The sequence below is a fragment of the Streptomyces sp. NBC_01635 genome (assembly GCF_045209715.1).
GTDB classification, from domain to species: Bacteria; Actinomycetota; Actinomycetes; order Streptomycetales; family Streptomycetaceae; genus Streptomyces; species Streptomyces hirsutus.
On the sequence record NZ_CP109277.1, the window covers coordinates 7819491 to 7877161 of the forward strand.

Genomic DNA, 57671 nt, shown 5'->3' on the forward strand with positions numbered 1-57671 from the left:
ATCACATCAAGCTCATTGGGGCGGTGGTGGACGAAATCGCGCTGAAGGAGGCATGGCAGGCCACCGAGAGGGCTCTGCGTTTCGCCATCGACTTCCTCAAGGGCGAGTGCTCCATCCCCCGGTCCGAGATCCTCTCGTCGCCGAACGTCACGGTCGTGCCCGCCCTGCTGTTGCACCACAGGGACGGCAAGCTGCGGCCGGGGGAGGCCCAGCTGCTGCGTCGCTGGGTGTACACAGCGATGGCGTTCAGCCACTACTCCCTGCAGGTGGAGGGCAAACTCGACGCGGAGGCCAGGCTCATCAAGTCCCGCGAAGGAGAGGTCCTGTTTGCCGAACTGCTTCGTCGAGCCTCCGGCCCCCGGTCTCTGGACAGCGCTCTGCACCCGAGGGACCTGGAGCAGAAGTACTCCACGCATCCGTTCTTCAAGCTGCTCTACATCGCTGCGCTGCGGAGCAGGGCGCGGGACTGGGCGACCAACATCGCCATCAGCGACCAGCCGATGAACAGTGGCGCCAAGATCGAGTTTCACCATGTGTTCCCGCGCGCCCGCGTGCAGGGGACGTATGCGAAGGAAGAGTGGAACAGCCTCGCCAACCTGGCATTCGTCACGGGGCAGACGAACAAAATGATCTCATCCAGGCTACCTGCCGAGTACATGACAGGGGTCGCGGCAGAGCGTCTGGGTGAGCAATGGATCCCGGACGACGTCGAGCTGCGATCCCTCGACCGCTTCCCCGACTTCCTAGCCGCTCGCAGAAGGTTGGTGGCCAACGTTCTCAACGACTTGTTGGGCCTTCCCGCCTATAACGGGCAGTCGCCTCTCCGGGAAATGGATGAGCTACCGGCCGACGAGGAGGTGATCGCAGAGGAACCGGCCGCACCCACACTGGTCGGGGCGGCAATCCAGGAGCTCCGCACCGAGCGGGGCGTCGAAATCCACGCGGTCTACGAGAGCCGGCGGACCACCGCCTTCTATGACCCGTCGTCCCGTACTGTGACAATTCCCTCCGGCCCCGGTCGCGGCGAGTACGAGACCCCCAGCGGGGCGGCTGTGGCGGTGGTCCACGCCCTCAACCCGCACGTCAATCCGAATCGCAACGGCTGGTCGTTCTGGACCGTCACCGCCACGGGGCAGCTCTTGCAGAGCATTCGGTAGGCGGCACGATCGGCAGGCTCGGTTATGTGCCTCCACGCTTGTGGGGCCTCACGTAGGTGTGGCCCTTCGGCAGCTTGTGGCTGCCGGTGAGGCCTGCCTTCCGGTGAGCCTCTGAGTACGCAGCACGAGCTTCGTCGCTGGCCTGCTTGCCCAGGTGCTCGATTCTCATCAGATGTCCGGCCACTCCATGCTGGGAAGAGGCGCCCGGCAGATGTACGACCCGCAGCTGCTCCTTCTTACGCACAGGAAGCACGAAGGGCGTGTAACAGACGAGGCGAATTGTTCTCTCACCTGGACGCGCCGGGTAGTTGAGGATGCCGTCGGCAGCACAGCTCCCTGTGGCCCACCTGAGACGCTGACGACTGATGAGTCCGTTCACCGCGGCACGAACGGCTTCGCCTGGCCAGTCCTGCGGGCCGCGGTGGCTGCGAACGTTGGTGATCAGGTTCCGCATCGGCAGTAGCGCGCGGCCCTCCTCGTCGAGATAGCCGAGCTTGCGGATGGTCTCCTGGACCAGAAGGTCGAGCGAGGAAGTGACGCCCTTCCCGTCCGGCTGTGTGATCGCTGGCAGCTCCCTGGCGATGACCCGCGGGTCGTAATCGTGAAGAAACTGCCTTCTCGCGACGTGGACAGGACGTTCCAGAGGGGTGAGTGACAGACGCAGCCGACTCCGGTCGAGCTCGGCCGTGATGCGTAGACCCGGCATGACTTGGGACCGCGGCCATCGCATGCCCCGGAGACGTTCCCCTGTGATCTTCTTCCCGAGAGTGGCTGGCAGAACGGTGGGAAAGGCGCGGCCGTAGTCGAGGTGCACCACTTTCACCGTCCGCATGCGGCGCACCGTCTGTGCGGGCAGTGGGCAGTACCCGTGGTCCAGGTGATGTTGGCGCAGCACGAATGTCCACTGGAGACCAGATTCCGTTTCGACCACATCGTGCGGTCGGCCGGGGTCGGCCTGCTGGATCACAACCTCTTGTTCGGGATCCTCGGCTGCTTCGCTTCCAGCGCTGCCGAGTTCTGGAGCAGCGGCTTCGGAGGCGGTGTGATGATCATGGGCGTCGAGAGTGGTGACGACTTTCCGCCGATGACAGTCCGTGCAGTGTGGGAGTTTTCTGCCCGAGCTCGTGGTTTTGATGGCGACAACATTGTCCGTGACCGTTCGTTGGCACTGATTGCAGGGGAACGAAACGGGCGCGGAGTACTGCTGCAACGTCCAGCGAACGTGGGTCCTCGTGCTTTCGATGAGCTCCACATCTGGGAACTGCGGGTCCCGAGCGCCCATGGTCGGCCCTCCTGCCACACGGTGTGCGCCCAACCTCAATCTGACGGCGCGGTGGAAAGTCTGCCCGACGCATCATGGCGGAAACAGCTCAGACAGCTCGTTGCTTCGATACACCTGCATCCGCCAAGAAGGAACTCGGGTCGCCCGACCAGGACACGTACAGGCTGTCGCGGGCCCGCGTGCAGGCGACGAAGAGCAGGCAGCGTTCGGACATCATGTCCGTCTCGTGCTGCTTGGGATCCACCTCGGGCGGGGTGACCGCCTTCGGGAACGGCAGCGCCTCGTCGTTGACGCCGATGACCGCGACGCAGCGGAACTCCAGCCCCTTGAATGAGTGCATCGTCCCGACCCGCACGGCCGTCGCCTCGGCCGTCGCGGACTCGCCGGTGGCGGTGCGCAGCGTCACCGCGGGGATGCCGGCGTCCTTCAGATGCGCCACCGCCTTCCCGCACGTCTTGTTGAACCGTGCACTCACCCCGATCTCCCCGGCGCCGACACCCGCGTCCATCCACGCCCGCACCTGGTCGACGAGCGCGTCCAGTTCGGCTTCCTCGGTCGTCGCGCCCCGCACGGCGGGCCCGTCGCCGTGCAGGGCGGAGCGGTACCCGAGCAGGGTCTCGTTGCGGCCGTCGTCCTCCAGTTGCGTGATCGGACGGCCGACGAGCAGCGCGGTGGACCAGCGCAGGATCTCCTGTGTACTGCGGTAGTTCTTGCGCAGCTTCACCGACCGCCCGGTCACCTTGATGCCGAGCGACTTCAACGACACCTTCGAGTCGTAGATGCGCTGATGCGGGTCCCCGGCGACGAACAGGTCGTCCGGGCCGGGACGGCCGCGCGCAGCAGACGCCACTGCGCCGGATGCAGGTCCTGTGCCTCGTCCACTACGACATGCCGGTACCGCGGCTCCTTCGCCTCCAGCAGCCGCGCCGCCTCCGCGCACGTCTGCAGCCAGGTGCGGGCCCCGTCCTCGGCCAGACCGGCCGTGAACCGTTCCACCGTCTCCCACACCAGTGGCCGTTCGGCCGCCGTCAGCCGGCTGCCGCGGCCCCGCCGGTCCGCCGCCTCGTACTCGGCCAGGGTGCCGACGCCCTGGGCCAGGACGACGTGCCGGTACTCCTGCGCGAGGAACTGCGCGCTGCCGGTGAAGCCCGTCGCCTTGGCGGCCTTGCCCCAGCGACTCACCTCCTCGTTGCTCATCAGCGGCCGCAGTGCCACCGCGTCCGGCACCTCGGCGACGACCCGGCTCGCGAACCCGTCCACCGTCGAGATGTCGACCCGTGCCCGCAGTTCCGGGTCCTCCACCAGGGACTCCAGGCCCGCGCGGAGGGCGTTGACGAGCGCGTTGGTGTACGTCGTCAGCAGGATGCGGTCCCCGTTGCGCAGGTGCCCGAGCAGGTGCTTGACCCGGTGCAGCGCCACGACCGTCTTGCCGGTCCCAGGTCCGCCCGTCACCTGGGCGGGCCCCGAGTAGGACGCGCGGTAGGCCACCTTGCGCTGGGAGGGGTGCAGGAAGACCCGCCAGGCCGCGAAGGGCTTCTCGAAGATGTCCCGCAGCTCCTCCGACGCCGTGACCAGAGCGATCCGCGCCCGGCTGTGCCGGATGGCCGTCTCGAAGTCCTGCGTGTCGACCGGCTGTGTCGCCGACTGGAGGGCGGGCGCGACGATGTCCTGCCACACCTCCTCGACCGTGCAGCCCTCCGCGAGGTACTGGAGCACCTCGCGCTGGTCCTGCGGCAGCAGCGGCGCGAAGACCTCCAGCTGCTCCTTGTCGACGAGCGACCGGGCCTGCCGCAGCGTCTCGGCGTCGATGCCGAGCGCGCTCAGGTCCCCGTCGGAGAACTTCTCGAACAGCCGCGCCTTCGGCGAGGCCTGCGCGACCCGCTCGTACGCCGGCGTGATCTCGTCCAGGGTGGCCGCGTCCCGGATCTCCACGGCCCGGGTCACCGTGTTGATCGTGGACTTCTGCTTCCTGGCCCAGGCGATTGCCTTGTCGTGCTGCATGACCCGCAGCAGGACGAAGGTGTCCCCGCTCGTCGGGGCGAGGACGACACCGCGCCAGAACAGGTCGATGCGGATCGTCCGGATCTGCTTGTCCCGCGGCTTCTGCAGACTCTCCAGCTTCAGCCCCGGATCCTTGAAGAGCTGGTCGAGGCTGAGCCGGTCGAACTTCTCCCAGGCGTCGAGCACGCCCTTCCTGACCGGCGGCTGGAGCTTGGGGAGTTCGGCGAAGAAGCCGACATCGAAGGCGAGCTGCGGCATGGAGCGATCCTAGGGGCCGGGGGAGTCGTCGTGCTGTGGGCGGAGGAGGGCCGGGAAAGGGGACTCACGTGGGTGAGCCGGAGGCGTCGCCGTCGAGGTCCAGGCGGATCACCGCCAGTGTCTCGGCGACCTCGGCCGTGAGGTCGTGGTCCGGGCCGAACACCAGGCACAGGTCCTCGTGCAGCGGGTCCAGGACGTCGAACGCCTCCGCCGCCCGCCCCTGCGCGAGCAGCAGCATGCCGATGTCGCGGCGCAGCTCCACGGCGTTCTCGCTCACGTCGCCGTCGATCGACCGTACGGAGTCCAGTACGCCCCGCAGCCCGGCCAGTGCCTCGGTCGCCCGGCCCAGTTCGCCGTTGCAGCGGGCCGCCTGCGCCCGGCAGTCCAGTGTCGCCTCGTGGTGCGGGCCGGCGATCCGGGCGTACGCGTCGGCCAGCGCCTCGAACTCCGGCAGCGCGGCCCGGTGATCACCCGCCAGCTGACGGCTGAAGGCCCGGCGCCTGCGCAACGCGAGGACCGCCTTGCTCTCCGAGCCCAGCACCAGGGCCGCCGTCTCGATCATCTCGCCGACCACCTCGGCGGCCTGCGAGAAGCGGTCCTCGTCCCACAGCGCGGCGCAGTGTTCGTACACCTCGCGGATCTGCTCCCGCAGCTCCTCGCGCTGTGCGGGCGGCAGCACCGGCGCCGGAACCGCGTCAGGCCCGCCGTCGGCCGCGGTGGCCCGCGTGCCTACGGATCCGGCACGCGAGCGGGGCGCGTACGGGCGGCGGAACACCCCGGTCGGGTCGGGTGCCCCGGCCGGACCCGCCTCACCAGGAAGCCGCGCGTCCTCCGCACCGTCCGCGGGTGACGGCAGGAACGGACGCAGCCGCTCGTACACGGCCTGCACGTCCACCGGCCGCGCCTCGGGCGCCTTGCGGAGCAGGTCCAGGACGAGTTCCCCCAGCTCCGCGGGCACCTCCGCGCGCAGCTGCCGCAGCGGTGTCGGCGCGGCCGAGATGTGCTGGGTCATCAGCTGGAACTCGCTGTCCCCGGCGAACACCGGCCGCCCGCACAGCAGCTCGTGCAGCACGCATCCGAGCGCGTACAGGTCGGTGCTCGGGGTGACCCGCGCGCCCCGCACCTGCTCCGGCGCCATGTACTGGTACGTGCCGATGGGGCTGCCCGTCGCCGTCAGCTTGGTGACGTCGGTGCGCAGGATGGCCGCGATGCCGAAGTCCAGCACCTTCACCGTGCCGTCCCGGGCCACCAGGATGTTGCTCGGCTTGAGGTCCCGGTGCACCACGGGCACCTCGTGCGCGTGCGACAGCACCGTGGCGACCTGCGCGGCCACGGCCACCGCCCAGCTGACCGGCAGGAGTTCGCCCGGGTGCACGTACGCGGTCAGCGGGACGCCGTCGACCAGCTCCATCACCAGGAACAGCTGGTCGTACGACTCGTCCAGCACCGCGTCGTACACCTGCGGCACGCCCGGGTGCTGGATCCGCGCGGTGACCCGCGCCTCCCGCCGGAACCGCTTCTCGAACTCCTCGGCCAACTGCGGCGACGTCACCGCCTGCGGCCGTACCAGCTTCACGGCGACGGGCCGGTCCAGCACGGCGTCGAAACCGCGCCACACGTCGCCCATGCCGCCGTGACTGAGGGGTTCGAGCAGGTCGTACCGATCCGCGATCCGTCGTGTGTCGTCCGGCACGTGGTCCCGCCCCGCCCCTCGTCCTCGCCCGTCGAGCGCCCGATGTGATCCAGGGGCATCTTGGCCGGTAAGCGACGGAAGAGTCCAGTGGGAGCAGGCGAGGCAGCGGCCTACGGGAGCGGGGGCGGTGAGATCAGGCCAGGCGCCATGCACTGCGCCCAGACCGTCTTGCCGGGACCGCCCGAACGGCGCGGGCAGCACCCCCACCGGTCGGCCAACGCCGCGACGAGCAGCAGCCCGCGCCCGTCCTCGCCGTCGGCCGGAGGCGAGGACAGAGACGAGGACGGAGGCGCTGGCAGACGTTCCCCACGGGTGTCGCTCACCTCGATGCGGACGGTTCCGGTCGCGGCGTCGGCCGTCAGCAGCAGGTGGAAGTCACGGCCGGCCACGTGCCCGTGCCGTACGGCGTTGGCGCACAGCTCGGCCGCGACGAGCGTGACGACGTCGTGCGCGTCGCTGCCGTACGGGATGCCCCAGGCGTCGAGGCGGTGCCCGCACAGCCGTCTGGCGAGACGGGCGCCACGCGGGGTGGAGCTGAAGCGCATCGTGAACTGATGTGCCGTGAGGGGTGATTGTGTTGCGGTCATGCACGTACGGTGGCGCTTCGTGGCACAACGTGACCAGCGGTGACGCGCTGCTTCCGGTGATTGGTACGGGGCGGGCGCGGACGTTGTACGGGGCGGTACCCGATGGCAGCTTTGCTGCGGTGGCTGTTCCGCATTCCACTGCGGGGCAGGGGACAGGGCACAGGGTGCCGGTCGACGCGTAGGCGCTCCAGGGGCGCCGCCCGCCCGCCCGCCGGCCGGTCAGGCCTGAGATGCGGCGCGCAGGGCCCGGGCCAGCCACTCCAGCTCCTCGGTCGCGTCGGGCGCCGAGTCCTGCCCGCGCACGCGGGCGACAAGCCTGTGGTAGCGCTCCGCCTCTGCCTCGATCCCGGCCTCCAGGCTGCGCAGCACGGCGGTCCGATCGGCGTCGCCGAACAGCGGGGACAGCACTTCGGCCGCCTCCGGTGCCTCGGGGGCGACCCCGCGTTTTCTGACCTCCGCGACGATCTCCACGATCTGCCTGGCCCACCAGATGGACGCCCCGGGGGGACGGCCCTGCCCCGGTACGGGCGTGTTGAGCTCCAGCCATGTGCGCAGCCGGGCGCGAAAGCCGGGGTCCCGCACCAGTTCGGCCAGTTCGATCCAGGCGTCGACCTGCTCAGGTGCGGGATCGTCGGGCAGTTCGATGCGGTAGGTGAGTATGCGGTCGCGCAGGCGCGGCTCGACGTCGAGACCGCCGAACACCTCCTCCTTGAACTCGTCGATGATCTGCTTGCGTTCGGCGGCGGAAAGCCGCGCCAACCTGTTCATCAGTGCTGTCTCCTCAGCGGTGGAACCACGTGTCGCCACGGTGGACAGGACGGCCCGGCTCACCTTGAGCGAGCGGATCTGCGCGTCGAGCGCGGCCACGTGTGCGTGGGCGACCTCGGCGACCGTGGTCCGACCGCTCAGCACCCGGCACACGTCGTCGAGCCCGAGGCCCAGCTCCCGCAGGGTGCGGACCAGTTCGACGCGGGCCACGGACCCGGCGTCGTACAGCCGGTAACCGCTCGCGGAGCGGGCCACGGGCGGCACCGCTCCCTCGTCCGACCAGAAGCGCAGGGTACGCACCGGAAGTCCGGTGCGGTGCGCGAGCCGGCCGATGGTGAGCAGGGCGGGGTGTTCGTCGTCCATGGGCGAGATCCTGGACCCTCCAGCCGCTGGAGACTCAAGCGCCTCAGTGCGGCATTCCGTAAGTTCTCCAGAGTTCTGCCGAGTCCCCTCATCACTGCCGGCGCCGACAGCATGCGCTTCCTCGCCTTCGATCAGGCCGCAGATTGATCAGATCGGATGAGGAAACTTCAGGAATTCCGGAGTCACGTCACCAGCCGGCCGAGCAGCGAACGGGAGAAGCCCCGAGCCAGGGGCTCGGGAACTCAGCAGGGGCCACGGGAACTCACGGGATGTCGCACATCAAGAGGCCTCTGCCCGATGTGACATGACTGTGACAGGTGGAGTGGCTTTCGCCACAGACGGTTCGGTGCGGTGCTGATGAGGTGGCCGCATGCGTGCCGCCCCCCTCATCTCTCAAGCCCTGCCCCCGCTCGGACGGGGGTGGCGGGCGTGCTGCTGGTGGGTTTAGGTCTCTCCGCGGTCTGTGCCCTCGGCGCGCTCATCGCCGCGGTGGGGGTCGTCGCGATGGCGTTCCCCGGTCGGCCCGAACCCTGGGCGGTGCATCTGCTGCGCCGCGCGACGGGAGCGGCCGGGTAGGCGGCCGTGGCCGTCTACTCTCTGGGGCTCTCCGGCGTCCTGCTGTCGGAGCACGCGTTCGGCAACGGCGCGGACTCGATTCCGGCTCCGGCCTGCCGCGACGGCTTCGACGCGGAGACGAGACAGGGCCTCTCCCACCACCGGTCCTCGTACCTGCCGCTCCGTTTCGACTGCGTCCGCGACGACGGCACCGTCTACTCCAGTGATCCCAGCTACCTGTGGATGAACTGGGCGACCGCGTCCCTCACCCTGGTCGCCGCCCTGCTCGTCATCGGCGCGGGCTACGCCACCGAGCTCCGCGCCCGGAGGATCGCAAGGATGTCATGACGCTGCTCCCGGTCTTCGTCGGGCTCGTGGTCGGCTGGGTCGTGCTGCGCGGGCTGCCGGCGCATCCGCTGCTGCCGCTGTGGGTGCGGACCTCGGTGTTCTGGACGGTGCCGCTCGGTGCCCTCACCTGGGCCGTGATCATGGTGGCGGACGACCCCTTCCTGTTCCCGGAGACCGATCCCTGCCCCGGGGAGCCGCTGCGGGAGGGCGTCCTCGGGAGCGGGGAGGTCCCGGTCTCCTTGGCGAGGACCCGGATCAGGCGTTTGACCTGCGGCATCGCGGCCCGTAGGTGCTTGTTGCAGCCGGCTTCCTGCGGGACGTACGGGAACCTGCCGCAGTAGTGGGCGCGTGCGTGCCGCAGCCGGCGGGCCTCGCTGTGAAAGCCGGGCAGGGCCTGCATGACGGCCAGGCACAGCAACTCGGAGTGACTCGGTCTCGGTGGCCTGCCCGGCAGCCGGGCGATCCCGGCCCGGTCATCGTCGATCTTCACGTACAGCCCGGTCACGAGAGTGGTCGAGTTCGTCGTCACAAGCGGATCTTGAGCGCCCTCGCTGCATGCCCGCAGGCATCCGGAAAGACTCGTCCAGCCGAAGCACGGGCCCGGGCCGAGGCCCCACTGCCTGGGAACTCCTGTGCCACGAACCCCGTGTGCCTCCGCGACTTCGGGGTAGTCGGATCGTGTCCGATACTTGACCACAGTATTTGAACTCAAGCCCGCTTGGCGGGCGGTGAAATCTCGCAGCAGTGAGGGTGTTGACTTCGATATTTGAAGCCATGCCCTCTGCGGCGTTGCTTTTGCCTTCAGGTTTCACCTGGAAGGGCTGACCCCACCCCGGCAGCGTCGCCGGGGCGCCCGAGGAGCACACGTGACCAGCACAGAGCAGGCCCCCGGGCCAGGAGCCGGTACGGCTCGTCCCGAACATCTCGGGCACGTCATCTTCATCGCGGCGTCGGCCGCCATGGGCGGTTTCCTCTTCGGTTACGACAGCTCCGTGATCAACGGCGTCGTCCAGGCCATCCGGAGCCGCTATGGCATCGGATCCGCGGAGCTGGCCCAGGTCATCGCCATCGCCCTGATCGGCTGCGCCATCGGTGCCGCGACCGCGGGCCGCATAGCCGACCGCATCGGCCGCATCCGGTGCATGCAGATCGCCGCGACCCTGTTCGCCGTCAGCGCCATCGGCTCGGCCCTGCCCTTCGCCCTGTGGGACCTCGCCTTCTGGCGCTTCGTCGGCGGCTTCGCCATCGGCATGGCTTCGGTCATCGGCCCGGCCTACATCGCCGAGGTCTCCCCGCCCGCCTACCGCGGCCGCCTCGGCTCCTTCCAGCAGGCCGCGATCGTCGTCGGTATCGCCACCTCCCAGCTGGTCAACTGGGGTCTGCTCCACGCCGCCGACGGCGACCAGCGCGGCGAACTCCTGGGCCTGGAGGCCTGGCAGGTCATGCTGGGCGTGATGGTCGTCCCGGCCATGCTGTACGGGATGCTCTCCTTCGTCATTCCCGAGTCCCCGCGCTACCTGCTCTCTGTCGGCAAGCGCGAGCGCGCCCGCGGGATTCTCGCCGAGGTCGAGGGCAAGGGCGTCGACCTCGACGCCCGCGTGGCCGAGATCGAGCACGCCATGAAGCGCGAGCACAAGTCCACCTTCAAGGACCTGCTCGGCAGCAGCTTCCTCTTCAAGCGGATCGTCTGGATCGGCATCGGCCTGTCCGCATTCCAGCAGTTCGTCGGCATCAACGTCGCGTTCTACTACTCCGCGACGCTGTGGCAGTCGGTCGGCATCAACCCGACGGCCTCGTTCCTCTACTCGTTCACGACATCGATCATCAACATCATCGGCACCGTGATCGCGATGATCTTCGTGGACCGCATCGGCCGCAGGCCGCTCGCGCTCATCGGCTCCTCCGGCATGGTGATCGGCCTGGCCCTGGAGGCCTGGGCGTTCTCACACCCGCTGGTCGACGGCAAGCTGCCGGCCACCCAGGGCCTGGTCGCCCTGGTCGCCGCCCACCTCTTCGTCCTCTTCTTCGCCCTGTCGTGGGGTGTGGTCGTCTGGGTGCTGCTCGGCGAGATGTTCCCGAACAAGATCCGCGCCGCCGCCCTGGGCGTGGCCGCCTCCGCCCAGTGGATCGCCAACTGGATGATCACCGTGAGCTTCCCGTCGCTGGCCGACTGGAACCTCTCCGGCACCTACCTGATCTACACGTTCTTCGCGGCGCTCTCCATCCCGTTCGTCCTGAAGTTCGTCAAGGAGACGAAGGGCAAGGCGCTGGAGGAGATGGGGTAACTCCTGGCACAGTCCCGCGGAGAGGGGCCCAGGTCCCCGCCGCCCCTCCCCTCGTCCCGTCCGCCGCCCCGCTCGGTCGCCGCCCGAGCAGGGCGGCGGTTTCCGTACGCCACCGCATCCCGTACGTCACCGGATGAGAACACCGCCGCCGATCCCCAGGGCTCGCAGAGCGGCTTCCTCGATGACCCGCGCCGGAGCTGGATCTGCTCCCCGTGCTCCTCGGCCGTCCGCGGGTGCCTGGTGCCGAGGGCGATCGGATCGAGAGGGGCGCGCAGGGCGATCTCGCGCAGGAAGCCCGGCACCTGGTCCGCCTCGACCTCCAGATTTCTGTCGGCCGGCACGGGGGAGGAAGCGGGCACCCGGCGAGCGCACCAACATCGATCCCCACACTGTCGTACGCCAGGACTCGAACCCGGCGGACTGATGGAGGTCCTCCGGCACGTCGAGTCTCCGCACGTCGCCGTCCGGTTCCCGAACGAACACTTCCGCCGGCAGACTCATGGGAACAGGGGATCAGGGCCGGGGCCGGGCGGGCCAGACGTTTTCGCTGACGGAGTTCCACCCGCGGTGGAGGGGGAGCGGTCGAGATGCGTCAGACGCCCAGGGGCTCGGGCTGCTCGACTGGCTCCGCGGCGGCCGCCGATCGAGGCGGCACCGGCGGCTTGGGCAGCGCCAGGTACAGCAGGCCGGAGATCAGGATCGTCGCGATCCAGCCGAGGCCGTACTCGCCGATGACGTTGTTCCTGGCCAGCGGGCCGGTGAACCAGGCGGACGTGGTGAACATCAGTCCCGCGGCGAGGCCGGTCGCCCAAGCGGTGACCGCGGCGGGGGAGAAGCCGCCCCGGTACCAGTAGGCGCTGGCGCGGGTGGTGTCGGCCATGGCCCGACCGTCGTACTCCGTACGCCGCAGCATGTCCGCGCCGAAGACGCCGACCCAGGCGGAGAAGGCGACCGCGAGCAGCGACAGGAAAGCGATGAACGAACCCATGAAGCCGGTCGCCACCAGCATCAGCACACTGCCGAAGACCAGCGAGATCACGGCGTTGACCGACACCGCCCAGTGGCGCGGCACCCGGAAGCCGAGCGTCTGCGCGGTGAAGCCGGCCGAGTACATCGACATCGCGTTGATCAGCAGCATGCCGATCAGCGCGATCAGCAGATACGGCACCGCGATCCAGGTCGGCAGGATCTTCCCGAGGAAGGAGACCGGGTCGGCGGCCGAGGCGAGGTCCGGCACGGAGACCGCCATCACCGCGCCCATGAGCACCATCGGCAGGACGACGATGCCGGCGCCGCCGATCGAGGTGCCCACGATCGCCCTGGCGGAGGCCGTACGCGGCAGGTAGCGCGTGAAGTCCGGCGCCGACGGGATCCAGCTGACACCGCCCGCCGCGATCATGCCGATACCGGTGATCACCGCGGCCGTCGATCCGGCGGGGTGGGCGAACACCCTCGGCCAGTCGGTGTCCACGATCAGGTGGGCGAGGACCAGGACCGAGAACAGACCGAAGAGGTAGGTCGCGTACTTGTTGCACCGTTGCACGGCGTTGATGCCGAGCCCGGAGATCACGAAGGTCGCGACGACGAACGCCAGGAGCATCACCATGCCCAGCGCGCTGTTCGCCTTCAGGCCGAACAGGATGTGCAGGAGGGTGAGCATCGCGTAGGCGCCGACCACCGCGTTGATCGTCTCCCAGCCCCAGCGGGCCACCCAGATCAGCGAGCCGGGCAGCAGGTTGCCGCGCTGCCCGAAGACCGCCCGGGACAGCGCCATCCCGGGTGCCCCGCCGCGCTTGCCCGCGATGCCGATGAGCCCGACCAGGCCGTACGACACGACAGGGGCGACGACGGCGACGACGAGCGCCTGCCAGAGATTGAGGTGATACGCCACGACGAGGCTCGCGCCCATGGTGAGCAGCAGCACGCTGATGTTGGCGCCGACCCAGGTGGGGAACAGCTCGCGGGTTCTGGCGGTGCGCTCACGATCGGGCACCTGTTCGATGCCGCGGGTTTCCAGGGCGCCTTTTGTCTCGGTGGTCCTGCTCATGAAGAAGGGTTCCGTGCTTCGGTCGGGGAAAGCGACTCCGCGCGTACGGACGCGACCCGCCCCATCCTACTTTGGTCTGACTTATGTCATTCAGTGGTGTTTGTCTCCTGGCTGAAGGAACAAGCCTCCTCGGGCCGGGAACCACGGCTGATACCGGCAGGGTTGTGGAAACCGTCATCCAGGGGCTGCGTGATGGGGTGATCGGTCTTCGGGTTCTCGTCGGAGCGAAGCGCTCCGCCCCGTGGTGCCGGTGAGGCGGAGCGCATGCCTGAGACGCGGGTCAGCGGCCCGGCCAGGTGATCGTCGGCTGTTCGGAAGTGAGGGTGATCTCGAACTCCTCCAACGGCGGAGCCCCGGCGCCGCGCCACCGGGTGAGGTGCGCCTCGACGGCGTCCCAGATGCGGGACGGCCCGTTCTGCCGGACCGCCCACCGGCCGTCGTGCTCCCGGAGCACCGCCCAGGCGCCGGTGTTGACGTCGAGGAACAGGTGCTCCGCGCGGCCTTCGCGGGTGAGGGTGACGTACTGAGCGCGCGGCGCGGCGAGTTGGGCGACGAACCGGGTGGTCCAGTCGTCGAGCACGTCGGCGCCGAAGGCCGCCGGCCGCTCGTCGCCCGCGTCGAGGTCGGGGAGCAGCCCCAGCGGCGGCGGCAGGTGCGGCCTGGCGAGCATGAAGGAGATCTGTCCACCGAGGAAGCGGCCGGACGCCGTGCCGTCCTCGTGGACCGTGAGCCGGGCCAGTTCGGAGGAGTACAGCCAGCCGCAGAGGGTGACGAGCATCGTCCCGCCGGGGCGGGTCTGCTCGATCAGCTCGCGGGGGACGGTGAGGAGCCCGCAGGTGGCGATCACCCGGTCGTAGGGAGCCCCGTCCTTGTACCCGGCGAGGCCGTCGCCGACGACCAGGTCCGGGGCGAACCCGCAGTGCCCCAGCGCGGCGCGGGCGCGGAGGGACACGTCCTCGTCGACCTCGACGGAGGTCACCGCGTCGTCGCCGAGCCGATGACACATCAGGGCTGTCGAGTAACCGGTGCCCGTGCCGATCTCCAGGACGCGGTGGCCGGCGTCGACCCGGAGGTCCTCGAGCATGCGCACGACCAGGCCGGGCAGGGTGCTGGACGAGGTGGGGGCGCGCAGGATCTCCCCGCGGACGTCCCCGGGCACGACGGTTCCGGCGACCTGCGTCACCAGGGAGACGTCGTCGTAGCAGGCCGCCGGCCACCGCGGATCGTCCGGCATGACCGGGGTCCAGGCGGTGGGCGTCGAGCCGTCGACCTCCCGGAAGAAGCCGCCGCGCAGGAACTCGTGGCGCGGGACCGCGGACACGGCCTCCCGCCAGGGCCCGGTCCGCAGATGGCCGCTGCCGGTCAGTCGCTCGACGAGCCGGGTCCTCAACTCCTTGTCGTTCATGCCGTCTTCCTCTCCAGGAGATCCGCCATCGCCGCCACCATCGGCAGCCCGGTCTCAGGTTCCATCCACGCCCATTGCCCAGAGGGATTGCACTCCAGGAACCACCATCGCCCCTGGCGGTCGATGGCGAAGTCGAAAGCGCCGAAGACGAGCCGGAAGTGGTCGAGGTAGGCGCGTAGGGACTCGGAGACGCCGGGCGGTGGCTGGACCACGCTGTACCGGAGTCGTGCGTAGTCGGTGCGCCAGTCCAGCAGGTCCGAGTCGATGCGGACGCAGAACACCTGCTCGCCGATGACGGTCACGCGCACGTCACCGGTCTTGTCGATCCGCCGCTGGAAGAGGTGGGCGGTGGCGGTTACCGCGTCGTCGATCTCGTCGGCGGTGACCTCGCGTACCTCGACCGTGCAGGAGACGCCGTCGACGCGGTACAGCGGTGTGGACAGCGGCTTGTAGATCGCCGGACCGTGGGTCTTGACGAAGGCGCGCGCGGCGACCGGGCAAGAGGTGATCGCCGTGGGAGGCAGACGGAATCCGCACGCGGCCGCGGCGGCGAGCCCGGACGGCTTGAACTCGGCGTCGCCGATGCGGTGCGGGTGGTTGACGTACCGGCAGCCGGGCAGCGAGGCCATGACTCCGCCGAGGCCGTAACGGGCCTGCGTGAGGGCGAAGCGCGCGGTCTGGCCGTCGAGGTGAGGGAAGGCGAACCCGGAGGGCCTGCGGTAGTACAGGGAACGGACACGGGACAGGTCCGCCGTACGCGTGGGCGTGGTCAGCGTGCCCTCGATCCCGTGCGACGTGAGGGTGGCCGCGATCGACAGGGTGGCGGGGAAGTCCCCGGAGTCGAACCGCACGACCGGGACGCCCCGGCCGTGCAGTTCGTCGATCACCAGGTCGGTCGTGGGGTCGTCCAGGTTGGTGACGACCAGAACCGGACTCGTGTCGGTCACTGGTCGGTGTCGTTCCCGGAGTCCTGGTCGCCACCACCGCTACCGCCGGGACCCGAACCGTCGGAGGGATTGCCGGTGTTGGTCGCGGGTTTGGTGCCCGTGCTGGTCCCGTGGCCGGGCATCTCCATGACCTGCCCGGCGGCGTCGAAGTAGCGGCCGGTCTGGGTGGCCGGGTCCAGCTCGACGCGGGCGTACGAGGGAGCGAGAGCGGGGTACGGCGCCATGCGGCGCAGCCCCCACGGCGCGGGCGTGCTGATGCCGTCGGGCAGCGGCGTTCCGGTGGGGAGCCGGTCGGAGTGGGCGAACATCGGTGCCTCCTGGTGGGCGGGAAGGTCGTGGTGGCGTGGGTTCTTCCGGGTGCCGGCTGCCGGCCCGTGGCGCGGCTCCGGTTCAGCCGCAGCGTGAACCGTTCACCGGCAGGGGTGGTCGTGCTGCGGTCATGTACTCACAGTGGCGTGCCGTGGCCTAGCGTGACCAGTGGTGACGCGCCGACGCGAACCCTTCGTACGCGGCGGCACACGACGGTGTACGAAGCGGTACGGAACGGCCGGAAACGGCACGGGGAGAGGCGCGGGACATGACGAGCGTGCGGGACGAAGAGACGGGCCAGGGACAGGCGGCAGTGCCGGTGCCGGTACCGGTGCAGGGCGGCCAGGGGCAGGGGAGCGGGAACCGGAGGCCCGGGGACGAGCCGGGGGCGGGGGTCGTCACCGCGTTCGGACGGCAGTTGAAGCTGCTGCGGATTCGGGCGGGCCTGGAGCGGCCGGAGTTCGGCAAGCGGATGGGCTACTCGCCGGAGACGGTGGCCTCGATCGAGCAGGGGCGGCGGATTCCGCAGGCGGGGTTCATCGAGAAGGCGGATGAGGTGTTGGGGGCTGGGGGGTTGCTCACGGCGCTGAAGGAGGAGGTGGGGCGCGCTCAGTACCCATCGTTCTTCCGGGACATGGCGCGGCTTGAGGCAGATGCGGTCACCCTCCATGTGTACGGCGCTCTTGCCATTCCAGGTCTGTTGCAGACCGAGGACTACGCGAAAGCCGTCTTCACTATGCGCCGCCCGCTTCTCGACGACGCGACCGTGGAACAACGCGTCGGAGCGAGGTTGGCAAGGCAGGAGATCTTCTCGCGGAGACCACTTCCCACGCTGAGCTTTGTCATCGAGGAAGCGGTGTTGCGGCGTCCAGTCGGGGGGTGGCCCGTTCTGCAGGGCCAGTTGGAACAGATCCTCCTGCATGGGCACCGGAGGAATGTCGAGATCCAAGTTATGCCCATTGAAGCGGCGGAACACTGCGGACTGGCCGGGCCGTTCACCTTGATCGAGACTCGGGACGGGCGCAGGATGGCGTACGTGGAGGTGCAGCGAACGAGTCGTCTCCACACCGAGCGCGCAGAGGTGCGGGACACCGAGGAGCAGTACGGCATTCTGCGGGCTCAGGCCCTGACTCCGCGTGAGTCGATGGCCTTCGTCGAGAGACTCTTGGGAGAGAAATGACCCACCGTGTGAGCGAGTTGCCGGTTCCTGAGTCAGCGTGGTTCAAGAGCAGCTACAGCAGTGGTGAGGGCGGGGAATGCGTCGAAGTCGCCTGGTCCAGGAGCAGCTACAGCGGTGCTGAAGGCGGCCAGTGCGTTGAGGTCGCCACGACTACTGAAGCCGTCCTCATCCGGGACTCGAAGCAGCCTGCGGGGGCCCGTCTTGTGGTCGGTGTCAACGCCTGGGACGGCTTCGTACGGATGGCTGCCGGGCGCTGACCCGCTGAGGATGAACGAAGGAAGGGGTCCAGCGTGCACGCCGGACCCCTTCCTTCACCTCACGTCTCAGAAGTCGTCCAGACCTTCCTCGCTGCGGATCATCCGCCAGGCCGCGCGGCGAGCGCTGCGGTCGAGGTTGGACTTGAACTCGCGGTCGGCGCCGAAGTAGCGCTTGCCGAGGGTGTCGATGGTGGACACGTGGTCCATCATGTTCTCCTCGAACTTCTTGTCGTAGACGAGGCCGAAGTTCTCCTCGTCGTTGACGACGGCGGCGGCGCGGACCTTCGGGTCCTCGTTGGTGAGGTTGAAGACGGGCAGAAGGTCCGTCTCGGTGAAGTCCGTGCCGAACTTGGCGTTGAACTTGTCGATCAGTTCGGACAGCAGGGACTTATCGTCGTCCTTGGCCCCGCCCACGCCGTCGCCGAAGCCCTTGAGTTCGGCGGCACCCTCGGGGGTGAGGGCCACGTCGTGCTCGCCGGTCTTCTCGACGCGCAGGTGACTCAGGTCGACCTCGCCTATGTCCACGCCACCGTTGGCCCGGTGGGGGAGGCGGTTGAGGAGGTAGCGGCCGTAGAGGTGCAGTCGCTCCAACTCGGGGTCGTGGTACGGCACGATCTGCGCGAGGAAGCCGTACTTGCGGACGTAGTCGTTGAGGTGGGCGCGGAACTCCTCCGCCGTCTCGACGTCGTCCTCCTCCTCGCTGTCCATCAGCACGGTGAAGCGGGTGACGGCGGGGGCGAGGAGCCGGTACAACTCGGCGTGCAGCTTCTCCCACTTGGCCTGGGAGCCGCCCGCCTTCTCCTTCGCCTCGAAGTACGCCGTGGCGAACTCGTCCATGTCCTGCTCCGAGATGATCGGCGCGGACATGACCCGGCTCTGGGCCGTGTAGAGGAGGTTGGGGTCGGAGGGGAGGGTGTGGGCCTCCTCGAAGTACGGGCGGAACGCTTCCTGGATGTCCTCGGCCTCGTTGACGAAGTCCAGGACGGCGAGGTCGGCCTGCGCCTTGCGTTCGGCGGTCCGGTTGAGGCGGGAGAGGGTCTGGACGGCCGCGATGCCGGTCAGCGACTTGTTGACGTACATGGTGGTGAGGAGCGGCTGGTCGAAGCCGGTCTGGTACTTCTCGGCGACGACCAGAATCCGGTACTCCTGCTGCCCCTTGCCGCCGGCCTTCGCGGCCTTGTCGTCGGCGCGGGTGTATGCGAACGCCTTCGGCAGCCCGCTCTCGGACAGCCCGCCGCCGTTCTCCTTGCTCTCGGTCGTCTCCTCACCGTCGATGGTGAGGGAGCCGGAGAAGGCGACGAGGACACCGAGGTCCGGGTACTTGGTGTCGTACTCACGGTCCGCGATGTAACTCCGGATGGCACGGGCCATCTGCACGGCGGAATGACGGGAGGCAGTGACCACCATGGACTTGGCCCGCCCACCGAGCCGACCACGAGTGTGGGCGACGAAGTGCTCGACGATCACCTGCGCGTGCTGTGTCACAGTGTGCTCGTGCATGAGCGCGAACCGGGCGAGCAGGCTGTTCGCCTTGGAGGGGTCGACCTCCTTCTCGTCGCGGTTCAGGTTCGCGAGCTTCCAGTAGGTGTTGTACGTGATGTAGTTGCGCAGCGGGTCGAGGATGAAGCCTTCCTCGATGGCCTGACGCATGGAGTACGTGTGGAAGGGGCGGTAGACGGACTCGCCGTTCTCCGTGCCCTCCGTGCCGAAGAGTTCGAGGGTCTTCGCCTTCGGGGTGGCGGTGAACGCGAAGTAGGAGAGGTTCGCGGCCTGCGAGCGCTCCACCGCCTTCGCCTTCAGCCTGTCGTCCACGGTGAGCGTGGTCGCGCCCTTGTCCTCGGTGTCGGCGTCCAGGCCGAGGTCCCGCAGCGCGGACTTCACGGCGGTGGCGGCGTCGCCGGACTGCGAGGAGTGCGCCTCGTCGACGACGATCGCGAAGCGGCTGCCCTTGATCTCGGTCGGGTTGCGCTTGACGTAGTCGAGCAGGGCGGGGAACGAGTGCAGGGTGACGGTGACGATCTTGCCGGTGTCCCGGGAAAGGGCGCGGGCGAGCTGTTCGCTCTTTGCGCCGTGCTTCTCGTCGACCTTCACGACCAGGCCTTCGGTCTGCGAGAAGTTGCCGACTGTCTCACGGAGCTGGGCGTCCAGATTGCGGCGGTCGGTGATGACGATGACCTTGTCGAAGACCGGTTCCCCGGGCTTGATGCGGCCGTCCGCGAGTGCCTCGGTGTCCAGGACGCGCGGGTCCGTGTCGGCGTGCAGGTCGCTCAGGCGGTGGGTCAGCCAGCCGATGGTGTTCGACTTGCCGGAGCCGGCGGAAGCCATGATGAGGTAGTTCTGACCGGCGCCGTGCGTGGCCGCGTGTGCGGTCAGCTTCTTGACCACGTCCCACTGGTGGAAACGCGGGAAGATCGTCGACTTGGTGGTGCCGCCGCCGGGCGTCTTGTGCTTCTGCTGATGCACGAAACGCTGGAGGAGGTCGAGCCAGTTGTCCCGCTGCCAGACGTGTTCCCAGAGGTACGACGTGGCGTACGTGCCGTGGACCGTGGGTGCGGGGTTGCCGGCGCCGCCTGGCTGGCCGGGTCCGTTGGAGCCTGTGTTGAAGGGCAGGAACTGGGTGCTCTTGCCGCGCAGTTGCGTCGTGACGAACACCAGGTCCGGGTCGACGGCGAAGTTCGCGATGACCCGGCGGGTGAAGATCAGCTCGGTCGGGTCGCGATCGGTCCGATACTGCTCCTTGGCCTGATCGACGCCCTGCCCGGTGAGCGGGTTTTTCAACTCGGCCGTGGCGATTGGGATGCCGTTGAGGAACAGGGTCAGGTCGAGGCGGTGACCCCAGTCGGCCTGCTTGGTGGCGTAGGGGAGTTCCCGGACGACGGTGAGGCGGTTGGCCCGGTAGCCGTCGAGGACCGAGTCCGCGGAGATCAGGTTCGGCTTGAAGTAGGCGACATGGAGCCGGACTCCGCGATCCTTGACGCCGTTCCGGAGGACGTGAAGAAGTCCGTCGTCGGCAATAGCTCGGTCGAGCCGCTGAGCGAAACCGCGCTGGGCCTCGTTGGGGTTGCCGCCGTAGACGGTGAGGAGTTCGTTCCACTCTTCGGGCTGGGTCGCCCCGATGAAGGTGAACAGCTCGTTGGTGTCGAGGCCGAGATCGGCCCGGTAGTCGCTCGGGCTCGCCTCCCGCCACCCGCGCTCGCAGAGCGCCGCAACGATGGCAGACCCGAAGGACGATTCGTCGTATACAGGGCTCATACGGCGACTCCTTCGGTCACGTTGCGCCCGCTGGCGGTGGATACGTCGAACTGGCCGGTTACGGCAGCGGTGATGAGGGCTTGACGGCGTTCACTGAGTACTACGGTTTGCTGTGCAACTTTGGTGCGTAGTGCGTCAAGGATGGTGCGCTGCTGTTGGACTCGCTCCACCATTTCACGCTGTTCTTCAAGTGGGGCAGCCGGAAGCGGCCACGCTTTTACTTCCTCGAAACGGATGTTAGCCATTGATTGAGAGGCGCCATTTGAGGAAGCGGCGCAGAGGTCCCGAACGCGGCTTCCGCGTGCCACTGTTGCAACGAATTCTGCGGTGACTCGATCGTCCAGGCGCACGCGGAAGATTTTGTCAGAGAGGAGTAGTTTCCCCCGCGTGGACGGTACAGTCGCCGTGGAGCCGACTAGCAGTGGAGTATTTGCCCGGGTGATGAGCAGGTCACCGCTTCGCACCTCGTGTCTTGGATCTGGAGCCACGTCCGAGGGGAGGCGCTTGTTTTCCTCCGGGATGAAACGACCCGGTCGGAGACAACTAACTTTGAGTACACCCCACTCGTCAGGGCCAGCGGGGAATGCGTAGGCTTGTGGGCTCGAGCCTTGGTCAACCCCAAGAAGATACCGCCGGAGCGGTACTGCTCCCCACCGATCGAGAAGATCATCGATTGATGAGTCAAGCTGGGTCCTTTCTCGTTCGTCAAGCTTAGCCACTACTTGCCCTTGAAGGTGAGCGAGTTGATTGATGCGGGTAGTCTCGGTGTCGAGGAAGTTGGCGATGCGGCGCTGCTCCTCGAGGCGCGGAAGGGTCACGCGGATGTCGCCGAGATCCTCTGAGTTAATCCGAGGCGTGCGAACCGAGCCGCTCTCGGTGCCTCCAATTCCGCGTAGTCTTGCAATCATCTCTCCGACGAACCAATGAGATCGGAAAAGGTGATGGAGATAGCGAGCCTCCACTGAATTGTGAGGGCGTAGTACAAGGTAGTCCGGACTCACGATTCCGCGCATGGGGCTAATTCCGATTGCCCCCTGAAAGGCTCGCATGCGATTGAGGACGATGTCACCCGTTTCGCAGACCTTGTAGTTGCTTAGGTCCTCCGCGCGAGGTAGATCATCGGTAAGAGTGTGGCGGGGAACGACTCCGTGATGAATCGACACAGCGAGCAATGGTGGCTGGATTGCTCCGGCGCGTTGATCAATTACTTGATAGAGGTTTTTGAGGCGCAGGTCTGATGCTGTCATTCGGTAACTTCCCCCAAAAGTCCCTGAATCTCCATCTCCAGCGCCTTCAGCTCCGCGTCGATCTCTGCCAACGGCCTAGGCGGCTCGTATACATAGAAGTGTCGCGTGAACGGAATCTCGTACCCGATTTTCGTCTTGCTGCCGTCGATCCACGCATCCGGCACATGCGGGTGAACCTCTCGCTTCAGGTACTCCTCGACGTCCTCACCCAACGGCACATTCTCGTAGTCCCGCAACTCCGAGTCCGGCTCCGGCTTGCCCTTGACGAGCTGGACCTCGCCCTCCGGGTCCCGCACCCCCACCGCGTCCCGCAGCGCCTTCAAGAACGGCGCCCCTGACGGCCAGGTGGAGCCGGCCTGGATCACCGCGTCCTTCAACGCCAGCCACGCGTCCGCCTTCTTGGCCCAACTGCTGCCCTTCAGCTCCCGGAACGCCTCCAGCATCAGTGAGGCCTGCGGAAGCTTCTGGATGACCTTCGACGCCTCCAGTGCCGCCAGAGTCTCCTCTGTCAGCTCGAAGCGCAGCTTCAGCGGGCGCTCGACGGTGATCCGCTGGTACCCGAACGCTGTGTTGTCGAAGACCTTCACCTTGCCGTGCAGTGGGTGTTCCGCGTCCGCAGCCGCGTGCAGGGCCTCGCCGTAAAGCTTGACCACCGTGGCGATGTGGTCGTCGCTCAGCTGCTTGCGCTTGTCGCCGAGCGACTTGCGCATTTTCTGCCACTGGTCGCGCGCGTCCAGCAGCACGACCTTGCCCTTGTGGTCGGGGCTCTTGCGGTTGGTCAGGATCCAGAAGTACGTGGAGATGCCGGTGTTGTAGAAGAGCTGGTCCGGCAGGGCGACGATGCCCTCGAGCCAGTCGTTCTCCAGGATCCAGCGGCGGATCTCCGACTCGCCCGAGCCCGCAGCGCCCGTGAAGAGCGGGGAGCCGTTGAAGACGATCGCGATGCGCGAGCCGCCCCCGCCGTTGACGTCCACCGGCTTCATCTTCGAGATCATGTGCTGGAGGAACAGCAGCGAGCCGTCGTTGATGCGCGGCAGCCCCGCACCGAAGCGGCCGGCGTCGCCGAGCGTGGCGTGCTCCCGCTCGACCTCCTCCTTGACCTTCTTCCACTCCACGCCGAACGGAGGGTTGGCGAGCATGTAGTCGAAGGTCGAGCGGGCGTGGCCGTCGTCGGAGAAGGAGTTGCCGAAGGCGATGTTCTCCGGGTCCTGGCCCTTGATCATGAGGTCGGACCGGCAGATCGCCCACGACTCGGGGTTGAGCTCCTGCCCGTACACCTCCACCGTGGCGTCGGGGTTCAGGTCCTTGATCAGGTCTTCCGTCGCCGAGAGCATGCCGCCCGTGCCGCAGGCCGGGTCCATGACCGTACGGACGACACCGGGGAGCTGGAGGGCGTCGCCGTCGGGGGCGACCAGGAGTCGCACCATGAGCTGGATGACCTCACGGGGGGTGAAGTGCTCACCGGCGGTCTCGTTGGACTGCTCCGCGAAGCGACGGATCAGTTCCTCGAAGATGTAGCCCATGTTGTGGTTGGGCACGGTCTCGGGGCGCAGGTCCAGGTCCGTGAACTTGCCGATGACCTGGTAGAGCAGGCCCGAGCTGTCCAGGCGCTTAATCTGCTGGGCGAACTCGAAGCGGTCGAGCACGCCGCGGGCGTTGTCGGAGAACGACCCCACGTACACCGTGAGGTTCTTCGCCGCGTTCTGCGGGTCCGCCGCGATCTTCTTCAGGGTCAGGCCGGACTTGTTGTAGAAGGAGTGGCCCGCGGCCCGGCGCAGGAAGCGGTCCGGGTCGATGTCGCCGTCCTTGTACTGCTCCGCCAGCGCCGTGACCTTCTCGCGCGTCGGCTCCAGGACGCACTCAAGCCGTCGCAGCACCGTGAACGGCAGGATGACCTTGCCGTAGTCGGACTGCTTGTAGTCCCCCCGCAGGAGGTCGGCGACGGACCACGCGTGGTTCGCCAACTCCGTGTGCTTACTGCTGTTCAAGTGGATCCCCGGATTCCTTCCGAAATGTCCCAACCCCACCACCTCGGCCGAGCCTGGTCGACTGGCAGGCCGGGGCGGTCCGACAAGTGTGGTCTATGCGTGAAGCCCTGTGTGCCTAATGGGGCGAATCGCTACCCGGGCCCCGGCCCCGTACCGCAGCCGTGTCCGCCGCCGTCTCCTGGGACGACGGAAGCAACTGGCCGCCGGTCAGCCCGCCCGACAGCAGCCGTGCCGTCTCCTCCGCCAACCGCGTCGCCCGCCCCGCCTCCGCCCGCAGTTCGTGGACGCGGCGGAACGCCTCCCCGTACCGGCGCTGCTCCTCCAGTGGCAGCAGCGGGACGCGCAGCCGGCCGGGGCTGACGTTCAGCACCGTGCTGCCGGTCGACGCGCCCGCGATGTTGTCCTCGGCGCCCAGGAACCCGGCCAGGAACCAGGCGTCCAGGCGGGCCGGGTCGGGCCGGAACAGGTGGACGTGCGGGCCGAGCAGCGCACCGGCCTCCGCCTCCCCGACGACCAGGGCCATCGCACCGCCGCCACCGCTCGCGACCGCGCGGACCAGTACGTCCCCGGCGGCGATCACCGGCGCCGTGTCCGTACGGACGGTCGCCGGGTCACCCGTCGGGCCCGAACCCCGGGAGATGTCCGAGCCGGTGAAGACCGGGCGGCCCGCGCCCGCTCCCCGCCCGCCCTTGCCGGCGCCGTCGTCGTCCCCGCGCCCGCGTGATCCCTCCGGCGTCGTCCGCAGCAGTGTCAGTGCGCCGCCCCGCGCGAGGTCGGCCGCGGTCGCCGTACGCCACTCCCGGGCCGAACCTCCCGCCGCGTCCCAGTCGTCGTAACCGGCCGCGCGGCCGAGGGACTTGGCGGCCTTGACCAGGTTCCGGCGCGTCGCGTCGGCCTCCGCCGCCAGCTTCGCCGGGTCCACGTCGGCGCGTGAGGCGCGTACGAGGCGGGTCGGTGTCAGGTCGACGGTCTCGTCCAGCAGGTCGACCACGTCGACCGCGCGCGCGACGCCGGGCTCGTCCTCGAAGGCGTCGGGGTCCGCCGCGAAGGCGTGCCACGCGCCCAGGGCCTGGCCGGTGATCCGCGCCCAGTCCAGCGAGGCGGACCGGCTGCCGCCCCGGGTGCGTGGGCCCGTCCGCGCGTCCGTCCTCGCGTCCGCCGCCGACGACTCCGCGGTGTCGACGAACAGCACCGACTTGTGCTCGGGGCCGCCCGGTTCGGGCCGTTGCAGGATCCAGATCTGCAGGCCGATGTGGAACGGCACCGACGCGCCGACCGGCAGCGCCACCACCGCGCGCAGGGCGCCGCTGCGGACCAGTTCCGCGCGTACCCGGCGGCCCGAGGCGCGGCCGGCCGTCGCGGGCGGCAGGAGCAGGGCCGCGTGGCCGCCGGGTGTCAGGTGGGCGAGGGAGTGCTGCACCCAGGCCAGCTCCGACTCGGCGCGGGCCGGTACGCCGTACGCCCAGCGCGGGTCGTACGCCAGCTCGTCGTACCCCCAGTCCCGGTCGCCGAACGGCGGGTTGCACAGCACCGCGTCGGCGGTCAGGTCGGGGAAGGCGTCCGCGCGCAGGCTGTCGGCGGCGCGGACGGAGACGGTGGTCCCGGGCGGCGCCGTCAGCAGCAGGCCCACCGCGCTGCGCCGCGCCTGCACGGGGAGGACGTCCTGGCCGTACAGCTCGGCAGCACCCCGGCGGGCGGCGGCCTCCAGCAGGGCGCCGCTGCCGCAGGCCGGGTCCAGGACGCGGGCCGGGGCGCCGGGAAGGAGGCGTGCGAGGAGGTCGGCGAGCGGGGCCGGCGTGCGGTACGCGCCGCTCGCCGCGCTGTCCTCCAGCTCCCGCTCCGCGAGCACGCCCAGCGTCGCCTGGCCGCCCTCGTCCCGTACGCACACGTACAGCGCGCGGAGCACGGCGGCGTCGGTGTCCGCGAAACGCACGCCGCCCCCGCCGGGTACGGCGTCGGCGACGCCCGCCGCGTCGCGCTCCGCGCGGACGGCGAGATCCGTGTCCGGGAGCCGCGCCGCGGCCGTGAGCTGGTCCGGGGTGCGGCGGGCCGCGGCCAGGACGAGGAGCAGCAGGTCCGCCGTGCCGCCGTCATCGCCGTCGCCGGTGCCGTGGGCACTGAGGCGAAGGGTCGTGCGCAGTTCCTCGGCCGGACTGGCCGCCGAGGCGTAGCCGCGCGAGGCGAGCCATGTCCGGACCGCCTCCAGGTCGTACAGGGGGCTGCTCTCCGCGCCGCCGGACGGTTCGGGGAAGTCGTCGTACCGGCGGCGCCAGTTGCTGACGGTGGCACGCGTGACCCCGGCGATGCGGGAGATCTCGGCGGCGGTCACCTGTGCGGACGACTGCTGGGGCATGACGGAAGACCTGAGCCTCTCAATAGCGGACGTCAACAACCTACAGCACCCGTCAAACCCGTCAAGGTGTTTGACAGCGTTTTCAATGACGTGCTTATCTGGTGACGCTTCCGCAGGGAGTCGCAGCCGCTCGGCTCGGCGGCCCCGTTCGGTCGTGCCGTTCCGCCGTGCGGTCCAGCGGCGCCGCCCCACATCCGATGCCCGCTCTCTCACGCCTGTCCGAACTCCGGGGGGAGTCACCATGCGCCTGACCATGCCGACCGGTGCCGTCGAGGGAACCCAGCTCACCGTCATGCCGTTCCGCGACGACGCCGTCGTCGGAACGATGGCGGTGCCCACACTCGTCCAGCTCGTCCCGTCACCCCGGGCCGAGGAGGACCCGAGGAGGCTGAAGGCCGCCTCCGGCCTGGTGCGCCGCCACGCCGAACTGCGGGCCACCGTCCAGCGCACGCTGAAGTCCTCGCAGAAGGGCAAGAACGTCGGGCCGTACGCCGAGTACATCGCCGCCGGCCTCAAGGGTGAACTCGGCGCCGCCTGGTCCACCCCGCCGATCACGCTCTGGCACGCCGGACCGCTCGCCGCGCTCAGCGACGAACTCGTCCCCGGCAGCGGCCTGCGTACCCTCACCGTCGCGCCCGGCACCATGGTCGTCGCCATCGACGGCGAGACCCAGACCGCCGCCTGGCACGACCTCTACGAAGACCCCGAGGCGTACGGCCTGACGTACCCCGAACTCGCCCGGGTGCGCCTCCCGTTCGAGCTGTACGTCGACCTCGCCCCGGCCGACGCGCGCCAGATCTTCTACGACCGCAACGTGCAGGGCGTCGACGTCGCCAAGAACCTCGCGATGTCCATGGACCAGCGCGACGCCGGCACCCGGCTCGCCCACCTGGTCGCCGACTCCGTGCGCGTCGACGTGGACGGACAGCGGGTGCCGTTCGCACGGCTCGTCAACATCAGCAAGCGGCAGGTGTCGGCCGGTGACCGCGAGGTCGTCACCCTCTCCGCGCTGCGCGCCCTGGTCGTCACCACCCTCTACGGGCGCGGCGGACTCCAGCGGTCCGCCGAACCCGTGCACGAAGCCGACCTGCCGGGCAGGAACCGGCCCGAGCGGGTGAAGGAGGCCGTCGTCCCGGTGCTCGGCCAACTGATCGCCCGCTACGCCCGTCACCTGACGGACCGCAGCGCCCTCACCGCTCCCGCCGTCCTCGCCGGACTGGGGATCGCCGTCCACCACACGATGCCGTGGAGCGAATCGGCGTCCGCGTTCCGCCTGGAGGACCTGATCCGCCTCCTCGACGACATCCACTGGGAGCGCGAGGCGAAGTACTGGGACGGCGTCGCCGCCAAAACCGGCACCTCGGGGCGCCTCAACTTCAGCGGCGGAGTGAAGGACTCCGGCGGCCGGGTCGCCGACGCGATCCTCTACCCGGCGACCGAGGCGGGCCGCAGGATCCGGGGCTTCTGAACCCGGGCGCCGCGCCCACGCGCCTCTCGACTCCACCTCATCCCGCATCGCGATCCCACGCACGCATCGCGATCCCACGCACGCAACACACCCACGAGCGCATCACACGGAAACGGAGCACGACCATGTCCTTCCAGCAGCCCTTCCACTCCCCCTCTCCGCAGCCCGGCCCCGGCACCCAGGGCCCCTTCGGCCTCGGCACCCCCACCGGCCCGGCGCGGCCCCCGAAGCAGCGCGGCCGGTGGCTGAAGTACGGGGCGGTCGCCTTCGTCTCCCTGTTCATCGGGGTCGGCATCGGAAGCAGCGGCGACGGCACGGCGGCGGCGGACACGGCAGCCGCCGACACCAAGTCGGAGCCGAGGCCGACGGTCACCGTCACCGAAACCGCCAAGGCCGACGGCGGCGGTGACGCCAAGCCCGCCCCCGCCCCCACCGTCACCGAGACCAAGACGGTCACCGCCAAGCCGAAGAAGACCAAGGCGCCGGGCCCGGCGACCAGCTTCTCGGGAGAGGGCGAGTACGTCGTCGGCGAGGACATCAAGGCCGGCACGTACAAGACGGCCGGGGCCGACGGCGACTTCGGCTGCTACTGGGAACGGGCCAAGGACGCCAGCGGCGAGTTCGGCTCCATCATCGCCAACAACAACCTGAACGGCCCGGGACGGGTGACCCTCAACACCGGCGAGTACTTCAAGACCAACCGGTGCCAGGAGTGGAAGAGGGTGGGCTGAGCCGGTGGAGGGTCCACCCCTTCAGGCCGTCGAAGTCCTTCTCGGCGGCCAGGGGTTGGCCGACATAAGGGTGTTCTCCGACAGGGTCGGAAACCGGGGCGCGGCGGACTGCCCTGCCGTGTGATGATCTTGCCGGTGCGCCGGGGCTGCCGGCGCGTCAGTCGCGTTACCACACCCTTAGGGGGTAGCAATGAGACTGTTGTTCTCTGCTGGACGCCCGGTACGGCTCAGATCCGGCGCCGCCGTGGTGGCGGCGGCCGGCCTGCTGACCGCCGGCCTCGCCGCGCCCGCGTTCGCCGACGACGACCCGCCGCAGACCGACCAGTTGTGGATCAACAAGCCGTACGAGCAGACGCTGCCGCTCGGCACCGACGGCGGTCAGCCGCAGTCCCGCATTCTCCGCGTCGGCCTCTCCCACGACAACGAGAACTTCACGGTGACCGACGGCAGGCTCACCGTCGACATCTCCGACCTCACCGGGGTCGCCGAGGTGACCTGGCCCGACAACTGCACGCCGAGCGGCACGAGTGCGGTGTGCGACGTTCCCGTGGTGCCCACGATCGGGAGCGACTACAAGCACCAGGTGTTGCTGACGGTGCGCGCGGCCGACGGCGCCGAAGTCGGCGCACAGGGCAGGATCACCTACGAGGCGACGGCCACCGGCGGCCCCGACGGCACGCTCACCGCGCCGCACGAGAGCTTCGATACCACGCTCACCGTCGGCGCCGGGCCCGACCTCGCCATCGACCCCGTCGCCGACATCGAGGCCGGCCGGCCCGGCGACGAGCGGACGATCCCGTTCAGGATCACCAACAACGGCAACGAGAGCGCGAACGGGTTCACCGTCAAGCTGCACGCCTCGTACGGCCTGACGGATCTGACCCGGTACGACGCCTGCACCTACACCACGACGGACGGCAACGACTACGCACCGTCGAACAGGGCAATCTGCACGTTCGACCAGGTGCTGGCGCCGGGCGACTCCTTCGAACTGCCCGAACCGCTGACGGTGCGACTCGCCCCGCACGCGCTGAACGAGCGGCTCGACATCGGCGTCGAGCCGGGCGACGACGCCCAGGACATCGACTACCAGAACGACTACGCGGCCCTCCAGATCGGCGCGGAAAACACCGCGGACTTCTCCGTGACCGGAGACGCCGTCTCCGGCGCGGCGGGCGAGACGGTCACGGCCGAGCTCACATTCAAGAACAACGGCCCGGCCTGGCTCGGCAACCTCGGCTCCGGCGACCCGGTCGCCGAGGTCCGGCTGATCGTGCCCGAGGGCACCAAGGTCACCGGCGTGCCGTCCGGCTGCTCCCCGCGCACCCTCGACGGCGGCTACTACCCGAAGCGGACGGGCGCCCCGCGCTACGACTGCGACCTGCGGTACTGGGTGCTGGAGGACACCCAGCACACGTTCGCGTTCTCCGTGCACATCGACACCGTGGTGCCCGGCGCGACCGGTGCCGTGAGCATCCACCCTCCGTACGGCGAGTTCGGCGAGTACCCCTTCGCCTTCGACCCGGACCTCACGAACAACACGGCGGTCCTGGCCGTCAACTGACCGGCCCGGAGGTTCGGGGCAGCCGCTCGAGCGGCTGCCCCGAACCCGCGCCCTGTGGGGCGTCGACCGCCGCCGCAAGGCGCCGCCGACACCCTGGCCGCACCGAAGTCGATCCGCGCCGCCCGGCCCCCGACGGTGCCCCGATCTGCGTGATCCTGGGCAACCTCTCCGCCCACAAGAGCGCCGACATCCGGCGCTGGGTGAAGAAGAACAAGGTCGACTTGTGCTTCACCCCGACCTACGCCTCCTGGACCAACCCGATCGAGGCGCGCTTCGGACCGCTGAGCCAGTTCACCATCGCCAATTCTCACCGTCCCGACCACACCGTGCGGACCCGGGCCCCGCACGCCTGCCTGCGCCGACGCAACGTCAACGCCCGCCACCCCGAGGTCCTGACCGCCCGACGCAAGGAGCGGGCCCGTATCCGCAGCGAGAAAGGCATCCGCTGGGGCGGACGCCACCTCTCAGCCGCGGCATGACCGGGCCCGATGAGCTGTCCCCGTCATCTCTCAGCGACTACCGACCCCACCTGGTGCCAACTCGGCGATGATCTCATCACCGTCAACTGCTCCCGTCGGCACGAAACCCAGCGATGTGTACAGCCGTCCGGCAACGACGTTGTCCGGCTGATATGCCAGCCGGATCGTCCAGCAGCGTTCCTGTTCTGCCAGCCAGCCCGTCATGGTCCGCAGAAGGGCGCGGCCGAGGCCCTTGCCCTGCTCGGCGCCATCGATCAGCATGCCTCCGATCCAGTGCGAGCCGTCCTCGTCCAGCCCCCACATGACGTGTCCGACGACCGTGTCGTCTGCGTAGACCGCCAGCGAGTTCCAGATGTCTTCGCGCATCGACAGCAAGAGATAGCGGGCTGCCATGGCGGGGACATGACTCCGCTGGTCGTCGAGAGGCACGATGTCAGCGACTGCGCGCCAGTTCTCGTCGCCCACCTCCCGCAAAGTGACGTGCCGTCCGGTTCCGTCGGAAAATCCGTGGTCGATCACAGGAGGAGACTACTGCTCGCAAGTTCGGCGACCCGGTGAACGAGCCCGGTCACAGCACCAGTGAGGTGTAGGGGCGGCGCCCGACGATGCGGCGACGCGGCCGGCATCGAGCAGGGGAGATCCGTCCAAGTCGTTTGTCCGGGTGGTTGCCGGCGTGTGGAGTACGCTCGCCGGCCGATTCCCGGACACGGCGGCGGACTTCGAGCACCGGAAGCCGGTCCGCCGTCTGCACCGGTACGACGCCGCCGGCGGGAGCAGGGCCCTGGCCACGGCCCTGACGGACAGGGCCGCCTTCCATGCCGCTGCCAAGGAGTTCGCGGTCGCCCGTGACGACTTCCGTCAGGTCCCGGAACTCCTTGGCCCGGTTCCGCGCCGAAGGCCACGAGATCCGTGACGAGGACATCGCCCGGCTGTCCCCGCTCAAGCTCCGGAATCTCAACGTCCTGGGACGTTACAGCTTCACCGTGTCCGTCCCGCGCGAGGAACTGCGGCCGCTGCGCGACCCGGATGCGGTCGAACTGGATGACGATGACGATGGCGGGGACAGACCGGGGCCGTCCGGGCCGCTCGGCCCGTGAGGAAGACCGAAACGGGTGAGTGCGACGGCCCTGCCCGTCGTGGGGCTACCCGGTCGGCCCGCACGACGGGCGCCGACGCGGCCCGCACGACTCCGCCGCCGTCACCGACCGGAGCTCGAAACCTCCCGCAGAGCCGTGCCCGTCAGGGGATCAGCAGCGTCTTGCCCGGCGCCTCCCGGGCCTCGATGGCCGTATGCGCAGTCCCCGCCTCCTCCAACGCGAACGTCTGCCCGATCACCGGCTGGAACTCCGCGGACCGTGTCCGCAGGGCCTCCGCCCAGCGGCGCCGCACCGCCGCGGCCCGGTCCGGTCCGATCTGCACCGCGGCGATCCCGCTCACCCGCTGCCCCCGCCGAACGGCGACCTCCGTGTCGACTCGGGCGAATCCGCCCGCTGCCGCCCCGTGCGTCGAGATCCGTGCACCGTCCCCCGCCGCTGACAGCGCGGCGGTCCCCAGCTCCCCGCCGACGCCATCCAGCACCACGGCGAACTCTCCGCCGGCTGCCGTCTTCGCCGCCTCCACCCAGCCGTCGGCCGAGTAGTCCACCACCGCGTCCGCGCCCTGCTCGCGGACGAGTTCGAGCTTCCGTCCACCCCGCGCCGCGCCCACCACCACCGCACCGGCCGCATGCGCCGCCCGCACCAGCAGCAGGCCCATCGCCCCGGCGGCACCGGTGATCAGCACACGGTCCTGCGGCTTGATCTCCGCCAGGTCGAGCAGCAGTAGTGCGGTCGGCAGATCGTGCATCAGTGCCGCGGCGGACCGCAGACCGACGCCGTCCGGGACCGGCACCGCGGACGCCGCGTCGGCCACCGCGCGCTCCGCGTACCCGCCGCTGACCCCGTCCAGCCAGGCGGCGACCCGCTCACCGACCCGCGTCACGGGGATGCCCGCGCCCACCGCTGCAATGGTCCCGGCCACCGCGCCTCCCGGGGTGTACGGCAGCGGGATCGGGAAGAAGTCCTCCCAGGCACCCGCGCGGATATAGGTGTCGAGGTTGATCACATCCACTGCCGCCACATCGACCAGGACCTGCCCGGGACCGGGTCGTGCATCCGGCACCTCCACCACGGTCAGCACCTCAGGGCCGCCGAACGCCGTCACCTGTATCGCCTTCATTTTTTCCTGCTCCCTGCGGTCTTCTCGGGTTCCGCGGGAAGCCTGGCACCTCAACCATGGTTGAGGTCAATGGCAGTTGGCGGGACGCGAGGGGCGGGCAGGCTGCCGCACTCCGACCCTGATCGACAACCACCGGGATGACCGGCTTTCACCGGCCGGGTGTCTCAGCGGAAGAGGCCGGCGTTCTCCGTGGCCCACTGCCGGAACGGTCTCCCCGGGGAACCGGTGACCTGTGAAACCGTGTCGCGCACTGCCAGCAGCTCGTCCTCGAAGTCGTCGGCTGACCTCGGCCCCGCAGGTTGCCCACATGACGGACCCCTTCCGGACCGGCCGCACGGGCGAGCGGCCCTGTCCGCGGCCGGTCTCGGGTGGGTGCGTGGTCAGCGTGGTCTCGCCTCGTCCGTCAGCTTGCCCTTGCGCAGGGTGAGGACGCGGTCGGACTGCGCCGCCAGTCGCTGGGAGTGGGTGACGACGACCACGCACTTGTCCTGTTCGTGGGCCAGTGCGCGGAAGGTGTCGATGATGCCCTGGGCGGTGTCCTCGTCGAGGTTTCCGGTGGGTTCGTCGGCGAAGAGGATGTCGACGTCGCAGGCCAGGGCGCGGGCGATGGCGACACGCTGCTGCTGGCCGCCGGAGAGCCGCATGACGTTGCGCGTGGCCATGCTCTTGTCCAGGCCGAGCCGCTCCAGGAGTTCCAGGGCGCGGGCCCTGCGGCCGCCACGGTCCGGCTTCACGCCGGTGATCTCCATGGCGGTGGTGACGTTCTGGAGGGCGGTCATGTAGGTGAGCAGGTTGTAGTGCTGGAAGATCGTGGCGGCGTGCTTGTTGCGGTAGCGGCCGAGGCCGAGCTTCGTCAGGTCCTGACCGCGGAAGCTGATGGTGCCCCGGGTGGGTGCGTCGAGGCCGCTGGCGAGGCTGAGCAGGGTGGTCTTGCCGCTGCCCGAGGGCCCCAGGACGGTGTAGAAGGTGCCGCGCCGGAAGCTGTAGTCGATGCTCTTGAGCACGGTGGTCCTGCGGCGCTGGTCGGCGTAGGTGTGGCTGACGCCGTCGAGGCGGAGGACGGGCGGGGTTTCGGCGGCGCTGGTTTCGGTGGCGCTGGTCATGGTGGCTGTCACTTGCCCTTCGTGAGGATGGTGCGGGGGGTGAGCCGCAGTACGGAGGCGGCCGGGACGGCAGTGGCCAGCAGGCCCAGGCCGAGGCCGACGCCGCCCACGGTGGCCAGGGCCGCCAGGTCGAGGCGTACGTCGATGCTGTCGATGGGGTCGGCGTTCTCCACCGGCTTGTCGTCCGGGTCGATGCCCTGGTCGATGCCGGTGCTGCCGGGAGCCGGGGGCTGCCAGGAGTCGAGCTTGTGCCGGGCCGCGGCGGCCTCTCGGCCGAGCAGCGACTGGCCCGCGCTCTGGGTCAGGCTCTGGGTGAACAGGGAGCTCAGGCCGATGGCGAGGGCCGCGACCGCGACGATCTCCAGCGCCTGCTGGGCGATGAGCTTCCCCTTCTTCTCGCCCATGGCCAGCAGTACGCCGTACTCCTTGCGGCGCTGCTTGACCGCGAGGTTGACGAGGAGGGCGAGGACGGCAGCGCCCGCGATGCCGATCAGCCACATCGCGACGGTGGCGGTGGAGCTGATGCTGTCCAGTGGGCCCGTCATCTGCCGGATCGCCTTGTCGTTCGTGGTCAGTGCGAACCCGTCGAGCGCGGAACCCGCGATCCGTTCGGCCTCCTCCTCGAACCTCCCCAGGTCATCGGCGTCGGAGAGGAGGAAGGTCGCCTTCCTGACCTGCAGGGACCCGTCCACGGGGGCGTTGAGCCCGGCGAACCCGCCCACGGACGCGTACAGCATGTTGGCCGGGTTGACGAGGTGCTCCGGCTCGGGCTCGGAGCTGGGGCGCGGGTCCCGGTAGATACCGGCCACCGTGAAGTCCGCCGTGGCCTTGCCTTCGTGCGCGCCCAGGGTGATCTTGTCGCCGGTCTTGAGGCCGTTCTTCCGGGCCAGCCGCTCCTCGATCAGCAGCAGGTGCTTGTTTTTGTCGGCGGCGGTGAGGTGCGCTCCGGACAGGAGCTCGAAGTTGCCGCTGCGGAAGTCGGGCAGCAGCGCGGAGTCGAGGACTCCGACGGTGGGGGTGCCATCGGGCCCCATGCCCGAGGCCGCGGCGTCCACGCCCCCGGTCACCAGCTCGGTGCCGCCCTTGACGACGCCCCGGTCGAACATGGAGTAGGTGTACTTCTGGACCAGCGGGGAGGCGCCCAGCTCGTCCACCACCGCGGCGCTGATCTGAGGGGCCACGAGGGCACCGCCGGCGCCCAGGCTTTTCAAGTCCATCTCCAGGTTGACCTCGGCGCCCACGGAGCGCTTGGCCTCGTGCTTGGCCCGGGCCGTCGCGTCCTTGATCATTACGCCGGCCAGCACCATCACGGAGATGACGAGGAAGGTGCACAGGGTGATCAGGGTCCTGCCCCTGCGGGACCACAGGCTGAGCCCTGCCCGTTTGACGAAGTTCATGTCGGTCGGCTCTCTCGTTCCGTATCGGTCGTTCTGTAGGGGTCGTTCTGTAGGGGTGCGGTGCTTATTCGCTGTCGGTGAGGAGGGAGCGGGGGTGGAGGCGGAGAATTCCGATGCCGGGGACGACGGTGGAGACCAGGGAGATTCCGAGGCCGATGCCGGCGACCTTGCCGAGGTCGGAGGGCTCGATGCGCATCCGGGGCGAGTCGGCCGGTGTGTCCGGGGAGCCGGCCCTCGGGGAGGGGGAGGAGTCCTGGCGGGCGAGCAACGCGTCGCCCGCCTGCTGGACGGCGACCTGACCGGCCAGGGCGGCGACGGCTACGGCCGGCAGGCCGACCGCGGCCACTTCCACGGCATGCTGGCCGATGAGCTTCCACTTCTTCTCGCCCAGCGACAGAAGCACCCCGAGCTCGTCGCGGCGCTCCCGGATCTGCAGCATCACGATGAGCCCCAGAATCAGCGCGCCGGCCACGGCGGTGAGCCAGACGATCAGCCCGGCGAAGGTACCGGCCCGCTGGATCGGACGGACCTGGTCCCTGTACGCCTTGTCGTTGACGCGGAAGTCGAACGACCCACCGCCGAGGAGCCGCCGGGCCTCGGCGTGCAGATGCTCGGCCTGTTCCGGGGAGCCGATCCTGAAGACCGCTTCGGCGAGGTCCGCCGTGCCGGGGCTCAGCCGCTGAACCGTGCGGACCGGTACGTAGAGCACATTGCCGGGCAACTGGTGCGGCGGCACCCACCTCGACGGGTCCTGTGTCGAGTCCCGGTAGATCCCGACGACCGTGAGCGGCACGGTGCGCTTACCGTCGGCCGACCGCACGCGAAGGGTGTCGCCGGCCTTGAGCCCGTTCTTCCCGGCCAGCCGCTGCTCCACCACGGCGACCCCGCGACCGGCGTCCTCGGGGGTGATCCCACGCCCCGCCGTGATCTTGTTCGAGCCGTACGAGAAAGGCAGCAGCAGGCCCGAGTCGCGCACGCCGTTCAGTGCCAGGGGAGGCGGTGTCTCCGGAGGCGGTGTCTTTGCCCGGGTGAGGTTGCCGCCCGGCCTCGGGGCGTCGGACTCCAGCGGCTCGATGCCGCGGGCCCCGGCCTCGAGCGGGAGCCGCGGGTTGTACCGGTGCACCTGTGGGGACGAGCCGAGACGGTCCGCCAGCGCCGGAGTGAGGCCCTTGCCCTTCAGCGTCACGTCGACGCCGATGGTCCGCTGCGTTTCCGCCTCCTGGCGGGCGGTGGCGCCCTGCAGCAGGAAGCCGCCCAGCAGCAGGGTGCAGATGACGACGAAGATCCCCAGCAGAGCGGCGGTCCTGGCTTTCCTGGCACGCAGGCTCATCCCCGCGCGCTTGACGAAGTTCATGGCCGCAACAGAAGCAGGGCGTCCTTTGCAGCGGGATAAGCGCGTTACAGCGGCGTAAGGACGCGGTCCCCGCGACGGTCGGGAGTCGGGAACATGCCGCTCCGCTCTCCTTATCCCCCTGCAATGCCGTGCCGGGTTTCATGGGGGCCATGAGAGTTCTGTTGGCCGAGGACCATCGCGTTCTCGCCCGTACGATCGCCACCGGTCTGCGCCGGCAGGCGATGGCCGTCGACCTCGCGGTCTCCGGGGACGAGGCCGAGCGGATGTGCCTGCTCACCGACTACGACGTGCTGATCCTCGACCGCGACCTGCCGGTCATGACCGGCGACGAGGTGTGCCGACGGCTGCGCGAACTCATCGACCCGCCGCGGATCCTGATGCTGACCGCGGCCGACGAGATCACGGACAAGGTCTACGGGCTCACCGCTCTCGGCGCCGACGACTACCTGACCAAGCCCTTCGACTTCGCCGAGCTGGTCGCCCGGATACGGACGCTCAGCCGCCGCACGCCCAAGTCGCCACGGGCGGCGCTACGACATGAGGGCATCACCCTGGACCGGGCGCGGCACGAGGTGTCCGTGGACGGCCGGCCCCTGGAACTGACACCCAAGGAGTTCGCGGTCCTGCACCTGCTGATGGAGGCACGAGGGGCGGCGGTGTCGCACGGCGAACTCGTGCGCACCGTCTGGGACGAGAACCTCGACCCGCGCACCAACGCGGTGAGGGTCGCCATCAGCCGGCTGCGCCGCAAGCTGGGCGACCCCGGCCTCATCACCGCGGACAAGGGGCAGGGATACCGGCTGTGCGACTGAGCCCGCGGACGCTGCTGCGGGACATGCCGTTCCGCGCCCGGCTGGCCCTGGCCTTCTCCGCGCTCTTCCTGCTGACGGGCGCGGCGCTGCTGACCTTCGTGGTGCTGCTCGCGCGCTACGGGACGGCCCGACAGGTCGAAGCGATCGAGATCACCAAGATCGACGCGCCGAGCGGCAACGAGTTCTCCGGCGAGTCCTCCAGCGGGTACGCACAACCCACGGACCCCCAGGGAACTCTTCCGCCGCCGGGCACGACCGGCGACGGCATCGCCCTTGTCCGCCAGATCGACCAGACCGTACAGGCGGTGCAGGACACCGCCCTGCGACAGATGCTCCTCTGGTCGGCCGTCGGACTGCTCGTCACGACACTGCTGGCCGGACTGCTCGGCTGGTGGCTGGCCGGACGGGCGCTCAGGCCGGTCGCCGCGATGACGGAGACCACCCGCCGGATCAGCGAGCACAACCTGCACCAGAGGCTGGCGCTCACCGGCCCCGACGACGAACTCCACCGCCTCGCCGACACCTTCGACACCATGCTCGACCGGCTGGAGAAATCGTTCGAGAGCCAGCGGCGCTTCGTCGCCAACGCTTCCCACGAACTCAGGACACCTCTAGCGGTCCAGCGCACCAGCCTGGAGGTCGGCCTCGCCGACCCCCTCCCCGACGGCCTCGCCGAAGTACGCGAGGACCTCCTCGCCGCCAACCGCGAGGCCGAGCAGCTGATCACCGCACTGCTGCTGCTCGCCCGCAGCGACCGCGGCCTGGAGGAGACCGAGACCGTGGACCTGTCGGCCGCGGCCCGGCTCGTGGCGGCCGAGCTCGCCCCACAGGCCGAGGAAGGCCGAGTGGACGTGGCCGTGACGTCGGACCGGCCGCTCACCGTCCTGGGCGATCCGCTGCTGCTGCGCCACCTGCTGACCAACCTCGTCCGCAACGCCATTCAGTACAACCACCCCGGCGGCCGGGTCCGGGTACGACTCGAAGGCCACACGCTGACCGTGACCAACACCGGGCCCCCCGTGCCCGCCGACCGGATACCGGACCTCTTCGAGCCCTTCCGCCGTCTCACCCAGGACCGCGTCGGCACCACTGGCCACGGGCTCGGCCTCGCCATCGTCCGCTCCATCGCCGAGGCCCACGGAACCGAGGCGACGGCCGAACCCGGCCGGCCGGGCGGCCTCACCGTCACCGTCCGCTTCCCCTGACGCATGACGTGGTCCCACGCCGACGCGGTCCGACCGCACGCCCGACCGCTCACATCCGTACGGCGAGGTGCGCCACGCGGCTCGTGCCACCCGCCCGGCGGGCTGTCCGCAGGTGCGGCTGACCGCACTGGTGACAGTCGGGCCGACTGCCTCGCGGCTCTCAGAGTTGTCGAACAGCCCCCGGCCGGGCCGGCTCTTGACCGGTCACTTCCCTCGCCAGGCCACCGCGCACGCAGGCGCGAGGCACGTCAGCGGGTTTCCGGTGTGGCGTCGTGGCGGCTTGCGAGGTGCTCGAAGAACCCCTCCAGCAGGGCGAAGAGCCCGGCGACAGCCTGACGGTGCTCGTCTTCCGACCAGGGCTCGGCCGGTCGGCCCTCGGGAAACACGACTTGGACCACCTGGGCGCGCCAGATGAGGTTCTGACCGGCCTGGTGCGTGTCCGCGAGCCACTCTCGCAGTCCGTCCAGTAGCGCTCCGCCGCAGGCATGGTCGTAACCGTTGAGGTAAGTCGTCACCCCGTCGTAGGTGACGCGGCCGACGTACATACCCGTCCGCTTCCTGAAGTTCTCCCAGAACCTCTGGTGCGAGTCGACCGGCCTGTTCCTGTGCCGGCGCCACGCGGCCGGCAGTTGGGAAAGGTCGGTGCCGACGCCCCAGGTGGAGTACGACACCGCCTCCACTCCCACACCGAGCGCCGTGAGGAGAACGGCCGTGCGTGCGGCCGGATCGACAGGTCCGGACTTCCGCACCCAGACGCACGTTCCCGACGGATCACGCTCGTGATGGGTGACGACGAAGTCCGTGCCACCGAGCGTGAAGAACGCGGCACGCACGACGCCGTGCCCGTCCCACGACTCCTCGATCGTCAACCTCAGCCGCCGAGCCACCGAGTCCAGGTCCACTGCCAGCAACGCCAGCGAAACCAGCGGCTCGGTTGCGGCTTGAAACATCGAGCACTGCCTCGCCGGGTTGCCTCCGGAGGACGTTGCAGGCGCCCAGTCGGCCTCGGGATCCGGAAGGTCGATCATCTCGGACGTCGTCTCCTTCGAGGGTGGGCAAGAGGCGGCAACGGTAAGCAAGTCCGGGCATTGGGCCAGGAGGGGCCGACCCTCGGCGTATCGGGTCAGCGGGCCATCCAGCGGTCCATCTCCCGGGCGCGCGAGTCCAGCGCGTCGACGATGACGGCCGGCGCGGCCGAGGGATTGCCGGGAACCTGCACGTCGCGCCGGACTCCATCATGCGCGTGGCGGGTCCTCGGTTCAGGTGTCCCCACCTCTATCCCCGCCCGCCGCGCAAGTGCGACTGCCGTCGCCACAAACCCCTCGGAGAGAGCGAGGATCACGGAGTGCCCCGTCCGACAGTGCCAGGCGACCAGACCGCGCACGAACGCCTCGTACACGGTTGGATCGACCTCGAGTGTGTCCGGGTCGCCCTCGTACTTGCCCTGACCGATTCCCGAAGACAGTTCGAGCTCCGCCTCGAAAACCTTGATCTGCCGCAGGAACAGTCGGCCGGCACCGTTCGACGGGTTCCACAGTGTCTCGTCACCGACGTCGAAGTACATGCTCATCGTCAATCCCCCTGCTCGGCAGCCCTGGCACAGGGTAGAGGATTGGGTAATCGGCAGGCACTCGGTTAAGACGGGTGCCTTGATGAGCCGGTAGTTCCTCCAGGACGTGGCGCCGGAGCCACCCGTGCGCACCCAGGGGGGCGGCCGGCGGCAGGATGACGACCGCGCGGTCCGGACAGCGATCACCCACCGCGCCGCACCTTGAAATGACGCGTGACGACAGCCCGTGCGTCCGGTGCTCAGGACGGACGGCACAACTCGTCCGCCTTCCCCGGCACGTCGGCGACATCGAGAATCTCCGTCATGACCAAGCCCATCGTGTAGGCGCGTCCGGACACGCGGTCGAGGACTCTTCCGGTGACCGATCAGCAGGACGCACAGGCCGCGGTCGGTGTTCCGGCGGCCGCCTCAGGGACCCGCTGCCTGCTCGAGGTCGGGGCGCCGACGTAGGCGCACGACGGGCACTTCTGCCGTACGCCCTCGGTTCGACCGCTCCGGAGCCGAAAGTCATCTGTTAAATGTTGGACCTTGCGCATCCTGTCTAGCGTCGGTAGTTTTCCGGTGTCGCACCTTGTGACCCGCGCTACACCACCCGGTGTCGCCAGCAGCGCGGACCACCCCCGTCCTGGAGGACATCGTGGCCTCTTCCTCCGACAGCCCGCAGGTCTCGATCGTGCGGGTAGCTGGTGCCAGCCTCATCGGCACGGCGATCGAGTTCTTCGACTTCTTCATCTTCGGTACCGCGGCGGCGCTGGTCTTCGGAAAGCTCTTCTTCCCCGACCTCGACCCGCTGATCGGCACCCTGGCCGCCTTCGCGACCTTCGGTGTCGCCTTCGTCGCCCGTCCGCTCGGCGCACTGATCTTCGGTCACTTCGGTGACCGGGTGAGCCGCAAGCGGATGCTGATCACCAGCCTCATGATGATGGGCCTGAGCACCGTCGCGGTCGGCCTGCTGCCCACGCACGCGCAGGTCGGCATCCTGGCCCCGATCCTCCTGGTGGTCTGCCGCTTCATCCAAGGGCTGGCGCTCGGGGGCGAGTGGAGCGGTGCGGTGCTGATGGCCGTGGAGCACGCGCCCAAGAACAAGCGGGCGTTCTACGGCAGCTGGCCGCAGGTGGGTGTGCCGCTCGGTCTGGTTCTCGCCACCGGCATGTTCTGGGTCGTCCAGCAGCTTCCCACGGCGCAACTCGAGTCCTGGGGCTGGCGTGTCCCGTTCCTGCTGAGCGCGGTGCTGGTGGCCCTCGGCCTCTACATCCGGCTCAAGATCGAGGACTCGCCGGCATTCGAGGCGGTCAAGGAGAAGGGGCAGCAGGAGCGCTTCCCGGCCGGTGTCGTCATGCGCAAGGCCGGCGGTCGTGTGCTCATCGGCGCGCTGACCATGGCGGCGGCGAACATCCCCTTCTACATGGCGACCGTCTTCGCGCTGACCTACGGAGCCAGCGACGGCGTCAGCAGAAACGCCGTGCTCGGCGCGGTGTGTCTCGCTTCGGTGGTGCAGCTGGGGACGATCCCGCTGGCGGCGAGGTTCTGTGACACCTACGGCCGGCGCCCGGTCCTGATGGTGGGCTGCGTCGCCACGGCCGTCATGGCCTTCCCGTTCTTCTGGCTGGTCGACACGCACCACCCCGTCGCGATCATCGCCGCCATGATGCTGGCGCTGCCGGTCTGCCACGCGCTGACCTACGCGCCGATCTCCGCCTTCCTCCCCGAGCTGTTCCCCACCCAGCTGCGCTACAGCGGCTCGGGGATCGCCTACACGCTCGGCGGGCTGATGTTCAGCGCCCCGGTGCCCTTCATCTCCGCCGCGCTCTTCGACAGCTTCGGCGCCGCCTGGCCCCTCTCGCTCTACATCGTCGTCGGTGGCGTGCTGACCTTCGTGGCCGTCGCCGTCTCCCGGGAGACCCGCGACGACGAGATCGCCTGGTCGGACGACCCGGCGGAACGGACCCCGGACGGCTCCGCAGCCGGCCCGGAGCACGTCCCCGCCGCCCACTGAAAGGCCCCGTGGGCCGCCCGATGCTGGCGCGTGGGCGGCCCACGGCCCCTAAAGGTCCACTATTGACCACCCTTAAAATGTTCGACATTATGAAGCGGTGAAGGCTATGACTTTGACACCGGCCCCACAAGGCCCCTTGGAGGGTGTGCGCGTGGTCGACATGACGACCTCGTACGCCGGGCCCACGGCTGCGATGTACCTCGCTGATCTCGGAGCCACCGTCGTCAAGGTGGAACGGCCGGGTCATGGTGACGACACCAGGAGTTGGGGGCCGCCGTTCGTGGACGGCGCCTCGGCCTGGTTCTCCTCGGCCAACCGCAACAAGCAGTCCCTGGCGGTCAACCTCCGCGCCGCCACCGGCCGCGAGGTGCTGCTGCGGCTGCTCGACACCGCGGACGTCTTCCTCCAGAACATGAACCCGAGCAAGCTCACCCGCATGGGCATCGACAGCGAGACCCTGCGGGCACGCAACCCGCGGCTGGTCTACTGCGCGATGTCGGGTTTCGGCCTCGACGGGCCCGACAGCGGCCTGCCCGGTTACGACCTCGTCGCACAGGCACGGTCCGGCCTGATGTCCGTGACCGGCGAGCGGGGCCGCAGCCCGCAGCGCGTCTCGACCGCGCTCTCCGACGTGGTGACCGGCATGGCCGCGGCGATCGCGATCAACGCCGCCCTGGTGCGACAGTGCCGCAGCGGTGAGGGCGAGACCATCGACGTGTCCCTCCTCGACACCGACCTCGCGCTGATGGCGCCACGGATCGCGGCCTACTGCGCCGGCGAGGCGGAGCCCGCGCCCAGCGGCGGCACCGACTCGGTACTCGCCGTCTACCAGCCCTTCGAGACGGCCGACCGCCCCATCGTCGTGGCCATCGGCAACAACGCGATGTGGCAGCGGTTCTGCGAGGCCGTCGACCTGCCCGAGCTCGGAACGGACCCGGCCCTCGCCGACAACGCCGACCGCCGCGAGCACCGCCCGCGGATCACCGCGGCCGTCGCCCGGCGGCTCGCGACCCGCCCGGCAGCCGAATGGCTCCGCGTCCTCGGCGACGTCGAGGTGCCGGCCTCCCTCGTCCAGTCGCTGTCCGAGGTCGTGAAGGACCCGCAGGTGGTCGCCCGCGGGAGCCTGCTTCCGGTCCCCGGCTCCCAGGAGGAACTCGTGAGCGTCCGCAGCCCGTTCCGGCTCGCCTCGCAGACCACCCCGCGCAACGAGCGGTTCCCCGAACTCGGTGCCGACACCCGCGAGGTCCTGGGCCAACTCGGCTACTCCGACCAGGAGATCACCGACCTCGCCACCGCGGGCACGATCGGCGTGGGCACCCCGGCGGTGGCCTCGTGAGTGCTTCCGACGCCCTGCTCGTGGACCGCGCCGGTGCGGTCACCACCCTGACGATCAACCGGCCCGAGGCCCACAACGCGCTCAACGCCGAGGTGCTCGCCGCGCTGCGCGCCGCCGTGCTCGAGGCGGAGGCGGATCCGGCGGTCCGCGCGGTCGTCGTCACCGGCGCCGGGCAGAAAGCTTTCTGCGCAGGTGCCGACCTCAAGGAGCTCGCCGGCATGGGGCCGGACCGGGCGCACGAGAAGATGCGCTCGGGCCAGCGGGCCCTGCGCGACATCGAGCGCGCCGCCGTCCCGGTCATCGCCGCCGTCAACGGTGTGGCCCTCGGCGGCGGATTCGAACTCGTGCTGGCCTCGACCTTCTCCGTGCTCTCCACCCGCGCCTCGCTCGGCCTGCCCGAATCCGGGCTCGGCCTCATCCCGGGGTACGGGGGCACCCAGCGGCTGCCCCGGGCCGTGGGCTCCCCGACCGCGGCGTATCTGATGCTCACCGGCACCCGGCTCGACGCGGACCGCGCCCACCGGCTCGGGCTCACCCCGGTGCCGCCGGTCGCGCCGGAGGACCTGGCGGCGACCGCGCACGCGCTCGCCGAGAAGATCGCCGCGCAAGGGCCGCTGGCCGTGCGCTCGATCCTCACCGCGCTCGAAGCGGGCCGTGACGCGCCCCTCGACGCCGGGCTCCAGCACGAGACCGCACTGGCCGCACTCGCCGTGAGCGGAGCGGAGTCCGACGAGGGCGTCGGCGCCTTCCTGGAGCGACGCCCCGCCGTCTTCGCCGCCCCGACGAACGCCCCCGAGGAGTCGACATGAGCGTGGAACCGCTCGCCCTCGATACCGACCCCAAGGCCTACCTGGCCCTGCACGGCCTGCTGGACGAGCCGGCCGCCGACGCCGCCCTGACCGACCGTGAGCGCGAGGTCCGGACGCTCACCCGCGAGGTCGTCTCCCGCGAGGTGGCACCCCGCGCGGCCGAACTCGACGCCACCCACGCCTTCGCCCACGACAGCGTGCAGGCCCTGGCCCAAGCCGGTCTGATGGGTCTGGTCTTCCCCACGCACCTCGGCGGCACGGGCGACACCAACGTCGCGTACGCCGTGGCGATGGAGGAGGTCACCGCCGGCTGCGCGGCGACGTCGCTCGTGTTCATGACCCAGATGCACGCGGCGTACCCGATCCTGCTCGCCGGCAGCGACGAACTGGCCCAGCGGTACATCCCCGGCCTGCTCGACGGCTCGGTCTACGGCGCGCTCGGCATCACCGAGCCCGATGCCGGCAGTGACGTCGCCTCCCTGCGGACCACCGCCCGGCCGACCGGTGACGGCTACCTGCTCGACGGGGCGAAGACCTTCATCACCACCGGCGACCGGGCCGGAGTGATCATCTGCTTCGCCACCGTCGACAAGAGCCTGGGGCGTCGCGGGATCAGTGCGTTCGTCGTGGACGGCGGCTGGGACGGTGTCGGACACGGCCTGCCCTTCGAGAAGATGGGCATGCACGGCTCCAGCACCGCGGAGCTGTTCTTCGACGGCGTGCGCATCCCGGCCGACCACCTCCTGGGCGAGGAGGGCCAGGGCTGGCGCGTGGTGATGAACTCCGTGGTCAAGTCGCGGATCAGCGCCGCCGCCCAGGGCGTCGGCCTGGCCCGCGCGGCGTACGCGCGGACCCTGGCCGCCCTGACCCGGCTGCACGGCAGCCGGCTGCCCGACGAGCACACCTTCGCACTCGCCGAGTTGCGGGGCCGGATCCTGCAGGGCCGGCTGCTGCTGCACGCGGTCGCCCGCCAGGTCGACACCGCCACCGACATCCCGACCGGACAGATCGGGATGATGAAGCAGGCCTGCACCGACCTGGGCTTCACCGCGGCCGTGGAGGCCACCCGCATCCTCGGCCCGTACGGCGACCTCGCCGTCCTCGGTGTCGAGCGCTGCCTGCGCGACGCCAAGGTCACCCAGATCTACGACGGCACCAACGAGATCCAGCGGTTGCTCATCGGCCGCGAGATCACCCGCGCGATGGGAGAGCTGACATGACGGACCTGCACGGCAAGGTCGCGATCGTCACCGGAGCCGGGCGGGGGCTCGGCCGGTCGATGGCCTCGGCACTGGTCCAGGCCGGTGCCGCGGTCACCGTCGCCGCCCGCACCGGCGCGGAACTGGACGCGTTCGTCGACGAGGCCAAGGCCGCCGGCGGTCAGGCGCTCGCCTGCCCGACCGACATCACCGACGAGGCCGCGGTCGAACGGATGGTCGCGGCGACCGTCGAGACCTTCGGACGGGTCGACGTCCTGGTCAACAACTCCGGCATCGTCGCCTCCACGCCCCTGCTGGAGCAGTCGGCCGAGGAGTGGGACCGGGTGGTCGCGACCAACCTCCGCGGCACCTACCTCGCCACCCGGGCAGCCGGCCGCCACATGGCCGCGCAGGGCTCCGGCAAGGTCGTCAACATCGCCTCCAACTTCGCCCTCCAGGGCGTCGCCGCCCACGCGGCCTACTCCGCGTCCAAGGCCGGCGTCATCGCCTTCACCCGCTCCATGGCCGTCGAGTGGGCGCGGCACGGCATCCAGGTCAACGCGATCGCCCCCGGCTACTTCGCCACGCCGCTCAACAGCGAACTGCGCGCCGACGCCGACGCCACGGCCAAGGTCACGCGGGCCATCCCCGCCCGCCGCATGGGCCGGCCGGAGGAGCTCGAGCCGTGGCTGCTGCTGCTCGCCGGCAGCGCCTCGGACTTCATGACCGGCGAGGTCATCGTCATCGACGGCGGCCAGAGCGTCCGCTGAGACCGCCACGGCCACTTCAGGGAGAACCAGTGAGCAAGGTGAGCAAGACCGTCGCCGTCCTCGGCGCCGGCACCATGGGCTCGGGCATCGCCACCGTGATGGCGCGCGCCGGGCACCGGACGATCCTCTACGACGTCGACGAGGGCAACCTCAAGCGCGGCATCGACACCGTGCACGGCTTCTTCGACAAGAGCGTCAAGCTCGGCAAGCTCGACGCGATTGCCGCCCAGGAGGCCAAGGACGCCCTGGTCGGCAGCACCACCCTCACCGACCTCGCGCCGTGCGACGTCGTGGTCGAGGCGGTCTTCGAGGACCTCCAGCTGAAGAAGGACACCTTCGGCAGGCTGGACGGGATCGTCTCCGAGCACACGCTGTTCCACACCAACACCTCGACGCTGTCGGTCACCGGCATCGCGTCCGGATCGCGGCTGCCGGAACGGGTCGTCGGCACCCATTACTGCAACCCGGCACCGCTGATGAAGCTGGTCGAGGTCGCCGACGGCCGGCACACCGCCGACTGGGCGCACAAGGCGACCGTCGAGTTCCTCGATTCCCTCGGCAAGACCAGCGTCGTCACCCAGGACCGGCCCGGTTTCATCGTCAACCGGTTCCTGATCCCGTGGGAGAACTCCTGCATCCGCGCCCTCGAAGCGGGCCTCGGCACCAAGGAGTCGATCGACGCCGCCGTGCTCGGCGGCCTCGGACACCCGATGGGCCCCTTCCGGCTGCTGGACATCGTCGGCATGGACATCCACCAGCAGGTCGCGACCCGGCTCTACGAGCAGCTGCGTGATCCGCGCTTCTTCCCGCCGCCGATGGTCGAGCGGATGGTCGCCGCGGGCGACCTCGGCCGCAAGACCGGCCGCGGCTTCTACACGTACGACGACACCCGCCTCTTCGGGTCCTGAAGGAGACAGACGATGAACGACTTCCCGAGGGTCGGGGTGCTCGGCCTCGGCACGATGGGCGCCGGGATCGCGCAGGTGTTCGCCGCCTCCGGCCGTGACGTCGTCGCCCTGGAGACGGACGCGTCCCGGGTCGACGCCGGCCTCGCCGCGGTGGCGGAGTTCCTCGACGGCGGCGTCGCCCGCGGCAAGGTCACCGAGGACGCCAAGCAGGCCGTGCTGGCGCGCATCACCGGCACCACGAGCATGGCCGACCTGGCCGGCGTCGACGTCGTGATCGAGTCGGTGACGGAGAACGCCGAGGTGAAGAAGGCGCTGCTGGCCGAGGCCGCCGCCGTCGTGGGCGAGCACACCCCCGTCCTGACCAACACCTCCGCCCTGTCGGTCACCGACCTGGCCGCGGCCCTGCCGAACCCGGAACGGGTCGCCGGCCTCCACTTCTTCAACCCCGCGCCGGTCATGCGCACCGTCGAGGTGGTCCGCGCCCTGCAGACCGAACCCCGGCTGGTCGAGCGGCTGGTGGCGCTGGTCGCCTCCCTCGACGGCAAGGAACCGGTCGTCGTCAAGGACCGCCCCGGCTTCCTCCTCAACGCGCTGCTGCTGCCCTACCTCAACGACGTCATCCAGGAGTACGACGACGGCCTGGCCACCGCCGAGGACATCGACACAGCCCTCAAGCTCGGCCTCGGCTACCAGTCCGGCCCCTTCGAGATGCTCGACATGATCGGCCTCGACGTCCACCTCCACGCCACCGAGAGCGCGTACGCCGCGACGCTCGACAGCCGCTACGCCCCGCCCCCTCTGCTGCGCCAGATGGTCGCCGCCGGACGGCTCGGCGCCAAGAACGGCCAGGGATTCCGCACCGGAGAGAAGAGCACCCGATGAACGCACCGACGTACGACGACCTCCTGATCGACCGCGACGGCGCGGTCCTCACGATCACGATCAACCGGCCCGAGGCCGGCAACAAGTTCCGCCACCAGACCTGCCTGGAGCTCGTCGACGCGCTGCAGCGCTTCCGGCTCGACCGCGACCTGCGCGCGGCCGTGCTCACCGGCACCGGCGACAAGTTCTTCTGCATCGGCGGCGAGCACGATCCGGTCACCTCCCTCGACCAGTCCCAGGTGCTGCCGGTCATCGACGTCTACCAGGCGCTCGACACCATCCCCAAGCCGATCGTGGCCGCCGTCAACGGCTTCGCGGTCGGCGGCGGCAACGTGCTGCACACCGTGTGCGACCTGACCGTCGCCTCGGAGAACGCCGTCTTCCGGCAGGTCGGCCCCATGGTCGGCAGTTTCGACGCCGGCTACGGCTCCTGGTACCTGGAGGACACCATCGGCCGCAAGCGCGCCAAGGAGATGTGGTACCTCAACCGGAAGTACACCGCCGCCCAGGCCCTCGAGATGGGCCTGGTCAACGAGGTCGTCGCGCCCGGTGAGGCCCTGGCCCGCGCCGTCGAGGTGGCCAGGGAGATCACCACCCGCAGCCCGCTGGCCATCGGCGCGATGAAGGGGGCGTTCTCGGCCCGCCACAACGGCGTGTCCGGGCAGGCCCGCATGGCCCACGACCAGCAGCTCTCGCTGTACCTGCAGACCCAGGAGGCGCACGAGGTCGGTGCCGCCTTCGGTGAGCGCCGCGAGCCCACGTCCGAAAGCTTCTGGGCATGAGCTGGCACGGTCCCGCACTCGACAGCGACCAGCGTGATCTGATGGCCATGCTGGACGCCTTCACGGCCGATCACGACCTCGTCCTCACCGACGAGCCGGAGGTCGTCGCACGCTTGACCGCCGAGCTCGTCGAGCTCGGCGTCTGGACCCTGGGGACCGCCGAGGAGCACGGCGGCGGCGGCGCCGACCGCGCCACCACCGTGATCGCGTTCGAACGGCTCGGCCGCACCTGGCCCGCGCTCGGCTGGGCCTGTGTCCAGGCGCACGCCGCGGTCGACGTGCTCGCCCGCGACGAGCGCTGTGCCGACCTCGTCGGCCGGGTGCACGCCGGGACGGCGGCGGTCGCGGTCGTCGACGCCGGCTCCGCCCATGTGCGGCTCGCCTGGTCCGGCACCACCTTGAGCGGTTCGGTCGACCGGATCGACGCGGCCGCCGAGGCGCCGTACCTCCTCGTGCTGGCCGACGAGGACAGGGCGCTCCTGATCGACCCGGCCGCGCTCACGTCCCGCCCGTTGCGCCGGACCGGCCTCGGCGGGGCCCTCACCCGGTCCGTCCAGGTCGAGGCGAGCGGTGCCGCGGTCACCGAACTGACCGGCGTCGACGTCCCGGCGGCACGGGTCCGGCTCCGGCTCGGAACCGCCGCCGTGGCGGCCGGCACGGCAGCGGCCGCCGCCGACGCGGCCGCCGCGTACTCCGCCGGCCGCCGGCAGTTCGGCGACGCGCTGACCGCCCTCCCCACGGTGCGCCAGTCGCTGCTCGCTCAGGCCTCCGGCAGCGCGGTCGCCCTGGCCGCCGCGGTGGCCGTGGCCGACGACCCGGTCCGCTCCCTCGCGGCCGCACGAGAGGCCTGCGACGGCGCGATCGACGTGGCCGCCGCCGCGCTGCAGTCGCACGGCGGCTACGGCTACCTCGCCGAGTACCCGGCCGAGCGGTACCTGCGGGACGCGGTCTCCCTGCGCGCCGCCGCCGATGTCCAAGGCGCTGCCGTCACCACCGCGCGCACCCTGGTGGGCCTCGGCCCGGCCACCTCCCTTCGGAAGGACGGATGATGACCACGAGTCAGAGTGGTACCCCGCTGGCAGAGTTCCTCGACGGCCAGCACACGCCGGTCACCGACGACGACGCCGAGGCCTGGCGGGCCGCCGGCTGGTGGGAGGAGCGGTCGATCCGCTCCCTGCTGACCGAGGCGGCGCAGGCCCATCCGGACCGCGCGGCGCTCGTGGGCCACCGCACCGGCGGCGACCGGGTGAGCCGCACCTACGCCGAGTTCGACGCGAACGCCCACCACGCGGCGAGCGTCTTCGCCTCCCTCGGAGTCGCCCAGGGCGACGCCGTCGTGCTGATGCTTCCCAACTGGGTCGAATACCCCGAGATGGTCTTCGGCATCAACGAGCTCGGCGCCGTCTACGCCGGCATCCCGGTGGCGTACGGCGAACGCCAGGCGGCCGCGATCCTGCGCCGCAGCAAGGCGAAGGTCCTGGTCATCCCGCGGCGGTGGCGCAGCACCGAGCACCTCGAGCTCTCCCGCAGGCTGCGGGCCGAGATACCGACGCTCGAGCACGTCGTCGTCCTCGACGACGACGGGTCGGACCTCCGCGACGGCGAGTCGCTCTGGTCGAGCCACGCCGGCGTTCCGACACGGACGTTCCCCGAGCCCGTACCCAGCCGTGTCTGCTACCTCGGCTTCACCTCCGGCACCACCGGTGAGCCGAAGGGCGCGATGCACAGCCACAACACGCTCGTCTACGCCGTCCGCCGCCAGGCCGAGCACATCGGCCCGAAGGTGTACGGCGACCCGATGGTGCACCTGGTCGCCTCGCCGGTCGGCCACCACACGGGTTTCGCCTGGGGCATCGTGATGACGGTGCTGCTCGCGGGCACCGCGGTGCACGTCGACCGGTGGGACCCGGTCTGGGGTGTGCGGGTGATCCGTGAGGAGGGCGTCACGGCGTTCTTCGGCGCGCCCACCTTCCTCCAGGACATGATGCGCACCGACCTGGCGGGCGACCCGGACTGTCCGCTGACATGCCTGGTGATCGCCGGCTCCCCGGTGCCGCGCAATCTTCCCGCGCAGGCCCAGGAGGCCCTCGGGGCCTACATCGCCCCCGCGTGGGGCCTCACCGAGTGCAGCATCATGAGTTCCTGCACGCCCGACGAACCGGCCGCGATCCAGCGGACCGACGGAGCGATCTTCCCCGGCTCCGAGGTCCGTGTCGTCGGGGCCGACGGCCGCGACGTGCCGCCCGGCGAGGTCGGCGACCTGCTCATGCGGGGGCCGGGTGTCGTGTACGGCTACTACGACCGGCCCGACGCCACCGACGACGCCTACCTGCCCGGCCTGTGGTTCAAGACCGGCGACCGGGCCAGCCTCGACGAGCACGGCTGGCTCTCCCTGCGCGGGCGCACCAAGGACATCATCATCCGCGGCGGGGAGAACATCCCCGTCACCGATGTCGAGTCGGTCCTCTTCGACCACCCCGACGTGGTGAACGCGGCCGTCGTCGGCATCCCCGACGAGCGGCTCGGCGAGCGGATCTGCGCGGTGCTGGTGACCCGCGCCGGCACGCCGGAGCTGACGGTGGCCGACCTGGCCGACTACCTGCTCGCCCAGGGCCTGTCCAAGCACTACCTCCCCGAGCGGGTGGTCAACGCGCCCGAGCTGCCGATGACCCCGAGCGGGAAGATCCAGAAGTTCAAGCTGCGGGAGATGATCGCGTGAACGCCGCCCTGCCCCTCGACGGCATCAAGGTCCTCGACCTGTCCACCCTCCTCCCGGGCCCCCTGGCCACCCTGATGCTCGCCGAGGCCGGGGCCGACGTGGTCAAGCTCGAACGGCCGGGCCGCGGCGACGAGATGCGCACGTACGAACCGAAGTTCGGTGAGGCGAGCGCCAACTACGCCGTGCTCAACCGGGGCAAGCGGGCCTACGGCGTCGACTTCAAGGACCCCGCCCAGCGCGACCGGGTCCTCGAACTGGCCGCCGAGGCCGACGTGGTCATGGAGCAGTTCCGTCCCGGGGTGGCCGACCGGCTCGGTCTCGGATACGACGCCGTCCGCGCGGTCAACCCCGACGTCGTGTACTGCTCGATCACCGGCTACGGGCCGACCGGGCCGCACGCCAAGCGGGCCGGACACGACCTCAACTACCTCGCGGAGTCCGGCCTCCTCGGAGTCGTCACCGACAGCACGGGCGCGCCCGGACTGCCGGTCACCGTGCTCGCGGACATCGCCGCCGGCACCTACCCGGCGGTCGTCAACATCCTGCTCGCCCTGCGGCAGCGCGACCGCACCGGCGAGGGAGCACGCCTCCAGGTGTCGATGACCCACAACCTCCAGGTCCTCGGCTACGGCTACTTCGCGGCCCACCAGGCCGGCGCCGGCTGGCCGCGGCCGGGCGCCGAGCAGCTCACCGGCGGCAGCCCGCGCTACCACGTCTACCCGACCTCCGACGGCCGCCACATCGCCTGCGCCGCGCTGGAGCAGAAGTTCTGGGACCGGCTCGTCCAACTGGTCGGGCTGGACGAGAAGTTCCACGACGACGCCGGGCAGGAGGAGGACGTCGTCACGGCGCTCACCGCCCGGTTCGCCGCCGAGACCAGCGAGCACTGGCGTGCCGTGCTGGACGGCGAGGACGTCTGCACGGTGGTCGTCGCCACCTTCGACGAGGCGGTCGACGCCGGGCTCGTCGACATCGACGCCCCCGAGCGGGTGTCCGCGCCCGGTGGCGACGCGTCGTTCGCGACGCTGCCCAGCCCGGTCTCCGCCACGCTCCGGCGCGCCCCCGCCACCACCCCGTACCCCTCACTGGCCGAGCTCGGCGACGCCTCGCCCTGGGCCTGACCGCCCGGCCCCGTACACATTTCACCAAGGAGTCAACGATGCGTGCTGTGCTCGTCAAGGAGTTCGGTCCCCCGTCCGGTCTCGCGGTGGAGGAGGTGCCCGACCTGGTGCCCGGACCCGGTGAGGTCGTCATCGAGATCGGCGCGGTGAGTGTCAACTTCCCGGACGTCCTCGTGGTCGAGGGGACCTACCAGAACCTGCCGCCGCGCCCGTTCAGCCCGGGCAAGGAGGCGGCGGGACGCGTGATCGCGGTCGGTGAGGGCGTCGAGCGGATCACCGTCGGCCGACGGGTGCTGGCCCTGGTGGAGCACGGCGGTTACGCCGAACAGCTGTCCGTCCCCGAGGAGCTGGTCATGGAGCTCCCCGACGAGATGAGTTACGAGGAAGCGGCGGCGTTCGGCCTGGTGTACTCCACGGCGTACTTCGGCCTGCTCCGGCGCGGTCAGATGAAGTCCGGTGAGACGGTGCTCGTCACCGGCGCCGGTGGCGGGGTCGGGTCCGCCGGCGTGCAGCTCGCCAAGGCCCGGGGCGCCCGGGTCATCGCCCTCGCCCAGGACACCGCCAAGGGTGAACTGGCCCGCGAGCAGGGCGCCGACGTGGTGCTCACCTCGACTCCCGAGACGCTGCGCGACGACCTCCTCGCCGCCACCGACGGCAAGGGCGTCGACGTGGTGCTGGAGATGCTGGGCGGCGACTTCCTCACCCAGATCATCCGGGCCACCGCGTGGGAGGGCCGGATCGTCGTCGTCGGCTTCGCCTCCGGCGGGCAGAACCCGATCAAGCCGGGCCACCTGCTGGTCAAGAGCATCAGCGTGGTGGGCCTGCAGAGCAGCGACTACCGGGACCGGGCCCCCGAGCTGATGCGGTCGACCATGGCCGAGATGTTCGACCTGTTCGTGCAGGGCAAGGTCGACGCGGCCGTCGACAGGACGTTCCCGCTGGAGAACGCCGGTGATGCCCTGCAGTACGTGAGGGAGGGCAAGGTCAAGGGCAAGGTCGTCCTCACCACCGGTCTGGGCGGCGGAGCGGGGCGATGACGCTCTGGTTCGACGACCTGGTCGTGGGCCGCTCCTGGAGCAGCCCCTCGAGGACCGTCACGGAGGCCGACGTCGGCGCCTTCGCCGGGCTCACCGGTGACCGGTTCCCGCTGCACACCAGCGAGGAGTTCGCCAAGCGGACGCCGTTCGGCACCCGGATCGCCCACGGCCTGCTCGGACTCTCCTTCGCCCACGGGCTGATGTGGGCACGCACCGGTGAACTCGACCAGTCGGTGATCGCCTTCCTCGGCATCAGCGACTGGCGGTTCACCGCCCCGATCCACTTCGGCGACACCCTGCACGTCGACTACGCGGTGACCGCCCAGCGCCCGTCGTCCTCCCAAACCGACCGCGGGATCGTGGAGTTCGAGGCCCGTGTCGTCAACCAGCACGATGCCGTGGTCCAGCACGGTCTGAAGACCATGCTCATCTCCAGGGAGCACGCCGCATGAACCACGCCTTCCTCACCCCGGCGCACCGGTTGCGCCGGAGTGGTGACCGCTGGGAAGTGGCCGCGATCCGCATCGGCGTGGGCCAGGCCCTCGCCGTCGTCCTCGAGAACGTCACCCACGGATCGGAGAACCGATGAGTCCGCCCAGCAGCCTGCCCGAGAACGTCGGCGTCTACGGCGGTGGCCGGATGGGAGCGGGCATCGCGCACGCCTTCCTGTTGGCCGGCACGTCGGTGACCGTCGTGGAGGCCTCCGAACCGGCTGCCGCCGCGGCCCGTGAGCGGGTCGAGGCGAGCCTGGCCAAGGCACAGGAGCGCGGAAAGCTCGCCGGACCGCTGCCGGACGTCGTCGCCCGGCTCTCGGTCTCCACCGACCCCGGGGTGCTGGCCAAGTGCGGGCTGGTGGTGGAGGCCGTGCCGGAAGACGTGGAGCTGAAGCGGCGGGTGCTGGCCTCGGTTGCGGGAGTGGCCCCGGACGCCTACCTGGCGACGAACACCTCCAGTCTGCCGGTCGACGGGCTGGCATCGGATCTGCCGGCGCCCGACCGGCTGGTGGGGCTGCACTTCTTCAATCCGGTGCCGGCCAGCGAACTCGTCGAGATCGTGGTGGGGCCGAAGACCGCGCCGGAGCTGGTGAGCGAAGCCCAGGCGTGGGTGGAGGCGCTGGGGAAGACGGCCATCACGGTCACCGACTCCCCGGGGTTCGCCAGCAGCAGGCTCGGAGTGGCTCTCGCGTTGGAAGCGATGCGGATGCTCGAGGACGGGGTCGCGTCCGCGGAGGACATCGACACGGCCATGACACTGGGCTACAAGCACCCGATGGGTCCGCTGAAGACGACGGACGTGGTGGGGCTCGACGTGCGGTTGGCCATCGCGGAGCACCTCGCGCGCGAGGTGGGGGAAAGGTTCGAGCCCCCCGCCATTCTGCGGGAGAAGGTGAAGTCGGGGGACCTCGGCCGCAAGACCGGGAAGGGCTTCTACTCCTGGTGAGTTCCGCTCGTCAACGCGGTGCGGCACGCCGATGGGAAATCGGTGCGCCGCACTGCGTTGACGAGCGGCGCAGAACAAGAACCGGGGACACCCCCGTGACCGGACCCGCAACTCCGCGCCGTCGGCCCGTTCGGGCCGACGGCGCGCTTGTGCGGTGGGGACCGGTGGCAAGGCGCTGTACACGAACGAACGACCGGATCCGCGACGCCGTCCGCTCTCGCCGACCGCGACATGAGCGGTCGGTGGAAGCGGCGGCGCCGGGCGATCACAGACTCAGTACGTGTTCGCGGAGGTAGACGAGGTGCTCGTTGACGGCTTGCTCGGCCGAGTCCGGGTCGGACGCGGCGATCGCCTTGACGATCTTCTGATGCTGGCGCACGGTCTTACGGCCGACCTCGGGAGACAGGTCCAGGTAGTGGACCGGTTCCGTTTCGCGGTGCAGCGCGTGGACGAACGAGGCGAGAAGCCGATTGCCCGACGCCTTGGCGATCGCGGCGTGGAAGCGGGCATCGAGATCAGGCACATCCGGATCGTCGACCGAGATGGTCTTCTGCCGCTCGACGATGTCCTGCAGCTTCGCCAGGTCCTCGTCCGAGCGGTGCTGGGCGGCAAGCCGTGCGGCCGGCACCTCCAGGTACTGGCGCAGCATGGCCACCTCTTCCACTCGGAGGTTGCCCAGTTGCAGAAGGTTGTGAAGCGACTCCTGCAGAAGATTGCCCAGGGACTGGTGGTCGACGCTGCGCACGAAACTGCCACCGCCGACGCCGGGCGTCTTGTCGATCAGCTTCTGGCTGACCAGCGACCGCAGAGCCTCACGCACCGTGGTGCGGCTGACGTCGAACTGCCGGGCCAGTTCCGCCTCCGAGGGAAGCCGTTCACCGCTGCGCAACTCGCCTGACAGAATTGCTGCGCGGATCTTCTCCTCCACTTGCTCGCGAGGGCGTAGCACCTTCTGGCCGATGAGCTTCGCCGTAGCACCGCGGGCGGCGTGTTTCGTGTGTGGTTCCACGCTTCTCGCACTCTCCCAGGTCTACACGTTGGTAAATATTAGACAGCATACCGCGAGGGTGGGCGGTGGGTGCGAGAACCGCCGAACGCCCCTCGGCGTATGTCTGTTGAGGCGGTGAGTGTCCGGTTGGCGGATCCCTTCTCCGGGCGGGTTTCTGCTTCGTTGACAGGTCGGTAAATGTCTAATATTTTTCTTCTGCTCGCTCGGGTGAGAGGGGGCTTGCCGAGGCAGGCCGACCAGGCCGACGCCCTCACCGGACACGTGAGCCCGTCGAGCCCTTCATCGCGGGGGCCGTCCGTGCGCCCCGCAACCGTGAGTGACCAGGAGACGCTTCGTGAGCTTGAGGATCGTTGTCACCGTGAAGTACGTGCCCGACGCCACCGGCGACCGGCACTTCGCCGATGACCTGACCGTCGACCGCGACGACGTGGACGGTCTGCTCTCCGAGCTGGACGAGTACGCGGTCGAGCAGGCGCTGCAGATCTCGGAGAACTCCGACGACGACGTGGAGATCACCGTGCTGACGGTGGGCCCCGAGGACGCCAAGGACGCGCTGCGCAAGGCGCTGTCCATGGGCGCCGACAAGGCGATCCACGTCGAGGACGACGACCTGCACGGCAGTGACGCCATCGGCACCTCCCTGGTGTTGGCCCGGGCGATCGAGAAGGCCGGCTACGACCTGGTCATCTCCGGCATGGCCTCCACCGACGGCGTGATGGGCGTGGTGCCGGCGCTGCTCGCCGAGCGCCTGGGCGTGCCGCAGGTCACGCTCCTGTCGGAGGTCGCGGTCGCCGGCGGCACGGTGTCGGGCCGCCGGGACGGCGACGCCGCCTCCGAGCAGCTGCAGGCGTCGCTGCCCGCGGTGGTCTCGGTCACCGACCAGTCGGGCGAGGCGCGCTACCCCTCCTTCAAGGGCATCATGGCGGCGAAGAAGAAGCCGGTCGCCTCCTGGGACCTGTCCGACCTGGACCTGGAGGCCGACGAGGTCGGCCTCGAGGGTGCCTACACCGTGGTCGAGGACGCCACCGAGCGCCCGGCCCGCAGTGCGGGCACGATCGTCAAGGACGAGGGCGAGGGCGGCAAGCAGCTCGCCGCCTTCCTCGCGAGCCAGAAGTTCATCTGAGCCCACCGGCCCCAGCTCGCTTTTCGCCCCCTTCACACTTCGCAAGCAGGAGAGAAGAAGTCCCATGGCTGAAGTTCTCGTCTACGTCGACCACGCGGACGGCGCCGTCCGCAAGCCGACCCTGGAGCTGCTCACCCTGGCCCGCCGCCTCGGCGAGCCGGTCGCCGTCGCGCTGGGCGCCGGCGCCGCCGCCACCGCCGGTGTGCTGGCCGAGCACGGCGCGGCGCGGGTGTTGACCCACGAGGCCGCCGAGTACGCCGACTACCTGGTGGTGCCCAAGGTGGACGCCCTGCAGGCCGCGGCCGCGCAGGTCTCCCCGGTGGCGGTGCTGGTGCCCTCCTCCGCCGAGGGCAAGGAG

The 57671-nt window shown here is 69.9% G+C and carries 48 protein-coding genes and 4 pseudogenes (2 of these 52 cut by a window edge); 31 read left to right on the forward strand and 21 right to left on the reverse strand.

The window, feature by feature from the left end; genetic code table 11:
• Positions 1-1157, forward strand: partial view of a DUF262 domain-containing protein gene (locus OHB56_RS36160; protein ID WP_406358032.1) — the 3' portion only. Its footprint begins 769 nt before the window's first position; 1157 of the gene's 1926 nt are visible here — the last part of the coding sequence; the start codon falls outside the window, past its left edge; its stop codon occupies positions 1155-1157.
• A gap of 22 nt (positions 1158-1179) precedes the next feature.
• On the opposite strand, the gene OHB56_RS36165 is transcribed toward OHB56_RS36160, so the two are convergent.
• The 5 genes and pseudogenes from OHB56_RS36165 to OHB56_RS36185 all read right to left on the reverse strand — a co-directional run bounded on the left by OHB56_RS36165 (position 1180) and on the right by OHB56_RS36185 (position 8109).
• Complete coding sequence (locus OHB56_RS36165) at positions 1180-2439, reverse strand: hypothetical protein (RefSeq protein ID WP_406358034.1); 1260 nt, start codon at positions 2437-2439, stop codon at positions 1180-1182.
• An 88-nt stretch (positions 2440-2527) separates the two neighbouring features.
• A pseudogene (locus OHB56_RS36170) lies at positions 2528-4698 on the reverse strand (UvrD-helicase domain-containing protein).
• 64 nt (positions 4699-4762) lie between these two features.
• Positions 4763-6325: a protein kinase domain-containing protein gene (locus OHB56_RS36175; RefSeq protein WP_406359285.1), complete on the reverse strand. Its 1563-nt coding sequence runs from the start codon at positions 6323-6325 to the stop codon at positions 4763-4765.
• Between the two features lie 176 nt (positions 6326-6501).
• The gene (locus tag OHB56_RS36180; protein ID WP_406358036.1) at positions 6502-6978 is read right to left on the reverse strand and encodes an ATP-binding protein; all 477 of its coding nucleotides are present in this window, start codon (positions 6976-6978) and stop codon (positions 6502-6504) included.
• Between the two features lie 219 nt (positions 6979-7197).
• Positions 7198-8109 (reverse strand): MerR family transcriptional regulator, encoded by a 912-nt coding sequence (locus tag OHB56_RS36185; protein ID WP_406358038.1) that lies wholly within the window; start codon positions 8107-8109, stop codon positions 7198-7200.
• 429 nt (positions 8110-8538) lie between these two features.
• Here OHB56_RS36185 and OHB56_RS36190 point away from each other — a divergent pair, with 429 nt between their 5' ends.
• The 4 genes from OHB56_RS36190 (at position 8539) to OHB56_RS36205 (ending at position 11297) form a co-directional block, all read left to right on the forward strand.
• Positions 8539-8685 carry a hypothetical protein gene (locus tag OHB56_RS36190; RefSeq protein ID WP_406358040.1) on the forward strand — a complete coding sequence of 49 codons (147 nt, stop codon included), beginning with the start codon at positions 8539-8541 and terminating at the stop codon, positions 8683-8685.
• A gap of 6 nt (positions 8686-8691) precedes the next feature.
• Complete coding sequence (locus OHB56_RS36195; protein ID WP_406358042.1) at positions 8692-9012, forward strand: hypothetical protein; 321 nt, start codon at positions 8692-8694, stop codon at positions 9010-9012.
• The gene (locus tag OHB56_RS36200) at positions 9009-9353 is read left to right on the forward strand and encodes a hypothetical protein (RefSeq protein ID WP_406358044.1); all 345 of its coding nucleotides are present in this window, start codon (positions 9009-9011) and stop codon (positions 9351-9353) included. Before OHB56_RS36195 ends, OHB56_RS36200 begins: the two co-directional genes overlap by 4 nt.
• A gap of 525 nt (positions 9354-9878) precedes the next feature.
• Complete coding sequence (locus OHB56_RS36205) at positions 9879-11297, forward strand: sugar porter family MFS transporter (protein WP_406358046.1); 1419 nt, start codon at positions 9879-9881, stop codon at positions 11295-11297.
• 592 nt (positions 11298-11889) lie between these two features.
• On the opposite strand, the gene OHB56_RS36210 is transcribed toward OHB56_RS36205, so the two are convergent.
• The 4 genes from OHB56_RS36210 to tgmA all read right to left on the reverse strand — a co-directional run bounded on the left by OHB56_RS36210 (position 11890) and on the right by tgmA (position 16004).
• Positions 11890-13344: a cytosine permease gene (locus OHB56_RS36210; protein ID WP_406358048.1), complete on the reverse strand. Its 1455-nt coding sequence runs from the start codon at positions 13342-13344 to the stop codon at positions 11890-11892.
• 280 nt (positions 13345-13624) lie between these two features.
• Positions 13625-14749, reverse strand: coding sequence for an ATP-grasp peptide maturase system methyltransferase (gene tgmC / locus OHB56_RS36215; RefSeq protein ID WP_406358050.1), 1125 nt, complete (start codon positions 14747-14749; stop codon positions 13625-13627).
• A complete protein-coding gene (gene tgmB, locus OHB56_RS36220) occupies positions 14746-15696 on the reverse strand; it encodes an ATP-grasp ribosomal peptide maturase (protein WP_406358052.1) in 951 nt (316 codons plus the stop codon). Before tgmB ends, tgmC begins: the two co-directional genes overlap by 4 nt.
• Positions 15693-16004 carry a putative ATP-grasp-modified RiPP gene (tgmA, locus tag OHB56_RS36225; protein WP_406358054.1) on the reverse strand — a complete coding sequence of 104 codons (312 nt, stop codon included), beginning with the start codon at positions 16002-16004 and terminating at the stop codon, positions 15693-15695. Before tgmA ends, tgmB begins: the two co-directional genes overlap by 4 nt.
• Before the next feature lie 269 nt (positions 16005-16273).
• On the opposite strand from tgmA, the gene OHB56_RS36230 reads away from it, so the two are divergent.
• Together OHB56_RS36230 and OHB56_RS36235 are read left to right on the forward strand one after the other, a co-directional pair.
• On the forward strand, positions 16274-17185 hold the full coding sequence (locus tag OHB56_RS36230; protein WP_406358056.1) for a helix-turn-helix domain-containing protein: 912 nt from the start codon (positions 16274-16276) through the stop codon (positions 17183-17185).
• Complete coding sequence (locus tag OHB56_RS36235; protein ID WP_406358058.1) at positions 17182-17442, forward strand: DUF397 domain-containing protein; 261 nt, start codon at positions 17182-17184, stop codon at positions 17440-17442. The genes OHB56_RS36230 and OHB56_RS36235 overlap by 4 nt, the downstream gene beginning before the upstream one ends.
• 66 nt (positions 17443-17508) lie before the next feature.
• Here the strand turns inward: OHB56_RS36235 and OHB56_RS36240 are convergent, their stop codons facing one another.
• The 4 genes from OHB56_RS36240 to OHB56_RS36255 all read right to left on the reverse strand — a co-directional run bounded on the left by OHB56_RS36240 (position 17509) and on the right by OHB56_RS36255 (position 26282).
• Positions 17509-20694 carry a type I restriction endonuclease subunit R gene (locus tag OHB56_RS36240; protein WP_406358060.1) on the reverse strand — a complete coding sequence of 1062 codons (3186 nt, stop codon included), beginning with the start codon at positions 20692-20694 and terminating at the stop codon, positions 17509-17511.
• Positions 20691-21941 carry a restriction endonuclease subunit S gene (locus OHB56_RS36245; RefSeq protein ID WP_406358062.1) on the reverse strand — a complete coding sequence of 417 codons (1251 nt, stop codon included), beginning with the start codon at positions 21939-21941 and terminating at the stop codon, positions 20691-20693. Before OHB56_RS36245 ends, OHB56_RS36240 begins: the two co-directional genes overlap by 4 nt.
• Positions 21938-23929, reverse strand: coding sequence for an N-6 DNA methylase (locus OHB56_RS36250; protein WP_406358064.1), 1992 nt, complete (start codon positions 23927-23929; stop codon positions 21938-21940). Before OHB56_RS36250 ends, OHB56_RS36245 begins: the two co-directional genes overlap by 4 nt.
• Positions 23930-24044: 115 nt before the next feature.
• The gene (locus OHB56_RS36255; protein ID WP_406358066.1) at positions 24045-26282 is read right to left on the reverse strand and encodes an N-6 DNA methylase; all 2238 of its coding nucleotides are present in this window, start codon (positions 26280-26282) and stop codon (positions 24045-24047) included.
• Positions 26283-26523: 241 nt separating this feature from the next.
• Here OHB56_RS36255 and OHB56_RS36260 point away from each other — a divergent pair, with 241 nt between their 5' ends.
• The 4 genes and pseudogenes from OHB56_RS36260 to OHB56_RS36275 all read left to right on the forward strand — a co-directional run.
• A complete protein-coding gene (locus tag OHB56_RS36260; protein ID WP_406358068.1) occupies positions 26524-27750 on the forward strand; it encodes a DNA sulfur modification protein DndB in 1227 nt (408 codons plus the stop codon).
• Between the two features lie 125 nt (positions 27751-27875).
• On the forward strand, positions 27876-28481 hold the full coding sequence (locus tag OHB56_RS36265) for a hypothetical protein (RefSeq protein WP_406358070.1): 606 nt from the start codon (positions 27876-27878) through the stop codon (positions 28479-28481).
• 190 nt (positions 28482-28671) lie between these two features.
• A complete protein-coding gene (locus OHB56_RS36270; RefSeq protein WP_406358072.1) occupies positions 28672-30045 on the forward strand; it encodes a hypothetical protein in 1374 nt (457 codons plus the stop codon).
• Positions 30046-30097: 52 nt separating this feature from the next.
• Positions 30098-30524 (forward strand): annotated as a pseudogene (locus OHB56_RS36275) (transposase); the annotation flags it as partial.
• A gap of 30 nt (positions 30525-30554) precedes the next feature.
• Here OHB56_RS36275 and OHB56_RS36280 read toward each other — a convergent pair.
• Positions 30555-31043 (reverse strand): GNAT family N-acetyltransferase, encoded by a 489-nt coding sequence (locus OHB56_RS36280; RefSeq protein WP_406358074.1) that lies wholly within the window; start codon positions 31041-31043, stop codon positions 30555-30557.
• 353 nt (positions 31044-31396) lie between these two features.
• On the opposite strand from OHB56_RS36280, the pseudogene OHB56_RS36285 reads away from it, so the two are divergent.
• Positions 31397-31621: pseudogene (locus OHB56_RS36285) on the forward strand (hypothetical protein); the annotation flags it as partial.
• A gap of 142 nt (positions 31622-31763) precedes the next feature.
• Here the strand turns inward: OHB56_RS36285 and OHB56_RS36290 are convergent.
• The 4 genes from OHB56_RS36290 to OHB56_RS36305 all read right to left on the reverse strand — a co-directional run bounded on the left by OHB56_RS36290 (position 31764) and on the right by OHB56_RS36305 (position 36595).
• Positions 31764-32741 carry a zinc-binding dehydrogenase gene (locus tag OHB56_RS36290; RefSeq protein ID WP_406358076.1) on the reverse strand — a complete coding sequence of 326 codons (978 nt, stop codon included), beginning with the start codon at positions 32739-32741 and terminating at the stop codon, positions 31764-31766.
• A gap of 380 nt (positions 32742-33121) precedes the next feature.
• On the reverse strand, positions 33122-33856 hold the full coding sequence (locus OHB56_RS36295) for an ABC transporter ATP-binding protein (RefSeq protein WP_406358078.1): 735 nt from the start codon (positions 33854-33856) through the stop codon (positions 33122-33124).
• On the reverse strand, positions 33853-35241 hold the full coding sequence (locus OHB56_RS36300; protein ID WP_406358079.1) for an ABC transporter permease: 1389 nt from the start codon (positions 35239-35241) through the stop codon (positions 33853-33855). Before OHB56_RS36300 ends, OHB56_RS36295 begins: the two co-directional genes overlap by 4 nt.
• 64 nt (positions 35242-35305) lie before the next feature.
• Positions 35306-36595 carry an ABC transporter permease gene (locus tag OHB56_RS36305; RefSeq protein WP_406358081.1) on the reverse strand — a complete coding sequence of 430 codons (1290 nt, stop codon included), beginning with the start codon at positions 36593-36595 and terminating at the stop codon, positions 35306-35308.
• 149 nt (positions 36596-36744) lie between these two features.
• On the opposite strand from OHB56_RS36305, the gene OHB56_RS36310 reads away from it, so the two are divergent.
• Positions 36745-37407 carry a response regulator transcription factor gene (locus tag OHB56_RS36310; RefSeq protein WP_326755957.1) on the forward strand — a complete coding sequence of 221 codons (663 nt, stop codon included), beginning with the start codon at positions 36745-36747 and terminating at the stop codon, positions 37405-37407.
• On the forward strand, positions 37398-38612 hold the full coding sequence (locus tag OHB56_RS36315; protein ID WP_406358083.1) for a sensor histidine kinase: 1215 nt from the start codon (positions 37398-37400) through the stop codon (positions 38610-38612). The genes OHB56_RS36310 and OHB56_RS36315 overlap by 10 nt, the downstream gene beginning before the upstream one ends.
• A 248-nt stretch (positions 38613-38860) precedes the next feature.
• On the opposite strand, the gene OHB56_RS36320 is transcribed toward OHB56_RS36315, so the two are convergent.
• Complete coding sequence (locus OHB56_RS36320; RefSeq protein ID WP_326755959.1) at positions 38861-39640, reverse strand: hypothetical protein; 780 nt, start codon at positions 39638-39640, stop codon at positions 38861-38863.
• A 95-nt stretch (positions 39641-39735) separates the two neighbouring features.
• Positions 39736-40182, reverse strand: a complete 447-nt coding sequence (locus tag OHB56_RS36325; protein ID WP_326755960.1) for a DUF6086 family protein — start codon at positions 40180-40182, stop codon at positions 39736-39738.
• Positions 40183-40819: 637 nt separating this feature from the next.
• Here OHB56_RS36325 and OHB56_RS36330 point away from each other — a divergent pair.
• The 15 genes and pseudogenes from OHB56_RS36330 to OHB56_RS36400 all read left to right on the forward strand — a co-directional run bounded on the left by OHB56_RS36330 (position 40820) and on the right by OHB56_RS36400 (position 55181).
• Complete coding sequence (locus OHB56_RS36330) at positions 40820-42178, forward strand: MFS transporter (protein ID WP_326755961.1); 1359 nt, start codon at positions 40820-40822, stop codon at positions 42176-42178.
• A 106-nt stretch (positions 42179-42284) separates the two neighbouring features.
• Entirely contained in the window at positions 42285-43514 is a 1230-nt protein-coding gene (locus OHB56_RS36335; RefSeq protein WP_326755962.1) for a CoA transferase, read from the forward strand.
• Positions 43511-44323 carry an enoyl-CoA hydratase/isomerase family protein gene (locus OHB56_RS36340; RefSeq protein WP_326755963.1) on the forward strand — a complete coding sequence of 271 codons (813 nt, stop codon included), beginning with the start codon at positions 43511-43513 and terminating at the stop codon, positions 44321-44323. The genes OHB56_RS36335 and OHB56_RS36340 overlap by 4 nt, the downstream gene beginning before the upstream one ends.
• A complete protein-coding gene (locus OHB56_RS36345) occupies positions 44320-45543 on the forward strand; it encodes an acyl-CoA dehydrogenase family protein (RefSeq protein WP_406358087.1) in 1224 nt (407 codons plus the stop codon). Before OHB56_RS36340 ends, OHB56_RS36345 begins: the two co-directional genes overlap by 4 nt.
• Entirely contained in the window at positions 45540-46292 is a 753-nt protein-coding gene (locus tag OHB56_RS36350) for an SDR family NAD(P)-dependent oxidoreductase (RefSeq protein ID WP_406358089.1), read from the forward strand. Before OHB56_RS36345 ends, OHB56_RS36350 begins: the two co-directional genes overlap by 4 nt.
• Positions 46293-46321: 29 nt before the next feature.
• Positions 46322-47200 (forward strand): 3-hydroxyacyl-CoA dehydrogenase family protein, encoded by an 879-nt coding sequence (locus tag OHB56_RS36355; RefSeq protein WP_406358090.1) that lies wholly within the window; start codon positions 46322-46324, stop codon positions 47198-47200.
• A gap of 12 nt (positions 47201-47212) precedes the next feature.
• A complete protein-coding gene (locus OHB56_RS36360) occupies positions 47213-48082 on the forward strand; it encodes a 3-hydroxyacyl-CoA dehydrogenase family protein (RefSeq protein WP_406358092.1) in 870 nt (289 codons plus the stop codon).
• The gene (locus tag OHB56_RS36365) at positions 48079-48864 is read left to right on the forward strand and encodes an enoyl-CoA hydratase-related protein (RefSeq protein WP_406358094.1); all 786 of its coding nucleotides are present in this window, start codon (positions 48079-48081) and stop codon (positions 48862-48864) included. Before OHB56_RS36360 ends, OHB56_RS36365 begins: the two co-directional genes overlap by 4 nt.
• Positions 48861-49913 (forward strand): acyl-CoA dehydrogenase family protein, encoded by a 1053-nt coding sequence (locus tag OHB56_RS36370; protein WP_406358096.1) that lies wholly within the window; start codon positions 48861-48863, stop codon positions 49911-49913. Before OHB56_RS36365 ends, OHB56_RS36370 begins: the two co-directional genes overlap by 4 nt.
• Positions 49913-51583: an AMP-binding protein gene (locus tag OHB56_RS36375; RefSeq protein WP_326755970.1), complete on the forward strand. Its 1671-nt coding sequence runs from the start codon at positions 49913-49915 to the stop codon at positions 51581-51583. Before OHB56_RS36370 ends, OHB56_RS36375 begins: the two co-directional genes overlap by 1 nt.
• Entirely contained in the window at positions 51580-52704 is a 1125-nt protein-coding gene (locus OHB56_RS36380) for a CaiB/BaiF CoA transferase family protein (protein WP_406358098.1), read from the forward strand. The genes OHB56_RS36375 and OHB56_RS36380 overlap by 4 nt, the downstream gene beginning before the upstream one ends.
• Before the next feature lie 38 nt (positions 52705-52742).
• Positions 52743-53741 carry an NADPH:quinone oxidoreductase family protein gene (locus OHB56_RS36385; RefSeq protein ID WP_326755972.1) on the forward strand — a complete coding sequence of 333 codons (999 nt, stop codon included), beginning with the start codon at positions 52743-52745 and terminating at the stop codon, positions 53739-53741.
• Positions 53738-54193, forward strand: a complete 456-nt coding sequence (locus OHB56_RS36390) for a MaoC/PaaZ C-terminal domain-containing protein (protein WP_406358101.1) — start codon at positions 53738-53740, stop codon at positions 54191-54193. The genes OHB56_RS36385 and OHB56_RS36390 overlap by 4 nt, the downstream gene beginning before the upstream one ends.
• A 14-nt stretch (positions 54194-54207) precedes the next feature.
• Positions 54208-54330 (forward strand): annotated as a pseudogene (locus OHB56_RS36395) (3-oxoadipyl-CoA thiolase); the annotation flags it as partial.
• On the forward strand, positions 54327-55181 hold the full coding sequence (locus tag OHB56_RS36400) for a 3-hydroxyacyl-CoA dehydrogenase family protein (RefSeq protein ID WP_406358103.1): 855 nt from the start codon (positions 54327-54329) through the stop codon (positions 55179-55181). The pseudogene OHB56_RS36395 and the gene OHB56_RS36400, both read left to right, overlap by 4 nt.
• 265 nt (positions 55182-55446) lie before the next feature.
• Here the strand turns inward: OHB56_RS36400 and OHB56_RS36405 are convergent, their stop codons facing one another.
• Positions 55447-56190 carry a FadR/GntR family transcriptional regulator gene (locus tag OHB56_RS36405; protein ID WP_381000195.1) on the reverse strand — a complete coding sequence of 248 codons (744 nt, stop codon included), beginning with the start codon at positions 56188-56190 and terminating at the stop codon, positions 55447-55449.
• A gap of 334 nt (positions 56191-56524) precedes the next feature.
• Here OHB56_RS36405 and OHB56_RS36410 point away from each other — a divergent pair, with 334 nt between their 5' ends.
• Together OHB56_RS36410 and OHB56_RS36415 are read left to right on the forward strand one after the other, a co-directional pair.
• Positions 56525-57313: an electron transfer flavoprotein subunit beta/FixA family protein gene (locus OHB56_RS36410; RefSeq protein ID WP_406358105.1), complete on the forward strand. Its 789-nt coding sequence runs from the start codon at positions 56525-56527 to the stop codon at positions 57311-57313.
• A gap of 64 nt (positions 57314-57377) precedes the next feature.
• Positions 57378-57671, forward strand: partial view of an electron transfer flavoprotein subunit alpha/FixB family protein gene (locus OHB56_RS36415; RefSeq protein ID WP_406358107.1) — the 5' portion only. The gene runs 669 nt beyond the window's last position; the window shows 294 of its 963 coding nt (coding positions 1-294); it begins with the start codon at positions 57378-57380; its stop codon lies off the right edge, out of view.

Coding starts and splice junctions, on each gene's coding strand:
- tgmC (WP_406358050.1), bottom strand. CDS start 14,749: ATGAACGACAAGGAGTTGAGGACCCGGCTCGTCGAGCGACTGACCGGC.
- OHB56_RS36180 (WP_406358036.1), bottom strand. CDS start 6,978: ATGACCGCAACACAATCACCCCTCACGGCACATCAGTTCACGATGCGC.
- OHB56_RS36310 (WP_326755957.1), top strand. CDS start 36,745: ATGAGAGTTCTGTTGGCCGAGGACCATCGCGTTCTCGCCCGTACGATC.
- OHB56_RS36305 (WP_406358081.1), bottom strand. CDS start 36,595: ATGAACTTCGTCAAGCGCGCGGGGATGAGCCTGCGTGCCAGGAAAGCC.
- OHB56_RS36360 (WP_406358092.1), top strand. CDS start 47,213: ATGAACGACTTCCCGAGGGTCGGGGTGCTCGGCCTCGGCACGATGGGC.
- tgmA (WP_406358054.1), bottom strand. CDS start 16,004: ATGTTCGCCCACTCCGACCGGCTCCCCACCGGAACGCCGCTGCCCGAC.
- OHB56_RS36390 (WP_406358101.1), top strand. CDS start 53,738: ATGACGCTCTGGTTCGACGACCTGGTCGTGGGCCGCTCCTGGAGCAGC.
- OHB56_RS36320 (WP_326755959.1), bottom strand. CDS start 39,640: ATGATCGACCTTCCGGATCCCGAGGCCGACTGGGCGCCTGCAACGTCC.
- OHB56_RS36200 (WP_406358044.1), top strand. CDS start 9,009: ATGACGCTGCTCCCGGTCTTCGTCGGGCTCGTGGTCGGCTGGGTCGTG.
- OHB56_RS36165 (WP_406358034.1), bottom strand. CDS start 2,439: ATGGGCGCTCGGGACCCGCAGTTCCCAGATGTGGAGCTCATCGAAAGC.
- OHB56_RS36185 (WP_406358038.1), bottom strand. CDS start 8,109: ATGGACGACGAACACCCCGCCCTGCTCACCATCGGCCGGCTCGCGCAC.
- OHB56_RS36350 (WP_406358089.1), top strand. CDS start 45,540: ATGACGGACCTGCACGGCAAGGTCGCGATCGTCACCGGAGCCGGGCGG.
- OHB56_RS36365 (WP_406358094.1), top strand. CDS start 48,079: ATGAACGCACCGACGTACGACGACCTCCTGATCGACCGCGACGGCGCG.
- OHB56_RS36245 (WP_406358062.1), bottom strand. CDS start 21,941: ATGACAGCATCAGACCTGCGCCTCAAAAACCTCTATCAAGTAATTGAT.
- OHB56_RS36270 (WP_406358072.1), top strand. CDS start 28,672: ATGAGACTGTTGTTCTCTGCTGGACGCCCGGTACGGCTCAGATCCGGC.
- OHB56_RS36290 (WP_406358076.1), bottom strand. CDS start 32,741: ATGAAGGCGATACAGGTGACGGCGTTCGGCGGCCCTGAGGTGCTGACC.
- OHB56_RS36240 (WP_406358060.1), bottom strand. CDS start 20,694: ATGAGCCCTGTATACGACGAATCGTCCTTCGGGTCTGCCATCGTTGCG.
- OHB56_RS36210 (WP_406358048.1), bottom strand. CDS start 13,344: ATGAGCAGGACCACCGAGACAAAAGGCGCCCTGGAAACCCGCGGCATC.
- OHB56_RS36175 (WP_406359285.1), bottom strand. CDS start 6,325: ATGGGCGACGTGTGGCGCGGTTTCGACGCCGTGCTGGACCGGCCCGTC.
- OHB56_RS36385 (WP_326755972.1), top strand. CDS start 52,743: ATGCGTGCTGTGCTCGTCAAGGAGTTCGGTCCCCCGTCCGGTCTCGCG.
- OHB56_RS36255 (WP_406358066.1), bottom strand. CDS start 26,282: ATGCCCCAGCAGTCGTCCGCACAGGTGACCGCCGCCGAGATCTCCCGC.
- OHB56_RS36345 (WP_406358087.1), top strand. CDS start 44,320: ATGAGCGTGGAACCGCTCGCCCTCGATACCGACCCCAAGGCCTACCTG.
- OHB56_RS36375 (WP_326755970.1), top strand. CDS start 49,913: ATGACCACGAGTCAGAGTGGTACCCCGCTGGCAGAGTTCCTCGACGGC.
- OHB56_RS36325 (WP_326755960.1), bottom strand. CDS start 40,182: ATGAGCATGTACTTCGACGTCGGTGACGAGACACTGTGGAACCCGTCG.
- OHB56_RS36300 (WP_406358079.1), bottom strand. CDS start 35,241: ATGAACTTCGTCAAACGGGCAGGGCTCAGCCTGTGGTCCCGCAGGGGC.
- OHB56_RS36265 (WP_406358070.1), top strand. CDS start 27,876: ATGTCCTTCCAGCAGCCCTTCCACTCCCCCTCTCCGCAGCCCGGCCCC.
- OHB56_RS36235 (WP_406358058.1), top strand. CDS start 17,182: ATGACCCACCGTGTGAGCGAGTTGCCGGTTCCTGAGTCAGCGTGGTTC.
- OHB56_RS36400 (WP_406358103.1), top strand. CDS start 54,327: ATGAGTCCGCCCAGCAGCCTGCCCGAGAACGTCGGCGTCTACGGCGGT.
- OHB56_RS36260 (WP_406358068.1), top strand. CDS start 26,524: ATGCGCCTGACCATGCCGACCGGTGCCGTCGAGGGAACCCAGCTCACC.
- OHB56_RS36230 (WP_406358056.1), top strand. CDS start 16,274: ATGACGAGCGTGCGGGACGAAGAGACGGGCCAGGGACAGGCGGCAGTG.
- OHB56_RS36370 (WP_406358096.1), top strand. CDS start 48,861: ATGAGCTGGCACGGTCCCGCACTCGACAGCGACCAGCGTGATCTGATG.
- OHB56_RS36335 (WP_326755962.1), top strand. CDS start 42,285: ATGACTTTGACACCGGCCCCACAAGGCCCCTTGGAGGGTGTGCGCGTG.